This window comes from Salinispora vitiensis, from assembly GCF_000378825.1.
Classification (GTDB): Bacteria; Actinomycetota; Actinomycetes; order Mycobacteriales; family Micromonosporaceae; genus Micromonospora; species Micromonospora vitiensis.
The window spans coordinates 3,290,461-3,344,174 of record NZ_KB900388.1 but is presented as its reverse complement, the minus strand read 5'-3'; the positions used below and the strand labels follow the sequence as shown (position 1 = coordinate 3,344,174).

The 53,714-nt window shown below is 69.6% G+C and carries 58 protein-coding genes, 1 tRNA gene, 4 pseudogenes and 3 riboswitches (2 of these 66 only partly in view); of the genes and pseudogenes, 33 read left to right on the top strand and 30 right to left on the bottom strand.

Annotated elements, in window-relative coordinates:
- Together SALPAC2_RS0115715 and SALPAC2_RS0115710 are read left to right on the top strand one after the other, a co-directional pair.
- Positions 1 to 268, top strand: the 3' portion of a protein-coding gene (locus SALPAC2_RS0115715) for an RNA polymerase sigma factor (protein WP_018217597.1). It extends 878 nt beyond the left edge of the window; the window shows 268 of its 1,146 coding nt (coding positions 879-1,146); its start codon lies off the left edge, out of view; the stop codon is at positions 266 to 268.
- Positions 269 to 405: 137 nt separating this feature from the next.
- Positions 406 to 798 carry a winged helix-turn-helix transcriptional regulator gene (locus SALPAC2_RS0115710; protein ID WP_018217596.1) on the top strand — a complete coding sequence of 131 codons (393 nt, stop codon included), beginning with the start codon at positions 406 to 408 and terminating at the stop codon, positions 796 to 798.
- Here the strand turns inward: SALPAC2_RS0115710 and SALPAC2_RS0115705 are convergent, their stop codons facing one another.
- Positions 799 to 1,206 (bottom strand): RidA family protein, encoded by a 408-nt coding sequence (locus tag SALPAC2_RS0115705; RefSeq protein WP_018217595.1) that lies wholly within the window; start codon positions 1,204 to 1,206, stop codon positions 799 to 801.
- Positions 1,207 to 1,380: 174 nt separating this feature from the next.
- On the opposite strand from SALPAC2_RS0115705, the gene SALPAC2_RS0115700 reads away from it, so the two are divergent.
- The 3 genes from SALPAC2_RS0115700 to SALPAC2_RS27970 are packed head-to-tail and all read left to right on the top strand — an operon-like array spanning position 1,381 to position 5,206.
- Positions 1,381 to 2,013 (top strand): PadR family transcriptional regulator, encoded by a 633-nt coding sequence (locus SALPAC2_RS0115700; RefSeq protein ID WP_018217594.1) that lies wholly within the window; start codon positions 1,381 to 1,383, stop codon positions 2,011 to 2,013.
- Positions 2,010 to 2,732: an ABC transporter ATP-binding protein gene (locus SALPAC2_RS0115695; protein ID WP_018217593.1), complete on the top strand. Its 723-nt coding sequence runs from the start codon at positions 2,010 to 2,012 to the stop codon at positions 2,730 to 2,732. Before SALPAC2_RS0115700 ends, SALPAC2_RS0115695 begins: the two co-directional genes overlap by 4 nt.
- Positions 2,729 to 5,206: an FtsX-like permease family protein gene (locus SALPAC2_RS27970; protein WP_018217592.1), complete on the top strand. Its 2,478-nt coding sequence runs from the start codon at positions 2,729 to 2,731 to the stop codon at positions 5,204 to 5,206. The genes SALPAC2_RS0115695 and SALPAC2_RS27970 overlap by 4 nt, the downstream gene beginning before the upstream one ends.
- Before the next feature lie 270 nt (positions 5,207 to 5,476).
- Here the strand turns inward: SALPAC2_RS27970 and SALPAC2_RS28535 are convergent.
- The 6 genes and pseudogenes from SALPAC2_RS28535 to SALPAC2_RS0115655 all read right to left on the bottom strand — a co-directional run.
- Positions 5,477 to 5,818 (bottom strand): annotated as a pseudogene (locus tag SALPAC2_RS28535) (ECF transporter S component); the annotation flags it as partial.
- A gap of 218 nt (positions 5,819 to 6,036) precedes the next feature.
- On the bottom strand, positions 6,037 to 7,668 hold the full coding sequence (locus tag SALPAC2_RS0115675; protein ID WP_018217589.1) for an ABC transporter ATP-binding protein: 1,632 nt from the start codon (positions 7,666 to 7,668) through the stop codon (positions 6,037 to 6,039).
- The gene (locus SALPAC2_RS0115670) at positions 7,665 to 8,813 is read right to left on the bottom strand and encodes a CbiQ family ECF transporter T component (protein WP_026184774.1); all 1,149 of its coding nucleotides are present in this window, start codon (positions 8,811 to 8,813) and stop codon (positions 7,665 to 7,667) included. Before SALPAC2_RS0115670 ends, SALPAC2_RS0115675 begins: the two co-directional genes overlap by 4 nt.
- Positions 8,814 to 8,850: 37 nt before the next feature.
- Positions 8,851 to 9,762, bottom strand: a complete 912-nt coding sequence (locus SALPAC2_RS0115665; RefSeq protein ID WP_018217587.1) for a hypothetical protein — start codon at positions 9,760 to 9,762, stop codon at positions 8,851 to 8,853.
- Complete coding sequence (locus SALPAC2_RS0115660; protein ID WP_018217586.1) at positions 9,759 to 11,216, bottom strand: prenyltransferase/squalene oxidase repeat-containing protein; 1,458 nt, start codon at positions 11,214 to 11,216, stop codon at positions 9,759 to 9,761. The genes SALPAC2_RS0115665 and SALPAC2_RS0115660 overlap by 4 nt, the downstream gene beginning before the upstream one ends.
- A 158-nt stretch (positions 11,217 to 11,374) precedes the next feature.
- Positions 11,375 to 11,447, bottom strand: a riboswitch (cobalamin riboswitch).
- A gap of 131 nt (positions 11,448 to 11,578) precedes the next feature.
- A complete protein-coding gene (locus SALPAC2_RS0115655; protein ID WP_018217585.1) occupies positions 11,579 to 12,070 on the bottom strand; it encodes a hypothetical protein in 492 nt (163 codons plus the stop codon).
- A gap of 118 nt (positions 12,071 to 12,188) precedes the next feature.
- A riboswitch (cobalamin riboswitch) is annotated at positions 12,189 to 12,268 on the bottom strand.
- A gap of 216 nt (positions 12,269 to 12,484) precedes the next feature.
- Here SALPAC2_RS0115655 and SALPAC2_RS0115650 point away from each other — a divergent pair.
- A complete protein-coding gene (locus SALPAC2_RS0115650; RefSeq protein ID WP_018217584.1) occupies positions 12,485 to 12,877 on the top strand; it encodes an SCO5389 family protein in 393 nt (130 codons plus the stop codon).
- 115 nt (positions 12,878 to 12,992) lie between these two features.
- Here SALPAC2_RS0115650 and SALPAC2_RS0115645 read toward each other — a convergent pair whose 3' ends face one another.
- The 4 genes from SALPAC2_RS0115645 to SALPAC2_RS0115630 all read right to left on the bottom strand — a co-directional run bounded on the left by SALPAC2_RS0115645 (position 12,993) and on the right by SALPAC2_RS0115630 (position 15,646).
- Positions 12,993 to 13,919, bottom strand: coding sequence for a CU044_5270 family protein (locus tag SALPAC2_RS0115645; protein ID WP_018217583.1), 927 nt, complete (start codon positions 13,917 to 13,919; stop codon positions 12,993 to 12,995).
- Complete coding sequence (locus SALPAC2_RS24920; RefSeq protein WP_223874140.1) at positions 13,916 to 14,500, bottom strand: RNA polymerase sigma factor; 585 nt, start codon at positions 14,498 to 14,500, stop codon at positions 13,916 to 13,918. The genes SALPAC2_RS0115645 and SALPAC2_RS24920 overlap by 4 nt, the downstream gene beginning before the upstream one ends.
- 125 nt (positions 14,501 to 14,625) lie before the next feature.
- Positions 14,626 to 15,132 (bottom strand): hypothetical protein, encoded by a 507-nt coding sequence (locus SALPAC2_RS24915; protein WP_223874139.1) that lies wholly within the window; start codon positions 15,130 to 15,132, stop codon positions 14,626 to 14,628.
- A gap of 37 nt (positions 15,133 to 15,169) precedes the next feature.
- Positions 15,170 to 15,646, bottom strand: a complete 477-nt coding sequence (locus SALPAC2_RS0115630) for a hypothetical protein (RefSeq protein WP_026184773.1) — start codon at positions 15,644 to 15,646, stop codon at positions 15,170 to 15,172.
- A 107-nt stretch (positions 15,647 to 15,753) separates the two neighbouring features.
- Here SALPAC2_RS0115630 and SALPAC2_RS0115625 point away from each other — a divergent pair, with 107 nt between their 5' ends.
- The 14 genes and pseudogenes from SALPAC2_RS0115625 (at position 15,754) to SALPAC2_RS0115570 (ending at position 29,203) form a co-directional block, all read left to right on the top strand.
- Positions 15,754 to 16,929 carry a serine hydrolase domain-containing protein gene (locus SALPAC2_RS0115625; protein ID WP_018217579.1) on the top strand — a complete coding sequence of 392 codons (1,176 nt, stop codon included), beginning with the start codon at positions 15,754 to 15,756 and terminating at the stop codon, positions 16,927 to 16,929.
- 143 nt (positions 16,930 to 17,072) lie between these two features.
- Entirely contained in the window at positions 17,073 to 17,609 is a 537-nt protein-coding gene (locus SALPAC2_RS0115620; protein WP_223874138.1) for a hypothetical protein, read from the top strand.
- 76 nt (positions 17,610 to 17,685) lie between these two features.
- Entirely contained in the window at positions 17,686 to 18,486 is an 801-nt protein-coding gene (locus SALPAC2_RS0115615) for an inositol monophosphatase family protein (RefSeq protein WP_018217577.1), read from the top strand.
- 48 nt (positions 18,487 to 18,534) lie between these two features.
- A pseudogene (locus SALPAC2_RS24910) lies at positions 18,535 to 19,331 on the top strand (alpha/beta fold hydrolase).
- A gap of 48 nt (positions 19,332 to 19,379) precedes the next feature.
- A riboswitch (cobalamin riboswitch) is annotated at positions 19,380 to 19,597 on the top strand.
- Positions 19,598 to 19,728: 131 nt separating this feature from the next.
- Positions 19,729 to 22,167, top strand: coding sequence for a ribonucleoside-diphosphate reductase subunit alpha (locus SALPAC2_RS0115605; RefSeq protein WP_018217576.1), 2,439 nt, complete (start codon positions 19,729 to 19,731; stop codon positions 22,165 to 22,167).
- Positions 22,164 to 23,237, top strand: a complete 1,074-nt coding sequence (locus tag SALPAC2_RS0115600; RefSeq protein ID WP_018217575.1) for a ribonucleotide-diphosphate reductase subunit beta — start codon at positions 22,164 to 22,166, stop codon at positions 23,235 to 23,237. Before SALPAC2_RS0115605 ends, SALPAC2_RS0115600 begins: the two co-directional genes overlap by 4 nt.
- A 177-nt stretch (positions 23,238 to 23,414) precedes the next feature.
- Entirely contained in the window at positions 23,415 to 23,570 is a 156-nt protein-coding gene (locus SALPAC2_RS27345) for a hypothetical protein (protein ID WP_162561353.1), read from the top strand.
- A 12-nt stretch (positions 23,571 to 23,582) separates the two neighbouring features.
- Positions 23,583 to 24,104: a hypothetical protein gene (locus tag SALPAC2_RS27340; protein WP_162561351.1), complete on the top strand. Its 522-nt coding sequence runs from the start codon at positions 23,583 to 23,585 to the stop codon at positions 24,102 to 24,104.
- Between the two features lie 158 nt (positions 24,105 to 24,262).
- Positions 24,263 to 25,105: an ABC transporter ATP-binding protein gene (locus tag SALPAC2_RS0115595; protein ID WP_018217574.1), complete on the top strand. Its 843-nt coding sequence runs from the start codon at positions 24,263 to 24,265 to the stop codon at positions 25,103 to 25,105.
- Positions 25,102 to 25,863: an ABC transporter permease gene (locus SALPAC2_RS0115590; RefSeq protein WP_018217573.1), complete on the top strand. Its 762-nt coding sequence runs from the start codon at positions 25,102 to 25,104 to the stop codon at positions 25,861 to 25,863. The genes SALPAC2_RS0115595 and SALPAC2_RS0115590 overlap by 4 nt, the downstream gene beginning before the upstream one ends.
- Positions 25,864 to 25,889: 26 nt before the next feature.
- On the top strand, positions 25,890 to 26,660 hold the full coding sequence (locus SALPAC2_RS0115585) for a MerR family transcriptional regulator (RefSeq protein ID WP_018217572.1): 771 nt from the start codon (positions 25,890 to 25,892) through the stop codon (positions 26,658 to 26,660).
- Positions 26,661 to 26,773: 113 nt separating this feature from the next.
- Entirely contained in the window at positions 26,774 to 27,088 is a 315-nt protein-coding gene (locus tag SALPAC2_RS0115580) for a WXG100 family type VII secretion target (protein WP_018217571.1), read from the top strand.
- Positions 27,085 to 28,686: an alpha/beta hydrolase gene (locus tag SALPAC2_RS0115575; protein ID WP_026184772.1), complete on the top strand. Its 1,602-nt coding sequence runs from the start codon at positions 27,085 to 27,087 to the stop codon at positions 28,684 to 28,686. Before SALPAC2_RS0115580 ends, SALPAC2_RS0115575 begins: the two co-directional genes overlap by 4 nt.
- Before the next feature lie 13 nt (positions 28,687 to 28,699).
- Positions 28,700 to 29,203 (top strand): hypothetical protein, encoded by a 504-nt coding sequence (locus SALPAC2_RS0115570; RefSeq protein WP_026184771.1) that lies wholly within the window; start codon positions 28,700 to 28,702, stop codon positions 29,201 to 29,203.
- Positions 29,204 to 29,387: 184 nt separating this feature from the next.
- On the opposite strand, the gene SALPAC2_RS24905 is transcribed toward SALPAC2_RS0115570, so the two are convergent.
- From SALPAC2_RS24905 to SALPAC2_RS0115555, 3 genes are all read right to left on the bottom strand, one after another.
- A complete protein-coding gene (locus tag SALPAC2_RS24905; RefSeq protein ID WP_050563187.1) occupies positions 29,388 to 29,738 on the bottom strand; it encodes a nitroreductase/quinone reductase family protein in 351 nt (116 codons plus the stop codon).
- A 347-nt stretch (positions 29,739 to 30,085) separates the two neighbouring features.
- Positions 30,086 to 30,268: a DUF397 domain-containing protein gene (locus SALPAC2_RS0115560; RefSeq protein WP_026184770.1), complete on the bottom strand. Its 183-nt coding sequence runs from the start codon at positions 30,266 to 30,268 to the stop codon at positions 30,086 to 30,088.
- A complete protein-coding gene (locus SALPAC2_RS0115555; protein WP_018217567.1) occupies positions 30,265 to 31,074 on the bottom strand; it encodes a helix-turn-helix domain-containing protein in 810 nt (269 codons plus the stop codon). Before SALPAC2_RS0115555 ends, SALPAC2_RS0115560 begins: the two co-directional genes overlap by 4 nt.
- Before the next feature lie 501 nt (positions 31,075 to 31,575).
- On the opposite strand from SALPAC2_RS0115555, the gene SALPAC2_RS27960 reads away from it, so the two are divergent.
- The gene (locus SALPAC2_RS27960) at positions 31,576 to 31,914 is read left to right on the top strand and encodes a hypothetical protein (protein WP_080636932.1); all 339 of its coding nucleotides are present in this window, start codon (positions 31,576 to 31,578) and stop codon (positions 31,912 to 31,914) included.
- 36 nt (positions 31,915 to 31,950) lie between these two features.
- Here SALPAC2_RS27960 and SALPAC2_RS0115550 read toward each other — a convergent pair whose 3' ends face one another.
- Entirely contained in the window at positions 31,951 to 32,148 is a 198-nt protein-coding gene (locus SALPAC2_RS0115550; RefSeq protein WP_018217566.1) for a hypothetical protein, read from the bottom strand.
- Between the two features lie 102 nt (positions 32,149 to 32,250).
- Between SALPAC2_RS0115550 and SALPAC2_RS0115545 the strand changes: the two genes are divergently transcribed.
- The gene (locus tag SALPAC2_RS0115545; protein WP_018217565.1) at positions 32,251 to 32,946 is read left to right on the top strand and encodes a pentapeptide repeat-containing protein; all 696 of its coding nucleotides are present in this window, start codon (positions 32,251 to 32,253) and stop codon (positions 32,944 to 32,946) included.
- 46 nt (positions 32,947 to 32,992) lie between these two features.
- On the opposite strand, the gene SALPAC2_RS0115540 is transcribed toward SALPAC2_RS0115545, so the two are convergent.
- On the bottom strand, positions 32,993 to 34,045 hold the full coding sequence (locus SALPAC2_RS0115540; RefSeq protein ID WP_026184769.1) for a S1 family peptidase: 1,053 nt from the start codon (positions 34,043 to 34,045) through the stop codon (positions 32,993 to 32,995).
- Between the two features lie 190 nt (positions 34,046 to 34,235).
- Here SALPAC2_RS0115540 and SALPAC2_RS0115535 point away from each other — a divergent pair, with 190 nt between their 5' ends.
- Entirely contained in the window at positions 34,236 to 34,472 is a 237-nt protein-coding gene (locus tag SALPAC2_RS0115535) for a hypothetical protein (protein ID WP_018217563.1), read from the top strand.
- 81 nt (positions 34,473 to 34,553) lie between these two features.
- Here SALPAC2_RS0115535 and SALPAC2_RS0115530 read toward each other — a convergent pair whose 3' ends face one another.
- On the bottom strand, positions 34,554 to 35,261 hold the full coding sequence (locus SALPAC2_RS0115530; RefSeq protein WP_018217562.1) for a DUF2975 domain-containing protein: 708 nt from the start codon (positions 35,259 to 35,261) through the stop codon (positions 34,554 to 34,556).
- A 353-nt stretch (positions 35,262 to 35,614) separates the two neighbouring features.
- Positions 35,615 to 35,947 carry a hypothetical protein gene (locus tag SALPAC2_RS28530; protein WP_018217561.1) on the bottom strand — a complete coding sequence of 111 codons (333 nt, stop codon included), beginning with the start codon at positions 35,945 to 35,947 and terminating at the stop codon, positions 35,615 to 35,617.
- 1 nt (position 35,948) lies between these two features.
- On the opposite strand from SALPAC2_RS28530, the gene SALPAC2_RS28345 reads away from it, so the two are divergent.
- A complete protein-coding gene (locus tag SALPAC2_RS28345) occupies positions 35,949 to 36,227 on the top strand; it encodes a hypothetical protein (RefSeq protein ID WP_018217560.1) in 279 nt (92 codons plus the stop codon).
- A 59-nt stretch (positions 36,228 to 36,286) separates the two neighbouring features.
- Here SALPAC2_RS28345 and rpsD read toward each other — a convergent pair whose 3' ends face one another.
- A complete protein-coding gene (rpsD, locus tag SALPAC2_RS0115515) occupies positions 36,287 to 36,895 on the bottom strand; it encodes a 30S ribosomal protein S4 (RefSeq protein WP_018217559.1) in 609 nt (202 codons plus the stop codon).
- Positions 36,896 to 36,943: 48 nt separating this feature from the next.
- Between rpsD and SALPAC2_RS0115510 the strand changes: the two genes are divergently transcribed.
- On the top strand, positions 36,944 to 37,645 hold the full coding sequence (locus tag SALPAC2_RS0115510; protein ID WP_018217558.1) for a DUF2470 domain-containing protein: 702 nt from the start codon (positions 36,944 to 36,946) through the stop codon (positions 37,643 to 37,645).
- A gap of 94 nt (positions 37,646 to 37,739) precedes the next feature.
- Here SALPAC2_RS0115510 and SALPAC2_RS0115505 read toward each other — a convergent pair whose 3' ends face one another.
- The 4 genes from SALPAC2_RS0115505 to SALPAC2_RS0115490 form a co-directional block, all read right to left on the bottom strand.
- Positions 37,740 to 38,570: a DUF2470 domain-containing protein gene (locus SALPAC2_RS0115505; protein ID WP_018217557.1), complete on the bottom strand. Its 831-nt coding sequence runs from the start codon at positions 38,568 to 38,570 to the stop codon at positions 37,740 to 37,742.
- Positions 38,571 to 38,888: 318 nt separating this feature from the next.
- On the bottom strand, positions 38,889 to 39,185 hold the full coding sequence (locus tag SALPAC2_RS0115500) for a DUF1540 domain-containing protein (protein ID WP_018217556.1): 297 nt from the start codon (positions 39,183 to 39,185) through the stop codon (positions 38,889 to 38,891).
- Positions 39,186 to 39,567: 382 nt separating this feature from the next.
- A complete protein-coding gene (locus SALPAC2_RS0115495) occupies positions 39,568 to 40,383 on the bottom strand; it encodes an ABC transporter permease (protein WP_018217555.1) in 816 nt (271 codons plus the stop codon).
- Complete coding sequence (locus SALPAC2_RS0115490) at positions 40,380 to 41,378, bottom strand: daunorubicin resistance protein DrrA family ABC transporter ATP-binding protein (RefSeq protein ID WP_018217554.1); 999 nt, start codon at positions 41,376 to 41,378, stop codon at positions 40,380 to 40,382. The genes SALPAC2_RS0115495 and SALPAC2_RS0115490 overlap by 4 nt, the downstream gene beginning before the upstream one ends.
- A gap of 156 nt (positions 41,379 to 41,534) precedes the next feature.
- Here SALPAC2_RS0115490 and SALPAC2_RS0115485 point away from each other — a divergent pair, with 156 nt between their 5' ends.
- A complete protein-coding gene (locus SALPAC2_RS0115485) occupies positions 41,535 to 42,305 on the top strand; it encodes a TetR/AcrR family transcriptional regulator (protein ID WP_018217553.1) in 771 nt (256 codons plus the stop codon).
- Between the two features lie 52 nt (positions 42,306 to 42,357).
- On the opposite strand, the gene SALPAC2_RS0115480 is transcribed toward SALPAC2_RS0115485, so the two are convergent.
- The 3 genes and pseudogenes from SALPAC2_RS0115480 to SALPAC2_RS0115470 all read right to left on the bottom strand — a co-directional run bounded on the left by SALPAC2_RS0115480 (position 42,358) and on the right by SALPAC2_RS0115470 (position 45,054).
- Positions 42,358 to 43,827, bottom strand: coding sequence for an FtsX-like permease family protein (locus SALPAC2_RS0115480; RefSeq protein ID WP_018217552.1), 1,470 nt, complete (start codon positions 43,825 to 43,827; stop codon positions 42,358 to 42,360).
- 5 nt (positions 43,828 to 43,832) lie between these two features.
- Positions 43,833 to 44,521, bottom strand: a pseudogene (locus SALPAC2_RS24900) (ABC transporter ATP-binding protein).
- Entirely contained in the window at positions 44,518 to 45,054 is a 537-nt protein-coding gene (locus SALPAC2_RS0115470) for a PadR family transcriptional regulator (RefSeq protein ID WP_018217550.1), read from the bottom strand. The pseudogene SALPAC2_RS24900 and the gene SALPAC2_RS0115470 overlap by 4 nt, the downstream one beginning before the upstream one ends.
- Before the next feature lie 239 nt (positions 45,055 to 45,293).
- Between SALPAC2_RS0115470 and SALPAC2_RS0115465 the strand changes: the two genes are divergently transcribed.
- Positions 45,294 to 46,316 (top strand): phosphatidylinositol-specific phospholipase C domain-containing protein, encoded by a 1,023-nt coding sequence (locus SALPAC2_RS0115465; protein ID WP_080637008.1) that lies wholly within the window; start codon positions 45,294 to 45,296, stop codon positions 46,314 to 46,316.
- A gap of 98 nt (positions 46,317 to 46,414) precedes the next feature.
- Here the strand turns inward: SALPAC2_RS0115465 and SALPAC2_RS27000 are convergent.
- Positions 46,415 to 46,505, bottom strand: a pseudogene (locus tag SALPAC2_RS27000) (TetR/AcrR family transcriptional regulator); the annotation flags it as partial.
- 61 nt (positions 46,506 to 46,566) lie between these two features.
- A complete protein-coding gene (locus SALPAC2_RS0115460; RefSeq protein WP_018217548.1) occupies positions 46,567 to 46,773 on the bottom strand; it encodes a hypothetical protein in 207 nt (68 codons plus the stop codon).
- Positions 46,774 to 47,838: 1,065 nt separating this feature from the next.
- On the opposite strand from SALPAC2_RS0115460, the gene SALPAC2_RS0115455 reads away from it, so the two are divergent.
- The 5 genes from SALPAC2_RS0115455 (at position 47,839) to SALPAC2_RS0115440 (ending at position 52,223) form a co-directional block, all read left to right on the top strand.
- A complete protein-coding gene (locus SALPAC2_RS0115455; protein ID WP_018217547.1) occupies positions 47,839 to 48,369 on the top strand; it encodes a PadR family transcriptional regulator in 531 nt (176 codons plus the stop codon).
- A 47-nt stretch (positions 48,370 to 48,416) separates the two neighbouring features.
- Positions 48,417 to 48,569 carry a hypothetical protein gene (locus SALPAC2_RS27555; protein WP_188115884.1) on the top strand — a complete coding sequence of 51 codons (153 nt, stop codon included), beginning with the start codon at positions 48,417 to 48,419 and terminating at the stop codon, positions 48,567 to 48,569.
- On the top strand, positions 48,566 to 49,291 hold the full coding sequence (locus SALPAC2_RS0115450; protein WP_018217546.1) for an ABC transporter ATP-binding protein: 726 nt from the start codon (positions 48,566 to 48,568) through the stop codon (positions 49,289 to 49,291). Before SALPAC2_RS27555 ends, SALPAC2_RS0115450 begins: the two co-directional genes overlap by 4 nt.
- On the top strand, positions 49,288 to 51,585 hold the full coding sequence (locus SALPAC2_RS0115445) for an ABC transporter permease (RefSeq protein ID WP_018217545.1): 2,298 nt from the start codon (positions 49,288 to 49,290) through the stop codon (positions 51,583 to 51,585). The genes SALPAC2_RS0115450 and SALPAC2_RS0115445 overlap by 4 nt, the downstream gene beginning before the upstream one ends.
- 179 nt (positions 51,586 to 51,764) lie before the next feature.
- On the top strand, positions 51,765 to 52,223 hold the full coding sequence (locus tag SALPAC2_RS0115440) for a DUF3995 domain-containing protein (protein ID WP_317889005.1): 459 nt from the start codon (positions 51,765 to 51,767) through the stop codon (positions 52,221 to 52,223).
- A gap of 88 nt (positions 52,224 to 52,311) precedes the next feature.
- Here SALPAC2_RS0115440 and SALPAC2_RS0115435 read toward each other — a convergent pair.
- Both SALPAC2_RS0115435 and SALPAC2_RS0115430 read right to left on the bottom strand, forming a co-directional pair.
- Positions 52,312 to 52,385, bottom strand: a tRNA-Pro gene (locus SALPAC2_RS0115435).
- A 69-nt stretch (positions 52,386 to 52,454) separates the two neighbouring features.
- Positions 52,455 to 53,348, bottom strand: a complete 894-nt coding sequence (locus SALPAC2_RS0115430; RefSeq protein ID WP_018217543.1) for a metallophosphoesterase — start codon at positions 53,346 to 53,348, stop codon at positions 52,455 to 52,457.
- Positions 53,349 to 53,373: 25 nt separating this feature from the next.
- Here SALPAC2_RS0115430 and SALPAC2_RS0115425 point away from each other — a divergent pair, with 25 nt between their 5' ends.
- Positions 53,374 to 53,714, top strand: partial view of a GatB/YqeY domain-containing protein gene (locus SALPAC2_RS0115425; RefSeq protein ID WP_018217542.1) — the 5' portion only. It continues 115 nt past the right edge of the window; 341 of the gene's 456 nt are visible here — the first part of the coding sequence; the start codon lies at positions 53,374 to 53,376; the stop codon falls past the right edge of the window.

Genomic DNA, 53,714 nt, shown 5'->3' with positions numbered 1-53,714 from the left:
CCGCACCGACAGCCCGGTGGCCCGGCTCAATCGGGCGGTCGCGCTCGGGGAGGCCGACGGCCCGCGGACCGGCCTGGCCGCCCTGGCGGGGCTTGACCCCGCCCTGCCCCGGTACGCCGCCGTCGCGGCGTACCTGCACGAGCGGGCGGGCGACCCGGTGACCGCGGCCCGGCGCTACGCCGAGGCTGCCCGCTCGGCGCCGAGCCTCCCCGAGCGTGACCATCTCATGCGGCAGGCTGCCCGACTCAACTCGCAACCGCGGAGCTGAGCGGGCGTTGAAGCCGCCACCTCGCCGGCACCGGTTTACGGAGCGGTCCACGGGCAGGTGCTGATCGCCGCCGCCTCCTGCCCCCGTTTCGTCAGTGCTCTCTTGTGGTTACTGAGGATCTGATGGAGAGTAAGTGGATGGGTAACGGACACGAGGCGAGCGAACTGCTGCCAGACACCGATCTGGCGCGTGCCGACTCGCTGGCACGAGAGATCTTCTCCGACGTGGCCAACAAGTGGGCATTCCTGATCATCGAGTTCCTCGGGCAGCGCACCATGCGCTTCGGGGAGCTACGCGACGAGGTCGGCGGCATCAGCCACAAGATGCTCACCCAGAACCTGCGGATGCTGGAACGCAACGGCCTGGTCGAGCGAACCGTGTATCCCACCATCCCGCCCCGGGTCGAGTACACCCTTACCGGGGCGGGTGAGGCGCTACGGAGCGTCGTCGACGGCATGTGCGGCTGGACTCAGCGCCACTTCAGCCACATCGAGTCGTCGCGGCGCCGCTTCGACGCCTCGCAGGCGTGATCAGTCGAGGACGGCGGTCGCCTCAACCTCGACCAGATGTTCGGGAACGTCCAACGCCGCGGCCCCGAACAGTGAGGCCGGAGCTATGGGGGTGGTGCCCAGCTTGGCCGACGCCCGCGCGATGCCCTCGAGCAGCTCCGGCATCCGGTCCGGGGTCCAGTCGACGACATGCACGGTCAGCTTCACCACGTCGGCGAAGGACGCCCCGACGCCAGCCAGTGCGGTACCGACGTTGAGGTAGCACTGCTCGACCTGAGCGGCCAGGTCGCCTTCGCCGATCGTATTGCCGTCCGCATCCCAGGCGACCTGCCCAGCGACGTGAATCAGCTTGGAACCGGTCGCCACCGACACCTGCCGGTACACGTCGACCACGGGAAGTCCGCTCGGGTTGACCAGGGTTACGGCCATGGTGACCGCCTCCTTCTTCGCTCTCTTTCGGTTACTAGAACACCATAGGAAACCGATCGCATGCAGGGAAGAAGGCACTTTTCCGAACCCCAAGAACCTTTCGGTAACCAGCTACCCGAGCCGCATCTCGCGTCAGGAGATACCAAGTAAGTAGTTACCTGGTAAGTTCCCGTCATGCAGCGAAACGCGGTGCGGTGGGGGCTACTGGCACTCTTCGTGGACGGTCCGAAATACGGGTACCAGCTCCGAACGGAGCTGGACACCCGTACCGGTGGCAGTTGGGCGGTGAACGTCGGTCAGATCTACACCACCCTGGACCGCTTGGTCCGGGACGGCTTCGTCGCCACCGCGGGCTCGGACGACCAGGGGCGGGAGCTGTACGCGCTCACCGAGCGGGGGCGGGCGGCGCTCGCCGACTGGTACCTCACCCCGGTCACCGAGACGGAGCGCCCCCGCAACGAGTTGGCGATCAAGTTGGCGATGGCCGCGCAGGATCCGAGCGTCGACATCACGATCGTGGTGCAGCAGCAGCGCACCGAGTCGATGCGGCAGTTGCGGGACTACACCGACCTGCGCCGACAGGCCAACGAGGACGTTGACCTCACCTGGTCAATGTTCCTCGATCACTTGATTTTCGCCCTCGAGGGCGAGCTCCGGTGGCTCGATCATGTGGAGGGGACGGTGCTGCGGCGGCGGTACACCCGGCCCGCCTCCGCCTCCACGTCCGCACCTGCACCCGGGTCCAAGTCTGCGTCGTTCCCGGCCGAGGCTGCGGATACCGCCGAGTCGGGGCGGGCCCGGCGGTGAGCGACGTGGTGTTGCGGCTGGCCGAGGTGGAACGGGTCTACCGGGCCGGCGAGGGCTCGGTCCGGGCGTTGGCCGGGGTCAGCCTGACCGTTCGAGCCGGTGAACTGGTCGCGGTGATGGGGCCGTCCGGTTCGGGGAAGTCCACCCTGCTCTCCATCGCCGGCGGTCTGGAGGTACCCACCTCCGGGTCGGTGGAGGTGGCGGGGGTCGGGCTCGGTGGGCTCGACTCGACGGCGGTGGCCCACCTGCGCCGGGACCGCATCGGCTACGTGTTCCAGGACTTCAACCTGGTGACCGACCTGACCGCCGCGGAGAACGTCGCCCTGCCGCTGGAGCTCGGCGGCAGCAGTGCGCGGTCGGCGCGGGCGGCGGCTGGCGCCGCGCTGGACGAAGTGGGCCTGCCCGAGGTCGCCGACCGGTTTCCCGATCAGCTCTCCGGTGGGCAGCAGCAGCGGGTGGCGATCGCCCGCGCCCTGGTCGGCGACCGCCGGTTGGTGCTGGCGGATGAGCCGACCGGTGCCCTCGACTCGCAGACCGGCCTCGCGGTGTTGCAGGTTCTGCGGGCGCGGATCGACGCCGGGGCGGCTGGTGTGTTGGTCACGCACGAGGCGCGGTACGCCGGCTGGGCGGACCGCACGGTTTTCCTCCGAGACGGGCGACTGGTGGACGCCACCCCGGAGCGCGACGATGCCCGGCGCCTGCTGGCGGAGCGGTCGTGAGCGCCGCCGGCTGGTTCGGTTCATGGCGGGTCGCGCTGCGCATCACCCGGCGCTCCGCGCTGCGCCATCGGGCCCGGAGCGCGCTGATCCTGCTGATGCTCTTCGTCCCCGCGTACGCCGGCACCGTCCTGCTGGTGAGTTGGAGCAACCTCAGCGGCACCTCGGCGCAGAACGCCACCTTCACGTTTGGCCAGGCCGACCTGATCGTAGACGCCGACAGCGCGATCGCGGCCACCCTGCCGTCGGGCAGCCGCACCCTCGGGTTGACGCAGGCCCGCACGGTGGTCCACGGCCCGGATGACCTGCGCGTGTCGGACTACGAAGCGACCGACCCGGAGCACCCGCTGAACCAGGGCCGGTATGTGCTCCGGTCCGGCCGGGCCCCCGCCGGGCCGGCCGAGGTGGCGCTGACCCGCTCGATGGCCGACGAGCTGGGCCTGGAGTTGGGGGGCCGGCTGACCGCCGGGATGCCGCAGCGGGAGCTCACCGTGGTCGGGCTGATCGACTGGAGCCGGTCGTTGGGCGCCGCCGGGCTGCTCGTAACCGACGATGCCCCGCTCTCTGCGGCGGGCGGCAAGCTGATGGTGCAGCTGCCGCCGGGCAGCCGGTGGTCGCCGCCGGAGCCCAGCTCGTATTGGGAACGGAGTGCCCCCAGCGCCGCGGAACGTCGGATCGAGGCGGCGGCGACGGTGCTCGTGGTGAGCTTCGCCGGCACCCAGGTCGTGCTCCTGGTCGGTGCGGCCTTCACCGTCGGCGCCGCCCGGCAACGTCGGGAGTTGGCGTTGGTGGCCGCCGCCGGTGCCACCGCTGCGCAGGTCCGCAAGGTGGTCGTCGCCAGTGGAATGTTGCTCGGTGCCATCTCCGCGACCGCCGGGGTGCTCCTGGGGCTGGCGACCTTCGCCCTGGCCGGCCCGCTCATCGAGCGCATCGCCGACCACCCGTTGATCGAGGTGTCGATCCCCGCTGGGCAGGTGGCGGTGGCCGCGGTGGTCACCCTGCTGCTGGCGGTCCTGGCGGCGGTGCTGCCGGCACGCGCCCTCCGGGGGCGACCCCTGCGCGGTGCCCTGGGCGGCCAGCGGGACCAGTCCCGGCTGGACCAGGTCGCGCTGGTGGCCGGCGTTGGGCTGATCGCTGTCGCCACCGTCGCGTTGCTGGGCTCCGCCAACCCGGAGGGTCAACCGGCCGTGCTCGCCGCCGGCGGCGTCGCTCTGCTGCTCGGCGTCGTCATGTGCACACCCGCGCTGGTACGGGTGAGCGCGCCCCTGGCACGGGTGCTGCCCATGCCGGCCCGGTTGGCGCTGCGCCACGCCGTACGGCATCGGCTCCGCACCGCCGCGGCGATGGCCGCGGTGCTCGGCGCCGTCGCCGGTAGCGTCGCGCTCGCGCTGGCCGGCGGGGCCCGTGGCGTCGCCACCCCCACCCAGGTGGAGGCGCGGCCCGGTCAGGTCCTGGTGCCGGCGGAGCTCGCCGACCTGCTGGGACCAGCCGGGTTGGCGCGGCTGGCCGCGCCCCTGCCGGCCCGCGCCGTCGTGCCACTGCGGACAGCCGCTAACTTCTATCCCACCGTGTTCCGGGACCCCTCCGACAGCACCACCGATCCCACCGTCATTCGCGCCCACGAGCAGCGCGACATCGCCGTCGGCGGGGCGGAGGTCGTGCGGCTGGTGACCGGCCGGGCAGCCACCACCGCCGAGGTGGCTGCCCTGGATCAGGGCGACGCGGTGGTCTTCAACGACGCCCTGGCGGAGAGCGGTCAGGTCACCCTGCTGCCTCGCGGGTCGGAGCCCAGCTCGGCGGCGCCCGGCTCGGCGGCGCCCACCTCGGCTGCAGCCACCTCGCTGCCGGCCGTCGTGGCCGCCCAACAGGAATATTTCGCCAAGCTTCCCGGCCTGGTGGTCTCACCCGCGACCGCGCAGCGCCTCGGGCTGGACACCCAGCCCCGGCAGGTCGTTATCGACCCGAGCCGTACACCCACCGATGCGGAACTGGACCGGGCGAACGCGGTGCTGCTGCAGGCGCAGCTCGCCGCCGGTAGGTCGCACTCGCCGGCCACCGTCGCGGCCGCCGAGCTCGGCTCGGACACCCGTCGCAGCACCACCATGTTCTACCTGCTGGCCGGGGTGAGCGTCCTGGTCACCCTGGTCGCCAGCACCGTGGCGGTCGGGCTGGCAGCGACCGAACTCCGCCCCGACCTAGCCACCATGGCGGCGGTCGGCGCCACCGGGCGTACCCGCCGACGCATCGCCGCGGCCCAGGCCGGGTTCATCGTCGGCGCCGGAACCCTGCTCGGCCTGATCTCCGGCATCGGGCCGGCGGCGGCCTACGTCGGCTTCAACGTCGAGCTGCGCTGGCACGTACCCTGGCCCGCCCTGCTGGCGGTGGTGCTGGCCCCACCCGTGCTGGCGATCGTCGCGGCCCGGGGGCTGGCCCGCGGCGGGCTTCCCCGCCTGCGGAGCCAGGAGCGAAGTCGGTAGCGACGCCGACAGTCCCGGACCGGGGGCGGCGAAGGCCACCGGAGCGGCGAAGGTTACCGGAGCACCGAAGGCGGCCTTGCGGGCGGCGCGGCGCAGCGCGGCGAGCACCGCCGGGCCGGCGAGGGCGATCAGCACGGCGGTGGTGATCGCCCGTCCGGTGTCCCAGCCGAAGGTGGAGGTCACCGCGGTGAAGACGACGAAGCGGTGCAGGTTCTCCAGGACCGGCGCGCCGGCCACGTAGGAGAGTTGGGTCTCCGCGCCGGCGCTGAACGGCCAAAACCAGAGGTTCATCAGCAGCCCGTAGCCGTAGGCGGCGAGCGCGCCGTACCCGGCCAGCAGAGCGACCTCGGCGCGACCGCGGGGTCGGCGGGGAAGCAGGCCGGCGCCGAGCCCCACCCAGGAGGCGGCGAGCATCTGGAACGGCAGCCAGGGGCCAACCCCGGCGGTGAGCAACGCGGAGGCGAACAGCGACGTGGAGCCGAGCAGGAAGCCGAACCCCGGTCCGAAGACCCGGCCGGCGAGGACCAGCAGGAAGAACACCGTCTCGATCCCGGCGGTACCGGCACCGAGCGGGCGCAGCGCGGCGTTGACCGCGGCGAGCACCCCGAGCATCGCCAGGGCCTTGCTGTCGATCCCACCGGAGGTGAGTTCCGCCAGCACCAACGCCACCAGCACCGGCAACATGACGACGAAGACCAGCGGCGCCTCGCCGGCGCGGGCGGTGCTCTCCGGCTGCACCGGGACGAAGAGCGGCCAGGTGAAGGTGGCCAGCGCGGCGATCGACGCGAGCACCAGCACCACGGCGGTGCGCGGAGCGACCCGCAGCACACTCACGCCGGCTCCCGCTCCGCCACCAGCGCGGTGGCGACCTGATCCACCGTCAGCCACGGCGCCGGGGCCAGCACCTTGGCGACCTGCGGGGCGAAGGCGGGCGAGGCGAGCATGACCTCCGCGGTGCTGCCGTCGGCCACGATCTCACCGTCGGCCATCACGATCACCCGGTCGGCCAGCGCCGCGACCAGCTCCACATCGTGCGTCGCCACCACCACGGCACGCCCGGCAGCGGCCAGCCCCCGCACCAGCGCGACGAACTGCCGCTTGGCGAGGTAGTCCAGGCCGCGGGTCGGCTCGTCCAGCAGCACCACCGGCGGGGCGGCGGTGAGCTGCACCGCGAGCGCGAGCGCCAGCCGCTGCCCCTCGGAGAGGTCCCGCGGGTGCCGGTCACCGGGCAGACCAGGGGTGAGCTGGTCCAGCAGGGCGCGGCAGGTGCCGGCCGCCGCCTCGGTCTCCTGGTCGGCCTGACGGCACTCGCCGTCGACCGTCTCCAGGTAGAGCAGGTCGCCCGGGGTCTGCGGAACCAGCCCGACCTGCCGGCGGGCCTGGTGCGCCGGCAGGCTCTTCGGGTCGACGGCCCCCGCCGCGCCGGTGACGGTCACCGCGCCGCCCTGCCGGGGGCCGCTGCCCTGCACAGCCCAGAGCAGGCTGGACTTTCCGGAACCGTTGCGGCCCATCAGGGCGACGACCTGGCCAACCTGGAGGTCGAGATCGACGCCGGCCACAGCCACGGTGCCCGGATACCGTACGACGATCTTCCGCGCGCTCAGCGCCGTCGTCGGGTCGGGGGCGGGAGCCGGCGCGGGAGGTGCCCCCTCGCCGAGCCGACCACGCAGCTCGGCGGCGCGGCGGCGGGCGTCGCGTACCGACAGCGGCAGCGGGTCCCAGCCGGCCAGCCGGCCCAGCTCGACCAGGGGTGGGGCCAGCTCCACACCGGCCAGCACCGCCGCCGGCGGCCCGTCGACCACCCGCCCGTCGCCGGGCAGGTAGAGCAGGCGGTCGGCGTACTGCATGACCCGTTCGAGCCGGTGCTCGGCCAGCACCACGGTGACGCCGAGATCGTGGACCAGCCGGGTGACCGCGGCGAGTACGTCCTCGGCGGCTGTGGGGTCCAGCGCGGAGGTGGGCTCGTCGAGCACCAGGACCCGGGGGTGGCTGGTGAGGACGGCGCCGATGGCGACCCGTTGCTGTTGCCCACCGGAGAGGGTCCGGAGTGGCCGATCGCGCAGCTCGGCGATGCCGAGCAGGTCCAGCGTCTCCTCCACCCGCTTGCGCATCACCGCCGGCGGCAGGGAGAGCTGCTCCATCCCGTACGCCAGCTCCTCCTCGACGGTGTCGGTGACGAACCCGGAGAGCGGGTCCTGGCCGACGACGCCGACGACGTCGGCGAGGTCGCGGGGCGGGTGCCGGCGGGTGTCCCGGCCGTCCACGGTGACCGAGCCGTGCAGGGTACCGCCGGTGAAGTGCGGCACCAGGCCGTTGATCGCCCGCAGCAGGGTCGACTTGCCGGCCCCGGTACGCCCGGCGACCAGGCACAACTCCCCCTCCTCGACGGTCAGCGTCACGTCGCGAAGCGGCGGTGGCCCGTCCTCGGTGTAGCGGACGGTCACCCGGTCAAATGTGATCATGTGCGATCTCTCGGGACAGGTGTCGGCGGCGGCGCGAGCCAGGCCGGTACGGCCGCGACGGCGACGGCGAGCAGCAGCAGGGGGGTCAGCTCGGGCCAGGTGAGCGGGCTGACCGGGGGGTAGAGCAGCTCCGGGTCGACCGTGCCGGCCAGCATGGTCAGGCCGGCCGCGGCGATCCCGCACCCGGCGACGAGCAGCTCGGCCAGCCGCCAGCGGTCCGGCCGGTAGCGGCTGCGGCGGACCCGGCGGCCGGCCAGCAGCATGCCGCCCACGGCGGCGGCCAGCCCGGCGAGGAGCAGCGGCAGCCCCAGGTAGCCGGGGCCGGCGGTGTCGAGCAGCCCGTAGGTGCCGGCGCAGACGCCGAGCAGGCCGCCGAGGACCAGCGTGCCGGTGACCGCCCGCTGCCCGGCGGGGACCGCCGCGGTCCGGCCGTAGCCACGCGAGTCCATCGCCGCGGCGAGCGCCAGGGACCGGTCCAACGCGTCGGCCAACACCGGCAGCGCGACTCCCCGGAACGCCCGCGTCCCCCGCCCGGACGCACCCCGCAGCCGGCGGGCCCGCCGGACCCGCAGCACACTCTCCACCAGCTGCGGGGCGACCGACAGGGCGACCACCACCGCCGTGCCCACCGCGTACAACGCTCCCGGTACGGCCTTGAGGAGCCGCTTCGGGTTCGCCAGGGCGTTCGCCGCCCCCAGACAGATCAGCATCGTCGCCAACCGCAGCCCGTCGTAGAACCCGCCGAGGACCTGCTCGGCGGCGACCGGCCCGAGGAGGCGGATACCGGCCGCCCACTCCGGCAGCGGGATCTCCGGCAACCGGACCAGCACGTGTTCGCCCTGCCCGCCACCGAAGACGATCCGGAACACCACCCGCATCGCGACGATCACCACGCCGAGCCAGACGTACATCCGGAACGCCAGCGCCCAGGGGGCGTGCCCGCGTCGCCGCACGACCACCAGCGCGGCGACCGCGACCAGCAGGGTGAGCCCCAGCGGGTTGGTGGTGTGGCTGGCCGCGGTGGCCAGCCCGAGCGCCCACAGCCACCAGGCCCCCGGGTGCAGCCCACGGGGCAGGCGCCAGGCGGACCAGCGGGCCGACCACCGACCGGCGGTCGTGGAGCGGTCCACCGCGGCGTCAGTCATTCGGGGGTCGGCGGTCGCGGGGCGGTCCACCGCGGTGTCAGTCATCCGGGTCGGCGACCCGCCGTCGTCGGGCGGTGACCAGGCCCCCGGCGGCGAGTGCGGCCAGCAGCAGCACCCCGACCAGCGTGCCCAGCGGCACGCCCCCGTCCTCGCGGGCGGCGACGGCGTCAGTCAGCACGGGCTCGTCGGCGGAGCCCGGCCGCGTCGCGGCGGTGGCGGTCTCCGGGGACGGGAGGACCGCCGCGCTGGCCGACGGCGCGGCGGTGGCCGAGGTCGACGGGCCAATGGTGGCCGGCCCGCCGGTTGCCCCGGGCTGACCACCGTCGGCGGATGGCGGCATGCCGTCGACGGGTGGCGGCGCGCCGCCACCGCCCGCTGGCGGTGGTGCCACCGGTACGTCGCTCGCCGGCGGTGGTGCCGGCGGTGCCGGTGGCGAGGCGGGCGGCGGCGGTGCGGGGCGGCTCGGGGTGACCCCCGGGCGGGGCGCGTCGTCGGGGTTGCGGTTGAGGGAGAACGACCAGCCCTCGAAGCTGCCCGCCGGGGGCGTACGGTTCAGCACCCCCTTGTCGCTGTAGGTCCAGCTGCCCCCGTTCGGGGCGTGCCAGTACGACCAGTAGGCGCTGGCCGGCGGCGTGTCGACGCACTTCTCCGCGTCCGCCGACGGTTTGCCCTCGATCCGGCAGATGAATCCCTCGCCCCAGCGCAGCGTGCCGGTGATCTGGAAGCCGGCGCTCTTCAGCGCGGCCAGCCCGGTGGCCTGGCTGCCCGGGGCGCAGCGGACCACGGTCCCGCCCCCGAGTTCGTTGAAGTCGACCACGACGGTGACGCCGGAGGCGTCCGGGCAGTAGCCGGCGGACCCGACGGCCGCCGCCGGGCTTCCCGGCCCGATCACCGAGCCGGCGGCGACCAGGGCGACGGCCGCCGAGCCGCGGAGTGTCCGGCGGTTCAATTCGCCCGCCGACGGCTGAGGATGAGCAGCCCGACGCCGCCACCGAGCAGCAGCACCGCGAGCAGCACGTAGCTGGTGATCGCCGCGCCGGTGGTGGGCAGCCCACCCGGGCTGGAGGTGGGCGTGGGAGTCACCGGAGCGCTGGCGGTCGGTGCGGCGGAGGGCGACTCCGACGGGGCGGTCCCGGTGGCACTCGGTGTCGGGCTGGCGGTGCCGGTCGGCGAGGCGGTGGGTGACGCGGTCGGCGAAACGCTGCTGGTCGGCGAGGCGGTGGGTGACGCGGTCGGCGAGGCGGTGCCGGTCGGGGTGGGCTGCGGCGGGTCGAGGCCGATCCGACCCAGCGGCACCTGGGCGAGCCCGAGCAGGGCCTGAGCGGTGGCGCGACGCCACTGGTCCCGGCTGCCGTCGCCGAGTCCGTTCTCGACGGCGTCGGCGAGCCCTTCGGCGTTGTAGGCGATGGCGCCCGCCTCTGTGGCGGCCGTCCCGCCGTTGGCCTCGGTCACCTGCAAAGCGGCCAGCGCCACCGCTGCCTCGGTGGCCTCCGGGTCCCGGCCGGCGGCGGCGAGGGCCTGCCCGGCCAGGCCGGTGCTGTTGGAGTTCTTCCCGGCGGTCGGGCCGGAGCCCTCGAACGACCCGTCGGTGTGCTGCTGGGACACCAGCCAGTCCGCGCCGGCGGCGGCCGCGTCGGCGGCGTTGGCGGCGCCGTCCTCGGCGGCGCTCAGCAGCGCCTGCACGGCCATCGCGGTCGAGTCGACGTCGAGGGTGGCGTCGGGTTGGTCGTCGCAGGACGGTGAGGGCCCGTCGGCGGTGTCCGGGTAGAGGCGGAAGCCGCCGGCCGCGCACTGCTGCCGGATGAGGTAGTCCACCACGTCCTGCGGTACGCCGCCGCTGCGGGTCAGGCCCAGCACGGCGAAGGACTGGTCGAAGGTGTTACTGGGGGCTAGGCCGGCTTGCTCGCGGGGCCGGTTGGTGAGCCGTCCCCGCTGGTGGTCGGTGTCCGCCTCGGCGATCAGCGACAGGGTCTCGGCCCGCAGGTCGTAACCGCCGAAGTCGGTGGGGTCGGCGTTGGCGGCGGAGGCGGCGTAGAGCAGTTTCGCGGTCGCCCCGCCGTCGGTGACGTCCTCGGGGCTCCAGGCGTCCCAGCTGTTGTAGGCGCGCACGTTCGCCGCGACCTGGGCGGTCGCCGCCTGCCGGGTCGACGGGTCGACCCCGGTGGCGGAGAGGGCGAGGAGACCGTCGATGGTCAGTCCCCAGTCCTCCGCCTCCGGGTTGAACGGGCTGGGTAGGACGCCGTCGGTGAACTCGTCGGCCAGCCAGGACGCGGCCGCGTGGGCCGCGGCGGTGTGGGCCGGGTCGGGTGCCGCCCCCACGGTTGGGGGAGCGGCGGCTACCGCGGCGAGGGTGGTTGCCGCGGCCACGCCGAGACCGGTGGCGAGGCGCCGGGACAGGGCCATGAGAGGGGTGCCTTTCGTAGCGGAGTCGGTGAGCTCCGGCAAGCACCCCGGGGAACGAAAACCCCGCTCCGCGTGCTGCGGTGAGCGGGGTGGACGGACCTCGGCGGACCGGACTTCACCCTGTAGACCTCGACAGTGGAAGCCGCTCGTCCCGGGCGGGGCATTCCGGCTCGCGAGAGGGTTCTCTCGCTCACGGCTGCGGGTCAGCGCCGGCATCGCACCGGCTTCCCCCCACACAGGACTTATGCAGTTGTGCCCGGTGCGCACCGGGCGCCCGTCACCGTATCGCCCGGGCGTACGACCACGCCAGAGCCCAAGACGAGCGCCCGGGTGCGCTCTGGTCACACCGTCGGTGTGGCGGCTCAGGGGGCGGGGATGCTCGGCGGCTCGCTGGCGCCGTAGGACCAACCCTCGACGCTGCCCGGGGCGGGGTCGTAGTTGAGCACGCCCTTGTCGCTGTATTCCCAGTCACCGCCCCGGGGTGCGTGCCAGTACGACCAGTACCCGCTGGCCTGCGGGGTGTCGGTGCAGGGCTCGACGTCTGGGGTGGGCAGTCCGCCGAGCCGGCAGACGAAGGCCAGGCCCCAGCGGAGGGTGCCCTCGACGGCGAAGCCGGCGCCCTGGATGGCGGCTAGCCCGGTGTCCGGGTCGCCGGGGGCGCAGGCGACCTCGACGTCGCCGCCGAACGCGGTGAAGTCGATCACCACGGTGACGCCCGAGGTGCCGTCGCAGGCGTCGGCGCGCGCGGCCTGGGGTGCGGGCTCGACAGCGGTCAGGGCGATTCCGGCGACGGCGGCGGCCAACAGGCCGGCGACGCGGGTGCGGACGGTGGTTCGAAGGTGGGACACGACCATCAGGAGTGCCTTTCCGCCCTGCGGTCGTCAGAACCCAGCCGGTCGCTGCTGGTCAGCGTCGGGTCGGGGCCTCCGACCCGTGGGCCACGACGGGTGGGTAGCGGTGCGCGAGTGTGGCGGGTATTCGGGCTCGCCGTCGGGATGTACCTCGACGGCCTACCGTTGCGGGCCAGCGCCGGATTTTGACCGGACTTCCCCCGCACAGACGCGGTGGTGGAGTTGTTGCGACAGTCTGGGTCGGCGCGAGCAGTGCTGTCAAATGCCCCGAGACGGGCGCATGTCCTTTAGGCCGCGAATAAGCCGAACCAGGCCGAGCCGCGCCACGCGGTGTCATTGACGCGGTGGACGTTGCGTGGTGTGCTCAGCACGCAACGGTAATGGAAACCATGATCATTGTCAGAACTGAGGAGGATCATGTCTCTCACCGTGCCACCGGACCTGCTGCGGTCCGCCGAGTCGGGCCCTGTTGACGACGACGCCTTCGTCTCCTGCGTCCGCGACTCCCTGCCGTACGCCTGGCAGACCGTCAGCCGGGTGGCGGCGGAGCTGGCGTCCTCCGACGCCGAGTTCGCCGACAACGTCGTCCCGCCGCCGACCGAGGAGGAGCGGGGCCAGCTCCTGCGCGCGCTGGCCAGCGACGCCATCCGGTCCAGCCTCGAGCGCCACTTCGGCGTCAAGCTGGCCTTCCAGAACTGTCACCGGGTCGCGGCGTTCCGCCACTCCGCAGTGGACTCGGAAACCTACCGCCGCTTCATCTCCGTCCGCGGCCAGCTGCTCAACCAATCTCCCGAGCTGCGCAACTGTTGATCCGGCTACCGCCCGGCGACCGGCGGGGTGATCCACCTCCGCCGGGCGCCGGGCACCCACGATCAGCCGCCGCGGCGCTCCTGCCACGGCTGCGTCCACGTCGTCCCGGTGCCGGCTAACCCGCCGGGCGCTCTCCGAGCTTCGACACCACGGCCCGCTGCAGCACCGCAGTCGTGCTCACTACCGTCCCGGCTGGCCCGTCGGCGGTGTCCGCCACGAAATAGCTGCGTTCACCGAGATACTCATACGTGTTCGTATCGAAGATCCACTCGTGGCGTCGATTCCGCTCGGTGTACGCGACGGCCACCCCCGGCCGGCCGGCCGCGTCGGTGACCCCACGGACCACCTCAACCCCCGGAATCTTCGCCGCAGCCCGATAGAGCGCGGCGCTCGTCCGCGGCGGCACCAACGACTCGTGCAGGATGTCACCGATCGCGGTGAACGCCGCACCGTCGCGGCTGTTTCCCCGGCCCCGCTCATCCCGCTCCCGGTAGAGCTTCGCCAGCAGTTCGTCGGGATCAGTGGGCAGCTCGACGACTGTCGCGTTCGGTGTCATGTTGGTGAGCGTCGTCCGCTCCGGAATCACACCGATGATCGGCAGGTCGAAGCGCGGCTCGCGAAGCAGGCCGTCGCCTCGTTCGTACCGTGGGATCCAGATCTCCCGCTCGTGCATCGGTTGCAGCTGGGCCGGACCGTTGCCCAACCCGGCGTACGCCCCCCGAGTCTTGACGTAGACGTACTCGCCCTCGCTAGCCGATGGTTCCGGCCGGTCGGCAACCGCCGCGGCCATCTGGTTCAGGAGCAGGGTCGCGCCGCTGTGATCCCCCTGCTGGACCACCACGGTCAACGGCGGGTGGTCGGGCTGCCACGGCTGGGCGGCGACCCCGACCGCGACCGCCAGCACACCCGCTGCCGGCACGAGCAACAACCTCCGGCGGGACCGCCGGACCGGCCGCTCGATCTCGTTCATCAGGTGCCGCCGCAGTGCCTGCCGGCGCGCCGTCGGCATGGCCGGTACGTGCGGAGCGGTGGGCTCGCTCATCGGTACTCTCCCTGCTCGACGGGGAAAATTCGGGTACGCCCCAGCTCTTGGTGGGTCCGTGCCCGCAGCCGGGCTCGGGCCCGGGCCAGCCGCGAGCGCACGGTTCCAACGGGTACGCCCAGGGCCTCGGCGGCAGCCACGTAGTCCAGTTGCGACCAGACGCAGAGCAGAAACACCTCCCGGTCTGCTCGGCGGAGTGTCCGCAGCGCGACCATCGCCGCGGCCACCTGATCGGCGTCATGCATTCGGCCGACCACCTCGTCGGCGAAGTCCGGGACCGGGTCACCTGCCGGCAGTCGCCGCAGCGCCTCCCGGTGCCGGCGCGCGGTCCGCCACCGGTTGCGCAGCACATTGGTGGCGATGCCGAGCAACCAGGGCCGAAGGCTCTCTCCGTCCGGGCGCAGGGATTCGCGGATCCGCCACGCCTCAAGGAAGGTCAGCGACACCACATCCTCGGCGTGCGCTGGGCTGCCCTCACTCCAAACCGCGTGTCGACGAACCGCTTCGGCATGTTCATCGAAGAGTTCACCGAACGCGTCGGTGTCTCCGGCCCGGATTCGGGCCCGCATCTCAGCTGTCACACCTACACCTGTCCGCGGGCAGCTCCAAGTTCCCACTGGCGCGGACAAAATTTCTCGCGTTCACGCCTGCGGTGCCATGCGGGCCGGGTCGGCTCGCACCAGCTAACCCCCGGATCAGGGCGTCCCTACGCGTCAGTCGGTGGCCCTGGGGTGTCCGGTGCCGGCGTGTCTGAGCCAGCAGGTGCGGGTGTCGGGGTTTCGTCGGAGCTCGGCGTGGCGAGGATTCGGTGAAGGTCGGGGTCGGCGTGGACTTCGGCCGTATGTCGCCACTCGGCGAGTAGCTGCGACAACGCCGTGGTGTTGCCCACCGCCGCAGCGGCCTCTGCCGTGGCGACAAACTCACCGGCCATCTGCTTGGCCTCCCCAGGAGGCAGGAACCGCACCCATGGCAACACGGTGGGCAGCGTCTCTCGGACCAGGTCGGGGTCCTGGCGTGCCAGGCTGGCCAGCAGCCGAGCGGTCAGGTCGACCACCTCACCCTCAGCTACCGCCCGTTCTGCCGACATGAGCACCAAGTCGGCGGCGTCCCGGCGGCGTAGCCGCACCGCGCGAGCGCGGGACAGTCGCTCGGCGGTTTCTGTGGGTTGGCGCAGCAGCTCCGAGAACGGAACTGACTCTAACGGCATTGACATGACGTCAACACTACTTCAGTAGTAGCGGAGATATCGGCTAGCTGGGGGGCTTCGGCGGGGCGATCTTGCGGAACCGCTCGTGCGCGGACTGGCGGCTGATGCCGAGCGCGTTGCCGATCTCGGCCCAGGAGAGTCCGGACGCCCGCGCCTGGGTCACGGCCTGTTCGATGAGGGGCCGTTGCCAGCGCTCCACCTGGGCGAGGATGCCGAGCGCCTGTAGTGGCCAGGTGGTGGTCAGTTCGGCGACGCCGTCCCGCAGCGTGTCGGAGCGGTTGAGCAGCCAGCCGGGTGGAGTGGCGGCCAAAAGTGGCCGGATGTGGCCGCCCCACTCGGCGGTGGCCATCCAGCGGCCCTCGTCAGCGACCGGGTAGTCCCGGCTGCCGACCCAGCCGCAGCTACATCCGGCCCGGTAGCCGGCGGCGTCGGCCGGCGCTACGGCGTCCGTCTTCAGTGTCCCGTCCGGCAGCCGGAATCCGACGAGCTCAGCATGCCCCGGAACCATCTCCTCCGTCACCAAGCAAGCATAGGCCCGTCAGGATTGCCTGACGCGAGCAGTAAGGCTATCTTGACGGTGTTGCTTCGGGTGGTCGGCACCCGGAGCCGGAACTCCGGAGGGAATCCATGCCCGTGGCACATGGCACCGTCGCGCCGGGATACGAACCGGTCCGAGCGGCATTCCAGGCGAACTTCGACACCGGCTCCGAGATCGGCGCCGCCCTCAGCGTCTACCGGCACGGCCGGGAGGTGGTCCGACTCTGGGACGGGGTCGCCGATCCTGCCACCGAGCGGGCGTGGCAGGAGGACACCCTCCAACTTGTCTACTCGGCCACCAAGAGCGCACCTGCCGCCTGCGTGCACCTGCTGGCCCAGCGCGGGCAGCTCGACCTGGCCGCCCCCGTGGCCGCGTACTGGCCGGAGTTCGCGGCGGCCGGCAAGGGCGGCATCCCGGTCCGCTGGCTCCTCTCCCACCAGGCGGGGCTGCCGGTGCTCGACCGTCCGGTCCCGCTGACGGCGGCGCTCACCGGGGAGCCGGTCGTCGCCGCCCTGGCCGCCCAGGCACCCGCCTGGCCGCCGGGGACAGCGCACGGCTACCACGGGCTCACCTACGGCTGGCTGGTTGGCGAGGTGGTACGCCGCGTCTCCGGCCGCAGCCTCGGCACCTACTTCGCCGACGAGATCGCCACCCCACTCGGCCTGGACTTCTGGATCGGCCTGCCCGCCACCGAGGCGCACCGGGTCGCCCGGATCACCGAGCAGCCGGTCGCCCCGCCCGCCGCCCCCGAGCCGATGCCGGCGGCGCTACAGGAGGCGCTGGCCGCGTACACCGACCCGACGTCGCTGGTGGTCCGGTCGATGGCGGTGACCGACCCGCCGCTCAACCTCACCGACCCGCGTACCTGGGCGGCGGAGATCCCCGCGGTGAACGGCATCTGCACCGCCTCGTCCCTGGCCCGCTTCTACGCGGGACTGATCGGCGAGGTGGACGGCGTCCGGATCCTCGACCCGGCCACCCTCGCCGCCGCCACCCGCGAACAGGCCAACGGTGTTGACCAGGTGCTGCGGGTGCCGACCCGGCCGGCGCTCGGCTTCGGCCTGCCCCTGCCGGAGCAGCCCTGGTGGTCACCGACCGCCTTCGGCTTCCCCGGGCACGGCGGCTCACTCGGCTACGCCGACCCGGCCAGCGGGATCGCCTTCGGGTACGTGACGAACGGGCTGCGCGTCACCATGGCCCCGGACCCCAGGACGACGGGCCTGATCAAGGCCCTCCAGTCGGTTCTCTCCCACCAGACAGTCTGAAACACGCCTTACGGGGCGTCGATCACGGTGGTGGCCATGAATGCGACGGGTTCGGCGCAGGTCCGTGGCATCCGGGTCGGTCAGGGAGAAATAGGGGACAGTCCGGATGCTCTGGGTCGCGACGCGGCGAAAGATAACTCAGCATGCAGAGCCGAGTGACAGCAGCGCTACGCCGCTACGTCGAGCAGAGGTACGGGCCGGACATGTGGCGTCGGCTGGCCACGGCCACTACGACGGTGCCCTCAGCAATGAGAACGCTGAAGGGCCGCCGTTTCGTGGCCTCGATTCTTGCCCTACCTCTCGCACTGGTGACCACCGCTCTCACCGTGGTGCTCGCCGGCATCATGCTGATCAACGTCGGCTACCCGCTGCGGCAGGTGCTCGGTCTGGGCGGCCACGAGGGCAGCATCTGGGCCAGCACCTACTACGACGCGTGGGGCGGTCCTACCCTGCTGGGTGCCTGGGCGGTGCACGCAATGCTCGCGACACTGGTCCTTTTCCCACTGCTGGGTTGGGCCGTCCGCGGCCTCGTTCAGCTTCAGCTACGCCCCGCCCGGACCACGATCGCATCTCCGCGTGCGGTGGATGCGGTCGTAGCGTCCGGAGAACGTGGGCGGCCCCGAGCTCGTAGCCAAACCGGGACACGCAGGCGGAATGCCCGGTGGCGGCGTGCCCGCTGATCGCCGCCGCGGTGCTGGTTTTCCGCACGGACCCGGCCGAACGGTGAGCGCTCGACGCGTACCTATGGTGTCGGGTATGTCGAGCACAGATCAGGCGGTGGCGATCGAGGCGGCGTCGGCGGGAGCCACGGTCGTCCGCGACCACTATGGATCCACACTGGCCCGGTTTTCGAAGGGTGCCGGAGACTTCGCCACCGCGGCCGACCTCGCGGCGGAAAAGGCGATCCTGGACATCCTCCGCGCGGCGCGCCCGGATGACCTCCTGGTGGGGGAGGAAAGCGGGCGCACCGGCGCTGGCGACAGCGGACGTCGATGGCTGGTTGACCCGTTGTGCGGGACGTTGAACTACGCGGTGCGCAGCATGCTGGTCGCGGTCAATGTGGCGCTGCAGGCCGGTACGCAGCCAGTGGTGGCCGCCGCGGCTGACCCCTTCAACGACGAGGTGTTCTGGACCGACGGCACCGCCGCTCACATCCGCCGGGGCGGTACGGACGAGCGGCTCGTTCCCTCGGCCGACTCCGCGCTGGTGGACCTCAACCTGGATCCGCCGTTTCCCAACAGGGAGGTGTTCCAAGCCGCTCGGATCCTGACTGATGCCGGCTTCACCGCCCGGTTTCGCCCCCGGGTGCTCTCCACCACCCTGGCCGTGACCTGGGTCGCCGCCGGCCGCCGCGCCGGCTACGTCACCGACGGCCACGAGTTGCGGGACAGCGTGCACTTCGCGGCCGGGATCGCTCTCTGCGAGGCGGCGGGTTGCGTGGTCTCCGGAATCGATGGACGGCCGCCCCACTCCGGGCTGGGTGGTCTGGTTGTGGCTGCCGACGAGCCGACGCACCACGCCCTGCTTAAGTCCATTGAGAACCAAAAGCCGGCCTGAGTAGGGTTGCGGCGGTTTCCGGGTCGCCAGGGTGAGGGAGTTCGTACGGTGCGGCGGGTGACGGTTCATCGGGACGAGGTGGCGGTGTCCTGCCTCGTTGGCGGCTCCGGCGACGAGGTGGTTGTGCTGTTGCACGGGCTGGCCGGCAGCGCGGCGGAGTTGGTGCCGACGGCGGAGGCGCTGCTACCGGAGCACCGCGTGATCGTGGTGGATCAGCGCGGGCACGGCCACTCGACCCGGCGGCCGCAGGATCTCTCCCGCCGGGCGTACGTCGAGGATGTGCTCGCCGTCGTCGCGGAGCTCGCCGGCGGGGTGCCGGTGACGGTCGTGGGTCAGTCGATGGGTGGGCACACCGCGCTGCTCTTCGCCGCCGAGTATCCCGAGCTGGTGCGTCGGCTGGTGCTGCTGGAGGGCGGGGTCGGGGGCCGCGAGGAGCGGGGGGACTACCCGGCCGAGCTGGGTGCCTTCTTCGCCTCGTGGCCGGTGCCGTTCGCCGATGTTCGCCAGGCCGCCGAGTTTCTGGGCGACACCCCGGTGGCCCAGGCCTGGCTGCGGGACCTGGACCGGCGTCCGGACGGGCTCTGGCCGCGATTCAAGGCGGGGTGATGCGGGAGGCTATCGCGGCCGTCGCCGACCGGGCCTGCTGGGCCGAGTGGCAGCGGGTGCAGGCCCCCACCCTGCTGGTGTTTGGCGAGCACGGGATCATCCCCGCCGCGGAGGTGCGGCGCATGGTGTCCCTGCGTCCGGATGTCGAGCGGGTGGTTGTTGCCGGCGCCGGGCACGACGTCCACCTGGAAGACCGGGACGCCTGGGTGCGCGCCTTGGGGCAGTTTCTCAGCCGCTGACACGCCGACACGACATCTGGTGTTGCATCCCGGATGGGGGAGGCATATATGGTGTCTCCCGCAGCTGGTTCGGCGCTCCCACCGGGAGTGGTCGAGGCAAGAGGGAACCCGGTGGAAATCCGGGACTGCCCCGCAGCGGTGAGTGGGAACGACCGCCGTCATCACGCACTGGGCTGATCGAAGCCTGGGAAGCGACGGCCAGTAGGCGACCGGGTCCCCCGGGCGTGCCCGCGAGTCCGAAGACCTGCCAGCGCGCCGCACGCGTCGCGTGCGGCGGTTGGCGGCCGCGCGGGACGGCCGACACCCGCAGCCGCCCGGTGTGGTCAGCCACCGGGCGAATGATTGTGGTGTCCCCCTGCGCGTTCGTCGACCTTGTCGGCAGGCGGAGGAGGGGGAGATGACGGCGACGCGGGAACGTGCCACGGACGGTCCGGCCGGGGAGACGACGGCGACGCGGGAACGCGCCACGGACGGTCCGGCCGGTGCGGCGCAGCAGCAGCGGCGGCAGGTGATGGAGGTCCGCAAGCGCAACGGCGACACCGAGCCGGTGGACGTCAACAAGATTGTCCGCGCGGTGGAGCGGTGGGTCGGCGACCTGAACGAGGTGGACCCGCTGCGGGTGGCGACCAAGACGATCAGCGGCCTGTACGACGGGGCGACCACGGCCGAGCTGGACCGGCTGTCGATCCAGACGGCGGCGGAGCTGATCGGCGAGGAGCCGCAGTATTCGAGGCTGGCGGCGCGACTGCTGGCCGCGTACGTGGACAAGGAGGTCCGGGGGCAGCAGGTCGCGAGCTTCAGCCAGTCCATCCGGTACGCCCACGGCCTCGGGCTGATCAGCGACGACACCGCCGCCTTCGTGTCCCGCAACGCCCGCAAGCTGGACGATGCGGTGGACCCCGCCGGTGACCTGCGGTTCGAGTACTTCGGGCTGCGTACGGTCGCGGACCGCTACCTGCTGCGGCACCCGCAGTCGCGGCTGGTGGTGGAGACCCCGCAGTACTGGCTGCTGCGGGTGGCCTGCGGGCTGTCGCGGACGCCGGCCGAGGCGATCGGGTTCTACCGGCTGATGTCGTCGCTGGCGTACCTGCCCAGCTCACCGACGTTGTTCAACTCCGGTACCCGGCACACCCAGATGTCGTCGTGTTTCCTGGTCGACTCGCCGCGCGACGAGCTGGACTCCATCTACCAGCGGTACCACCAGGTCGCGAAGCTGTCGAAGTTCTCCGGCGGCATCGGCATCGCCTGGTCGCGGGTGCGGGGCCGGGGCGCGCTGATCCGGGGAACGAACGGCCGGTCGAACGGCATCGTGCCGTTCCTGAAGACCCTCGACGCCGGCGTCGCCGCGGTCAACCAGGGCGGCCGGCGTAAGGGCGCGGCCTGCGTCTACCTGGAGCCCTGGCACCCCGACATCGAGGAGTTCCTGGAGCTGCGGGACAACACCGGCGAGGACGCCCGGCGTACGCACAACCTGAACCTGGCCAACTGGCTGCCGGACGAGTTCATGCGCCGGGTCGAGGCGGACGGCGACTGGTCGCTGGTGGACCCGTCCGACGCGCCGGAGCTGCCCGACCTGTACGGCGCGGAGTTCGACGCCGCCTACCGGGTCGCGGAGAAGAAGGCGGTCCGTACCGTCAAGGCGCGGGACCTGTACGGGCGGATGATGCGCACCCTGGCGCAGACCGGCAACGGGTGGATGACCTTCAAGGACCGCTCGAACGCGCTGTCCAACCAGACCGGGGCGCCCGGCAACACGATTCACCTGTCGAATCTCTGCACCGAGATCCTTGAGGTCAACAACGACGCCGAGACCGCGGTCTGCAACCTGGGCTCGGTCAACTTGGGCGCCCACGTCAGCGCCGAGGGGGTGGACTGGGCGAAGCTGCGGGAGACCGTCCGTACCGCGATGGTCTTCCTCGACCGCGTGATCGACATCAACTACTACCCGGCCGAGCAGGCGGCGGCCTCCAATCCGCGTTGGCGGCCGGTCGGGCTCGGGCTGATGGGGCTGCAGGACGCCTTCTTCACGCTGCGGCTGCCGTTCGACTCGGCTGAGGCGCGGGAGCTGTCCACCCGGGTGCAGGAGGAGATCTTCCTGACCGCCCTGGAGACCTCCGCCGGGCTCGCCGAGCGGTTCGGCCCGCATCCCGCGTACGCGGACACCCGCGCCGCCCGGGGCGAGCTGCACCCGGAGCTGTGGGGGGCCGAGCCGGCGCAGCCGAAGCGGTGGGCCGAGCTGAAGGCGCGGGTCGCGGAGCACGGTCTGCGGAACTCGCTGCTGGTGGCGATCGCCCCGACCGCGACGATCGCCTCGATCGCCGGCTGCTACGAGTGCATCGAGCCGCAGGTGTCCAACCTGTTCAAGCGCGAAACGATGTCCGGCGAGTTCCTCCAGGTCAACACCTACCTGGTCGGTGAGCTGAAGGCGCGCGGGTTGTGGACGGCCCCGATCCGGGACGAGATCAAGCGGGCGGAGGGGTCGGTGCAGGGCATCGCCGAGCTCCCCGCCGAGGTGCGGGAACTGTTCCGGACGGCGTGGGAGCTGCCGCAGCGGGCGCTGATCGACCTGGCGGCGGCCCGGGCCCCGTACATCGACCAGTCGCAGTCGCTGAACCTGTTCCTGGCCGCGCCGACGATCGGCAAGCTCTCCTCGATGTACCTGTACGCCTGGAAGTCCGGGCTGAAGACCACCTACTACCTGCGGTCCCGTCCCGCGACGCGGATCCAGCAGGCCACCGTCGCCGTCACCCCGACCCCGTCGAGCTCCGCCGGGGCCGACGCCGAGGCGCTGGCCTGCTCCCTGGAAAACCCCGAAAGCTGCGAGGCATGCCAATGACCACCGACGCCGAGACCCGTACCGCGACCGCCGAGACCCGTACCGTGACCGCCGGGACTGGTGGCGGGCGGCAGCTGCTGCTCGACCCCGGGATGGATCTGACCCTGCGCCCGATGCGGTACCCGCACTTCTTCGACCGGTTCAAGGAGGCGATCAAGAACACCTGGACGGTGGAGGAGGTGGACCTGCACTCCGACCTCGCCGACCTGGCGAAGCTCTCCCCGGCCGAGCGGCACCTGGTGTCCCGGCTGGTCGCGTTCTTCGCCACCGGCGACACGATCGTCGCCAACAACCTGGTGCTCAACCTCTACCAGCATGTCAACTCCCCGGAGGGCCGGCTCTACCTGTCCCGGCAGCTCTTCGAGGAGGCGGTGCACGTCCAGTTCTACCTGAACCTGCTGGACACCTACGTGCCGGAGGAGAAGGAGCGGTTCGCGGCGTTCGCGGCGGTGGAGAACATCCCCTCGATCGCGCGCAAGGCCGAGTTCTGCTTCCGGTGGATCGACTCGATCTTCGAGCTGCGGGAGCTGCGGACCCGGGCGGACCGGCGGGCGTTTCTGCTCAACCTGATCTGCTTCGCCGCCTGCATCGAGGGCCTGTTCTTCTACGGCGCCTTCGCCTACGTCTACTTCCTCCGCTCCCGGGGTCTGCTCAACGGTCTCGCGTCCGGCACCAACTGGGTGTTCCGGGACGAGTCCATGCACATGGCCTTCGCCTTCGACGTGGTGGAGACCGCCCGCGCCGAGGAGCCGGACCTCTTCGACGCCGACCTGGAGCAGCAGGTCAGGGAGATGATGGCGGAGGCGGTCGACTGCGAGGTCCAGTTCGCCGCGGACCTGCTCGAGCAGGGGGTGTCCGGGCTGTCCCTGACCGACATGCGGGAGTACCTCCAGCACGTCGCGGACCGGCGGCTGGTCACGCTGGGGATCGCCCCGATGTACGGCAGCCAGAATCCGTTCGCCTTCATGGAGTTGCAGGACGTACAGGAGTTGTCGAACTTCTTCGAGCGGCGGGTGTCGGCGTACCAGATGGGCGTCAGCGGGAGCGTTACCTTCGACGACGACTTCTGATCCGAAGCTGGGCGCGGACGTGAGCGCCGGGGGGCGGGTGGAGATGCGGCCGTGGCCGGGGTGCGCTGGCGGGAGCATCCCGGGGTCTTCTGGCACAACCTGATTGAGATTTCGAGTGCATGAAACGTCTAGAATTCGATAATTTCGTGCGGCGCGCGAAGATCAGGCAAGTATCCAATGAAAAAAGCCGGCGGGACTATTGCCGTCCATCCGGACGAAACCGGCATTGACGTGAAAGAGGAGATCAACGCCTTCGACCCGTTTGCTACCCTCAATGGCTCCGGAACAACGCAGGGTATGTGGGGTGCTACCAATGGCGCTGATAACTGGTGAAGGTGATTCCGCATGAGGGGCTGGATTACCTGGACTGGCGGATTCTTTGTCTGCCTGCTGTGCGGATTCATGGTGGTGATGTTTAGCCTCAATTCAGAGAACAGTTGGAGCACGTTGCTGGGTGTCGCGACATTCTTCACTCCTATCTGTTACCTCGTCTCAATTTTTACCCTGTTTCCTTATGTTCGGGCTACCTCGTCCGGGCTGGTCGTAGCCAATCCCGATAGGATTTCCCGTATTCCTTGGCGCAAAGTCAAGGCGCTTTCCGCCGATCAAGGTCTGTTCGTTGAACTGACCAACGGGGAGAAAGTCTTTAGTTTTGCTTTCCAAGCCTCAATGATTGGGCAGTTTCTGGGCTACCCTGGAGCCCGTCGGGCCGTGCGCAAGATAGAAAAGATTCGCGCTAAGGGGGTTGGCGGTGACGGGGGGCTTGATGTGGAGTCAGTAGTGCCCTGGCGTCGTCATATAGGTTTTATTCTGGTTTTCTGGGTAACGTTTGCATTGATAATCCCTTCTATGGTTCGCCTTCCTTAGCTGCGGCTTGGTCGTTCCCCGGGCCCACCGCACCCGTCCTGAGCTGCAAGATCAGCTTGGAGAAGGCTCTGTTGACCGATGAGGTGGTGTGGTCGTAGCGAAACGCGGGTGGTTTCGGGCTTGACCTTGACGCAGCGTCAACCCTGCACGCTGGGGTCATGTCGATAGATCTTCAGCAGGTACCGGGGCAGAGCCGGGAGCCGGCGATCCAGGTACGCGGCCTACACAAGTCCTTCCAGGAGCTGCAGGTGCTACGCGGCGTCGACTTCGACGTCGCGCCGGGCAGTGTCTTCGCGCTGCTCGGCTCCAACGGTGCGGGCAAGACCACGGTGGTACGGATCCTGTCCACGCTGCTGCGCTCGGATGCCGGCGCGGCCACCGTGAACGGCTTCGACGTTGCCGCGCAGGCGGGAAAGGTGCGTGCGTCGATCAGCCTGACCGGGCAGTTCGCCGCGGTCGACGAGGTTCTCAGCGGGCGGGAGAATCTGGTGCTGGTCGCCCGGTTGCGGCAGCAGCGGGAGCCGGGTCGGGTCGCGGATGACCTGCTGGCCCGCTTCGCCCTCACCGACGCGGCGAACCGCCGGGTGGCGACGTACTCGGGTGGGATGCGTCGTCGCCTTGACCTCGCGATGAGTCTGGTGGGGAAACCGCCGGTGATTTTCCTCGATGAGCCGACGACCGGGCTGGACCCGCAGGCGCGGCTGGAGGTGTGGCAGGCCGTCCGGGAACTCGCCGGCCAGGGTACGACGGTGCTGCTCACCACCCAGTATCTGGACGAGGCCGAGCAGCTCGCGGACCGGATCGCGGTCCTGCACGAGGGGCGCATCATCGCCAACGGCACGCTCGCTGAACTGCGGCGGCTGTTCCCGCCCGCGACCGTGGAGTACGTCGAGAAGCAGCCGTCCCTGGAGGACATTTTCCTGGCAATCGTCGGCGGCGGGGACACCGCCGTGCCGACCGCATCCACCGCACCGGTACGAGCAGCTAAGGACCCCCGATGACTGGCAACTTCTTGAGCGACACCACCGCCCTGACCCAGCGTTCCCTGCGCCACATCGCCCGCAGCCCGGACACCATCATCACGACCGCGATCACGCCGATCGTTCTCATGCTGCTCTTCGTCTACGTCTTGGGCGGTGCGGTCGAGGCCGGCTCGGACAACTATGTGAACTACCTGCTCCCCGGCATCCTGCTCATCACCGTGGCGTCGGGCATCTCCTACACCGCGTACCGGCTCTTCCTGGACATGAAGGGCGGCATTTTCGAACGGTTCCAGTCCATGCCGATCGCCCGCTCGGCCGTACTGTGGGCGCATGTGCTGACCTCGCTGGTCGCCAACCTGATCTCGCTGGTGGTGGTGGTGCTGGTCGCCCTCGCGATGGGGTTCCGCTCCGGGGCGGGCGTGCTGGCCTGGTTGGCGGTCGCGGGGATCATACTGCTGTTCACCCTGGCTCTGACCTGGCTGGCCGTTATCCCCGGTCTGACCGCGACGTCTGTGGAGGGGGCGAGCGCCTTCTCCTATCCACTCATCTTCCTGCCGTTCATCAGCTCGGCGTTCGTGCCCACCGAGAGCATGCCCGGCCCGGTACGCGCCTTCGCCGAGAACCAGCCAGTCACTTCCATCATCGACACGGTCCGCGGTCTGTTGGCGCAGCAGCAGGTCGGCGCCGACCTGTGGATCGCTCTCGCCTGGTGCGTCGGCCTGCTCGCGGTCGCGTACGTCGTAGCCAGGGCCGTCTACCATCGCAAGGTCAGGTGACGTTGGGACCCGGCGGGGAGGTAGCCATGCTGACGATCGGGCGGCTGGCCTCCTACGCCGGGGTTTCCATCCGTGCGGTGCGGCACTACCACCAGATCGGGCTCCTGCCGGAGCCGGAACGCGACGCCTCCGGCTACCGGAGCTACGACGCCGCCGCGGTGCTGCGCCTGATCCGGATCCGGACCCTCGCCGAGGCCGGCGTCCCGCTGGCCCGGGTCCGGGAGCTGCTCGATGCCGACCCGGAGACGTTCGCCGCCGCGAGGATCGAGGTCGACCGGGAGCTGCGGGCGCGGATCCGCACCCTCCAGGAGCACCGGCGGCGGGTCGCGCAGCTGGGCTCCGTCGAGTCGCTGGCGGTCCCCGAGGAGGTGGCCGACTACCTGGAACGCCTCCGGGGCATCGGCGTACCGCCGGTGCTCGTCGAGAAGGAGCGCGACGCGTGGATCCTGATGGCCGCGCGCTTCCCGGAGACGATCACGGAGATCATCGCCGACAAGGTGGCCCAGCTCGCCGACCCGGAGGTCCGCCGGTTCTACCAGCTCCTCAGCCGGCTCGAGGTTGAGCCGGACAACGACGATCTACTGCGCGCGATCGCGGACCTGCTGAGCGAACTGTACGAGGAGGCGGCGGCGAGCGGGATGCTGGACCAGCACGACGAGATGATGCCGGACCAGGCGTTCGTCCGGTTGCTGGATTCGTTCTCCTTTGGTACCCACCCCGTCGTCGCCCGGCTGGCCGAGTTGCTCGCCGAGCGTGGCTGGACCGGATGGACCCGAGTGGAGAAGCGCAAGCCCTGAGCCCGCGGCCGAACTCTTGCACTCACGGTCACTCTGGGTGATCCATCGCGAGGTGTGCTGTTACATCCAAGGTGGCGAACCTTCGATACTGTGCGGGGTCGCACGAGGGGGAGGTGCTGATGCATCCGGGATTCGCGGTTGATGTGGACGCCCTGGAGAGTGTGGGGGCGCAGGTGGAGGCGACGGCGGCGATGTTGCGGGAGTCGGTGCGGGTGGCTGGCGCCGGGTTGGCGCCGTCGTCTCCGCCGGGTTCGGCTGCGGTGGTCGCGGCGCAGGGGGCGGAGAAGGCGTGGCTGGCGGAGCTGCGCCGGCTGGTGGAGGAGTTGGATGGCTTCGGTGCGGATTTGAGTGCTTCGGCGCGGGAGTATCGGGCCGCGGATGAGGTGAACGCTGATGGGTTGCGGCGCTCGGGGGTGCTACCGCGGTGAGTGATCTGACGTTGCGGGATGTGCTCGATTTCCGGCCGGATCCGTGGCATGAGTCGGCGCAGGTGTGGGGTCGGCTTGCGCAGGGGATCGACGATGCCGCTGAGCAGCTGATCCGGGGGAGCCGGGATCTTGTTCATGTGTGGCCGGACGGTCGGGCTTCGGCGGCTGCGGTGGGCAAGGGCGAGACGTTGCGGGCTGAGGTGAGTAACGCGTACAACCCGGCGAAGCGGGTCGCGGATGCGTTGGAGCAGCATGCGTACGCGATGGTGGGGTTGCGGCGGCAGGCGGAGGATATTGTCGCTTCGGCGCGGGTGGCTGGTTATCAGGTGGACATGGTGACGGGGGCGACGGCGCCGCCGCCGTCGGCCGATATGGCTGGTGGTTTGGATCGTGCCAGTCGGGCTACCGAGTCGGTGCTTCAGTATTTGCCGACGGTGGTGGAGTACGCGCGGGCGCAGGATGATGCGACTGCTAATGCCATCGCGGTTAATGTGCCGTCGCCGCGGGTGGGTTTCGGGACGGGCCGGCTCGACGGGGTTTCTCGTGGGGTGTTGGAGGCGCAGGCGGGGCGGAGCCCGGCTGAGGTTAATGCGTGGTGGGAGTCGTTGACTCCGTTGCAGCAGGAGCAGGCGTTGCGGGAGTTCCCGGACCTGGTCGGGCAGCTGGACGGCATTCCGATCTCTGATCGGGATGTGGCCAACCGTATGGTGTTGGAGCGTCAGAGTTATCTATTGCAACAGGCGTTTCGCGCTGCTAATGAGCATCCTTACGATCACGAACTACTGCCGGCCGATACGAGGCTATTGCTCGAGCGCGGGCGTGCTGAGCTGGCCAGTAAGCTGCGGGGCATCGACGCGATTACCTCCCGGTTGAACGATCCGAATCTGCCGGAGGCGTACCTCATCGGGTTCTCCAGCGACGGGGACGGTCGGGCGATCGTCTCGGTCGGCAACCCGGACACCGCCGAGAATGTGCTCACCTACGTGCCGGGCACTGGCGAGCAACTTTCCAGTGCCGGTGGCGGGCTGAAGCGTATGGACGCCATGGCCCAGGACGCCGCTTGGGCGGCGGGGGGTGAGAAGACGTCGGTGGTCTACTGGTATGGCTACGACGCGCCGGACGCGATTTCTGATGCTGGTGGAGAATCATACGCCGAGGGCGGCGGTCCGGTCCTAGACAGGTTCCAGAGTGGGCTGCGGGCTACTCACGATGCGGAGAGCCCGTCGCGCAACACGGTGCTTGGTCATAGTTATGGCTCTACGGTTATCGGCCACGCTGCTCGGGACTCTGACTTCGATGCTGATGCTGTGGTGTTCGTCGGTTCGCCGGGTGTTGGCGTTGGTCACGTTTCCGAGTTGGCTGGCCTGCGCCCCGAGCAGGTCTGGGCCACCACGGCCAAGCACGACATTATTGGTTTGGTGCCGGACTGGGGTTCCACGCACGGCAAGGATCCCAGTGAGGCTGACTTCGGGGCGCGGGTCTTCCGCAGTGACCCGGGTAGCTTCTCTGATATGACCGGCACCCACTCCGCCTACTGGGAAGAAAATAATCCTGCGCGCACAAATATTGCAGAGATTGTCACCGGTCAAGCTGGATAAAAGGTGAACTGACATGGCTTATCGGCGGGTAGGTGCCGTGCTGACCGCGGCTGTCTTGATCGCATTTACGACGGCTGGCTGTTTGGGAAAGGATAGCGCTATGCAACCTACCGAGACGCTTGCGCAAGCGGCTGAACGAGTTGAGGAGATTCTGCAGGAGGCGATCGCCCAGTTGCCTTCCGACGCTACTATCGATAGACGTCCGAACTTGGATGGTGTCCCGTGCGATCTTTCCACCGGGCCGGTGTTCTCGGAGCGAAGCGCTCAGGTTATCCCGCCCGTCTCCGGCACGTGGTCGGAGACCGATGTTTTGTCGATCCTTTCCGAGTTCTGGGAGCGCAGGGGCTACACGGCATTTATCGACGAGAATTCTAGCAACCAGCACCGCTACTTCGTCCGAACCGACGATGGCTACAAGCTTTCGGTTCGTACTTATGATCGGGGTGGGCATTACGATGTCCGCCTGGGTGCTAGCTCACCTTGTGTGTGGGAGTTTGGGACGCCTGGGCCGCAGTAGTGGCGGGGTCACATCCAGTCGACCGGCGAGGTGGTGCGGTCGGTAGCGAAACGCGGGTGGTTTCGGGCTTGACCTTGACGCGGTGTCAAACTTGCACGCTGGAGTCATGTCGATAGATCTTCAGCGGACGCCGGGGCAGATCCGGGAGCCGGTGATCCATGGGGGCGCGGCCTGCACCCCGCGCTCAGTCCTGACGAGGGTCCAGGACGACGACCGGGATCTCGCGGGTGGTCTGCTTCTCGTATTCGAGGTACTGCGGGAAGATGCCCGTCATCGAGGGCTTGGCTCCGTTTGAACCGGCCACCACGAAGCTGTCACCGTCGCGGCCGTAGATGAGGGCGGTGCGGTAGAGCTTGCCACTGCGCCGTCCCTTGTACGTCAGCAGCAGCGACGGGTACCCGTAATAGTCGTGGCCCACCTCGCCGCCGGTGGCCAGGTACTGCTGAATGTGGCTGGACACCCAGGGCACCTTACTGTTCTCCACCCCGTTGGCAGCCGGCTCCGGAGCGGCCCCCGGCCTGGCCGTCGCCTGGATGGCGTTCCAGTAGACCTCCTCAGGCTGTTCACCCACGAAGGTCCGGTCGTCGGTGAAGCGGACGATCGGCACACTGGTGGCCCCCGCCTCCCGAACCAGGCGCAGGCCTTCGCGTACTTGTTGCTCGACTCCTGCGTCGTCGGATGTTACGCCCAACTCCTCCGCGAGCCGGTCCAGCGTGTGCGGGTCGCCGATGTTCAGCCCGTCGGTTCCCCGCTGGAATTCAGTAAGGGCTGTGCCATGCGCGAGGCGCGGATCACTGACCGGGTTGGGGTCCGTCGTTAACGGCAGTAGACCCGGAAAAGGCCCGGTCTCCGTAGGGGGAGCCGGGCCTTCCGTGGTGCTGGTCAGTGTCGCTTGGCGAAGTCGACGAAGGTCTGCCACACCGTCGGGTGGAACTGGAGGGTGCCGCCATCCCGGTCCTTGGTGTCGCGCACGAGCACGACGCTGGGCAGGTTGTCGGCCACCTCGACGCACGACCCGCCGTTGGAGCCGGACCGCGTTGATTTGTGCCACCGGGCACCAGTCATGTCCATGTCTGCGCCGCCTTTTTGATCAGGTCGAGGGACTGCCTGCGGGGGAGGGCCTCACCCCGGACCGCCTCCCACGTTCGCTGGAGGGTAGCAAGGTCATCGGCTCCGTTCACCACCTGCGCGCGCACCTGGTGATCGAGGTGGGTCACCATCGAGCCGTCGCCGAGAGTGGCCAGGATGAAGCCGCCCTGTAGTCCAGGGTAGATGCCGGCCTCGTCGGGCACCACGAGGATCTGCACGTGCGGTAGCTCCGCCATCTTCACCAGGTGGGCGACCTGCTCGGCCAGCACGCCTGGCTGGCCGACCACCGGCCGGCGGAGCACCATCACGTCGATGACCGCCACGAGTTGGACGGGCTGGTCACCGGAGAGAATCGCTTGCCGTCCGAGTCGGGAAAACACCCGCTGCTCAATGTCATCGGTGTAGAGCAGGTTGTGCGACAGGGTTGCCCGCGCGTATGCCTCCGTCTGTAGCAGGCCGGGCACCCACGCCGGCTCGTACCAGCGGAGTAGGGTCGCCTCCTGCTCGCACTCGATCCACTCGCGCAACCATTCCGGGTCGGCCTTGGCGAGTTGCCGGAGCATTCGGCCGACTCGGCCGTCCTGGCCCTCTCGGAACGCGGGGTCGTGGGCCCGGTCGACCGCAACCGCGTAGTCCGGCGTGAGTGGACGCCCGCCGGTCTCGACGGCGCTCACGTGCGAGGCCGAGTAGCCGATGCTGCGGCCGAAATCCTCCTGGCTGAGGGCCAGGGTTTGGCGAAGTAAGCGAAGCTCCATCAGCACGTAGTCCATGACACTGCCCATCGCTGCCCACTTTCTGCTCGGTTTTTCGCGCGTCTCCTCACGGCTGCCCATCGCCGCCCAATCAGGGCCAAGATCTGCCCGATCAGCGTGAGCAGGTATCGAAACCAGGCCGGTCCTATCGAGACTGTCACTCATGCGGACCTGTTCTTCGCCGAGCGTAGCTGGGATGGGTCCTGCCCAGGGCCCCGCCCGCATTCGGCAAGCGGGTGGGGCCCTGTCCAAAGGACACCAGGAGGTAGTTGTGAAGATCCGTTGGTTCAGCCGCCGCCGGAGGAACAAGCCGCCAATCGGGGCGCACCGATCGAACGCCCCGTACCGCCCCGCGGCACCACCACCAAACCGGCCAGCGAACCGGCCACCAAATCGGCCACCAACCCGGCCAGCGAGCCTGCCGGTCAACCTGCCGGCGTGGATGACCCAACCCACCCTCGCCGAACCCCAACCCGGACGCGTCGGCTGGCTCACCCCCGCCCAACAGTGGCGCGCAAACGGAGGCCGCTGGTGAACCACCACCACCTCCCCCAACCACGACTCGGCCCCCACCCCCAACACCCACGCCACCGCACCAGAAACCAACCACCCCACACACCCCTACGACCCACCTGGACCTGCCGCGCCTGCGGCCACCCCTGGCCCTGCGCCGAAGCCCGCCTCCTCCTCAAAGCCGAATACGACNCCCGACAGTCGAGCCTATCGATCTACCTCGCCGGACTCTGCTACGAAGCCATGCACGACCTCTACCACCTCAACCCCCACGACGGACCAAACCCCCGCGAACTATTCGAACGCTTCGTCGCCTGGGGGCCATTCCGACGGTCGGCCGGAACGGCCCCGGGGTGAGGCCCGCGGTGGCAGACCGCGAGCCCCGGTTGTCGGTCAGCCGAGCACGACCTCATGTCGGTACGCCTGCACCCGGGCGCCGTCAACGAGGACAACCTCCACCCGGCTCCCATCGTCGGCGCGCCGCTGCACGGCGTGAATCGGCTTACCGGCATGCTCGGCGATTCGGCCCTGGTCGGCGCGATCGGGCCGGAAGACCCAGTTCAGGTTTACGGGATTGTTCGACACCTGCACCCCCGGATTGGCACGTTTGTTCGAGCACCGAGTTTAGTCGCGCCAGCGCCCCATGTCGGTGCGCGACACGTCGGCCGTACGGTCACAGCCAGGTCCTAGGGTGTGGGTGTGCCTGCCCGATCCTCTGCGCCGCGACGTGCCACCGGCTCGCGGAAGCAGCGAGAACCCCGTAGCCCGGTCCCGCCGCCCGAGGTCAGCCTCTGCGAGGCGACGGAGCTGGAGCCGGAGTCGACGCTGGAACGCCAGGCGCTCTACCGGGTGCGGCTGGCCGGCCAGGATGCCGCCACGGTGACCTTCCGGCAGTGCCGGTTCCGTGGGGCGGACCTCTCCGAGTGCCGGCTCGATCAGGTGGTGGTGACCGACTGCCTGGTGACGGATTCCAGCTGGGCGAATCTGCGCGCCGACGGCGGAGAGCTGGCCCGGGTGCGGCTGGAGCAGTGCAGGTTGACCGGCGTGACGGTGGCGGACGGCGTACTGCGGGATGTGACGCTGGTGGGGTGCCGTGTGGACCTGTCGGCGTGGCGGATGACGACCTTCGACGCGGTGTGGTTCGAGGACTGCAACCTTCAGGGCGCTGACTTCACCAACGCGGACCTGCGGGGTGCGACGTTTCGGAGCTGCGACCTGACCGGTGCGGTGTTCCATCACGCCTCGATGGAGGGCACCCGGTTTCGGGGCTGCACCCTGGACGGTGTCGGCGACTTCTCCAGCTGGCGGGGCGCCGTGGTGGACCACGAAGATCTGATCAGCCTTTCGTACGGCCTGGCCCAGGCGGCCGGCATCCGAGTCGAGGGCTGACGGCGGGCCGCCGGTAGTGCTGGCGGCCCGCCGTCCTGCTGGTGGGTCAGTAGACCCAGGCGTCGTACGCGTCCAGGGCCTCCACCACCGACTGGTGGAAGCCGCGGGCGTTGTCGTTGGGGCAGCCGCCACCCAGGCCGCCGGAGTGGATTCCAAGTGCGAAGTTGTCAGCGAAGACAGCGCCGCCGCTGTCGCCCGAGGCGGAGCAGATGTCGGTGACGATCAGGTCGTAGACAGGGCCTTCCGGATAGTTGGCCGTGCCGTCAACAGCGAGCACTGTGCCGCTGTGTGTCCCGGTGGTGGAGCCGGTGCGGGTGACGTCCTGGCCGACCCAGGCGTAGCCGCGGGCGGTGATATCCCGCCAGCTGTCGTCGACCTTGACGTGGCCGTAGCCGTGCTTTCCTTCTTCGTAGCGGACGATGCCGTAGTCGTCTCCCGGCCAGCTCTTGTGGATCGCGGCTCCCATCAGGTCTGTCCTGCTGGAGTCCGCGTACCAGTTTTCGGTCCCGGTGATGCAGTGCCCGGCGGTGAGGAAGTAGTAGTCGTTGTCGTCCTTCACATTGAAGCCCAGGCTGCAGCGGTATTTCTGGTTCCAGATCTTTTCGCCGCCGATGACGTCGGTGCTGAGGGTGCCGTTATGGGCTTCGATGCGGACGGCGCCGTTGGTGCGGGCGGCTGCTGCTTTGACTTGGGTGAGTTTGTCGCCGGTGATGGTGCTGTCGATGGAGAGGATGACCTGGTTGGTGGTGGGGTCGGTCCACCAGGCGGTGCCGGGGATGCTTGCGGATTGTTGTAGTTCGGCGGTGGCGGCTCGGAGTTGTGCGGCGCTGCGGGTGACGAGTTTTGGGGTGGCGCCTTCGGCGCGTACCTGGCGGGCGGTTTCCTCGTCGGTGACTGTGATGATCATGGTGCCGTTGTGGTCGGCGTAGATGCCGGCGGTGCGGTCGCCGAGGCGTTCGGCGAGGTTGGTGGCGGTTTCGGGGGAGGCGGATGCGGCGGGTGCGGCCTGGGTGGGTGCTCCCAGGAGTCCGCTGGCGACCAGTGCGCCGGCTGCGGCGACGGCACCAACCCGACGGAACGACGACATAGTGGACTTCATGGGGCGTAAAGCTATCGTCGGCCTCGATATTAAACAAGATGGATATTGATGAACTTGTGAGGTAAGTTCGCTGAACCCGCGGTTGTTGTCCCGCTGCCGGTCAGTAGGTGTAGCCGCCGTACGCGGCCTGGGCTTCCCCGGCCGGTTGGTGGAAGCCACGGCATACGATCGCTGTTTCGGGGGGTGGAGCATGCGCAGTTGGGCGGAGGGGGTCATCACCCTCGGGGGTGTGCTCGCCGCATTCCTCGCCAGCCTCGCCGCCGTCAGTGGTCTGATCGTCCTCCTCGACGAAATTATCCGCGATCCTCATTCGGCGGGCCGGCACTCGGGCTGGCTCCTCCTCGCCGCAGCTGGGCTGTTTCTCTGCTCGCTCGTGCTGCGCAAGTGGTATCGGGTGCGGTTCGGTGAGCCGCACGACGAGGGTTAGTTACCCCGCCTCCCCGCCGTCATTGATCCCCGCCTCGCCGCCGTCAGGGGTTTCCGCATCCCCGCACGACGCGCTCGGCAATCAGCGCGCCGCCTGCCCGGACCTCGACGCCAACGCGTCGAGTTCCGTTCGTAGCCGCACTCCCTGCCGAAGGGCGGCGGCGAGTAGGAGAACGAGCGTGCCGACTATCAGCGGCGTCAAGGAGAACGAGAAGACGACCTCCAGGATGCCGGCGGCTGCGGAGCGGGCGACGATCGCCTGGTGAGCTGCGAAGCTGAGTAGCTGAACGCCGCTGCCGCCAATCGCCACGATGAGGCCGATGTGGACCAGCCGGCGCGTGTTGGCGGGGGTGAACACCTGCGGAACCGTTCGCACTATGCGCCACAGCAACCAGAGCACCCACAAGATCAGCCCCTGGGTGGCGAGCCGCGGCCCGGCCAGGCCGATCCGGTCGGCCCAACTCGGCCCCAGGATGGAGAGGCCCATCGACGGAGTGAACAGCTCCACCGGCGGTAGCCCGGTCGCCGCATCCCGGGTGCCGTCGGACGTTTCCGTCCAGGTGAACAATTGGGGGTAGTCGTACCCGGAAGACTGCTGCCGTTCGGCGAACCCAGCTCCCGGCAGTACCTCCACCGACGGCACCGGCTGCGGCCCAAATGCCCGCGACAGGCCGTACCCCAGGTCCAGGCCGGACGGGCCGACCGCGGTCGGCCACACGCCCGACGCCAGCACGGCCGCGGCGGCCACGCCGAGCAGACCGGTCAGCAGGCGCTTACCCGCCGTCGTCATCGCGTTCACCTGTAACTCCCCGCTCCCCTGGACCACGCCGCCAGTCACGATAGCGGCTCGGCAATGCCCCGTTAACCCTTAAAGCATCGAACGGTAGCGAATTGACCGGATCTCACCTTCGGCCCACAATCGATCTCGCGTCGCCCGCCGGCGATCACTCGAGACCCGGGATCGGAGCCCATGACTGACTCGCCCAAGTCCGGTGACCCTCCTGCGGAAGGGCTGGCCGCCAGCACCCCCTCGCTGCCACCGGAGAGCGACGGGGGCAGACAGCCGGTCAACGCGGTACGGGTCCAGCGGCGCGCCGGGTGGCGTGAGCACGCCAGCCAGTTACTCCCGGCCCGACTGCGGCGTCAACACCTGGTCGTTGTGGTGTCTCTGGCGGTCACGCTGTCCGCGGTCGCTTTCAGCGTGCTAGCGGACCCACCGGCGGAGCCGTCACCGACCGGGGTTGCGGCCGAGACGTTCCCCGGCACCGAACCCGCGCCGACCACCACCGCCGCACTCGTGCCGTCCCCCTCACTGTCCCCCTCGCTGTCCCCGTCCGCATCCGGATCCCCGTCCCCGCCGTCTGCAGGGGGGGCCGCGACCGACGGGCCCGCCCCCTCCGGTGCGCCGACCCGAACCGTGTCGGCACCGTCGTCGCCGGCCAAGCCCAGCACCGGCTCGACCCAGAAGTGCAGCACCGTGCAAGAAGTCAAGCTGTGCTCGCGCATCGTCGGGTCGGGGCCGTACAAGCTGGAAACGTCCATCTACTCGCCCCGCGCCCTGTCCGGAACGTGGGTTTACAGCACCGGCGTCGAGGGTGATGGCGACGAGCCGACCGAGGAGCTCGTTCACTTGGACGATATCCGGGCAGGTAACTCGTCCTGGACGACCGCCTGTGGCAACTTCACGACCATGTGGAGCAGCTTCATCGGGCCCAGTGGGCTGAAGATAGAGACGAAATCGGTGGAATGCCCCTAGTTCTTCCGTAGCGGATGATGCCCGGGCTGGCCTGCGCGGCAATGCGCCGGCGCGGAGGCCTAGCGCGAGTAGTACTCGACGACGAGTTGTTCTTGGCAGGTCACCGGCACCTCGGACCGTAGCGGTAGCCGGAGCAGTCGTACGGTCAGGTCGGCGAGGTTGACCGACAGGTAGGGCGCGGACTTTTCCGTAGCGTGTGCCCCAGCCGCCGCGACGACGAAGGGCGTCTTGGTGCGGCTGCGGGCCGCGACAGCGATGACGTCATCCGGGCGCACCCGGGCCGACGGGCGGTCGACCCGGCGTCCGTTCACCGTGATGTGCCGGTGGGTGACCGCCTGTCGGGCCTGGTAGATCGTCCGTGCCAGTCCGGACCGCAGGACCAGTGCGTCCAGTCTGGTCTCCAGGTCGACGATGAGGGCCTCGCCGGTCTTGCTTTCGAGCCGGGCGGCCCGGGTGAATGCCTGCCGTAGCTGCCCTTCGTTGACGTGGTACTGCGCCTTCAGCCGCTGCTTTTCCAGGAGCCGGATCTTGTAGTCGCTGGTGCTCTTGCGGGATCGGCCGTGTTGGCCGGGCGGGAAGGGACGGCGCTCGAAGTAGCGCACGCACTTCGGGGTCAGGGGGATGCCGAGGGCGCGGGAGCGCTTGACCTTGGGGCGGGACTGGTTCATTCTGCACCTCTCTAGTAAGGTAAGCCTAACCTAATAGGAGGTGCCAGGTTGAGCAACACCCACCCCGCGGCTTCCGCGCAGCGGCTCCGGACGATCGTCGCCGCGGCCACCTCGCTGGAGCTGCGGACACCCGGGCACCGGGCCGACTTGATCAACCGGCACACGCTCAATCCGCGCGGCCGGATCCGGATGGACCTCCCGATCGATAGCCGGTTGGCCACCGACATCACCCGCCAGCGCGAGGTCGCGGCGGTCGTTGAGATCACCGATGTGGCACCGACGCCGGTCCGGGAGCGCGTCCGTGGTCGTGGCACGTTCAGTGGTTGGCTCACCCCGGTCGCCCCCGGCGACAACGAGGACCTAACCGTCGAGTTCGACCTCGCCGCCGTCGAGCTCAGCGTCGACGGGGCCACCACGACCGTGGACCCGGATGACTTCGCCGCCGCCGAAGCAGACCCGCTCGCCGCCGAGGAGGCGGAACTCCTCTGCCACCTCGACCGCCACCACCCGCGTACGGTCGAATCGCTCTGCCGTCTGGTCGCACCACGGCACCGGTACGGCGTACGGCGGGTCGTTCCGCTTCGCCTAGACCGGCACGGACTGGTGCTGCGGCTGGAGCGGATGAGCGGCCACCGCGACGTCCGGCTCGGGTTCACCCCGGCGTTGCGCCACCCGGATGAGCTCCGCGAGCGCATGGCCGCGCTGGTGGAGCGAGGTGCCGCCTGCGGCCGGCGTTCCCGGATCTGGTAGCCGGCAGCCTCCGTCACCCGCCAGCCGCTGAGTGGGAAGCGGGCGGGCGGGCCAGGCTGAGTTGACGATCAGAAGGCCCGGGCTGGATTGACGATCAGACGGACGGAATCGCGCACTCCGCCGCTGGCAGGCCGCAGCGGGCGGCCGTGCCGTGGGGTGAGCAGCCGGACCGGTGCGGTGTGGCCTTGGCGAGCAGGTCCCGCAGCCCCGCCGTGAGGTCGGCGCTGGAGGTGACCCGGCGGGCGAACGGCAGCCGGACATCGAGGTGGCCGCCGGGCGCCTCGGCGCGGAGCACCATGCCGTCGGCGTCAACCGCAACCGGCACGACTCGCGTCGCCTTCGCCGTCAACTCCGGGTTGACCAGGGTCGTCAGTTGGTCCACCGCGTCCCGATGGTGCTGGATCAGATGCTGTAGGTGGGTGGCTTCGACGGTGGCGAGCGGATCCGGGCAGGTCGCCCGGTAGGTACTGGCGCCCACCAGGGCTTCATCGTCGCCGCTGGTGACCGTGACCTCGACCGGTTCGACCGTCCAGAGCGCGACGGGGGGCAGGTCGAGCAGGGACATCACCGTGTCGGCGTCGCAGGACTCCAGGTTCGCCGGGTCGAATCGGTGCGCGGTACCCGTCACCCGCACTCTGGCCCGCACCCGGGAGCGGACGGCGACCGGGACGAGCTGGGTCACGTCGAGTTGCACCTCGCCGCGTCGCCCACGGGCCGCCACCAGCAGACCGCCGGTCGGGCTCATCGCGTCGACCGCCAGGATCACCGTGCCGTCGGGCAGCAGGGCATGCGACTGGATCAGGTCAATGGCGGTGTCGCCGAGACGCAGCCGCAGGGAGGTGGCGGTGGAGAGGGCGGAGCGCGAGATCACCGCGTGGTGGTCGGTCGGCAGGACGCGGGTGCCGGCGAGCGCCGTTTCCGACATCGCCCCACGGGCGGGCGCTGAACCGGTCAGACTCGCTGGCCAGTCGCCTGGTTGGAACGCCATGTAGTCCCCTCGGCCATGGAAGTGAAGTGAGCTCGGCCTCGGGACTCGACTCTAATAGGTAAGCCTAACCTTGCCAAGCGCGGCGCTCGGCTGCCGATGTCGCAGGTGAGGCAGTTCACCGTGGGCCGGTGGGGTCCGGGCGACCACCGAGAGTGAGGTCCGGGCGACCACCGAGGGTGGCGGCGGGCCGACCGGGCGCACACCAAAGCCCCCGGCTGCTGCGCCGAGGGCTCTGGGTGGACCGGTGCGCCGGTGTCAGGCGGGCCGGTAGGTGAGGCAATCGCTGACGGTGGCGCCGGGGCCGACGGTGATGGACTCGGCGGTGCAGGCGAGGTTGGTGTTGAAGGCGCACTCGGAGCGGGCGCAGGCGCCCACCGCGCCGGTCACCTCGGCGACCCCGCCGGAGACGGCGGACTCCACGAACGTCGCGCAGGAGGCGGCGTCACCCGCCGAGGCCACGGTGATCGCGGGAGCGTGGCAGCCGCCGTCGTTGAAACTGCACGCCGTGGCGGCGCATTCGCGTACCGGGGGTGACTGCAGCAGAGTTTTCATTGATGCCTCCAAGGCCGTGCGGGCCGGCAGGCCGGAACGAGCCAGCGCGGCGAAACAAGGTGTCAGTCAGCATTGCCGCAGCGACGAGACGTAAACGTTGAGCCGGTGCAGACTGCGGGTTTTTCCGACGCCGACACTGTAGCAGTAAACCTCACCCGGTAAAGAATAATCATGTTTCGTTGTTGCCACGCCTGAGCGGAGTAAGTAAGCCTTACCTAGGTTAGGTAAGTCTTGCTTTGCCTACTCGCTAAACCTAGTTGCAGCCGTTGTTTCAGCGTTTTACTTCGGCGATTTTTGACGGGATACCGGCCGAACTCCGACCCGTTTGAGTGATGGCCGCCCACTGACGTGCGATCGCCCACCCGGTACGGGGTTTCAGCCCTCACGCGTACCGGCGGTGGTAGAGCCGAGTGGCCACCGGAGCCGCCACGCCGAGGATCGCGACCCACCAGAGCACCGCGTACCAGCCGGTGTTGCCCACCGGCAGCCCGAGCAGGAGCGCGCGGACGGTGTCGACAACAAGGGTCACCGGTTGGTGCTCGACGAAGCCGCGCAGACCGTCGGGGAGCGTCTCCGGCTGGACGAAGGCGCTGCTGGCGTAGGGGCTGAACATGAGGATCAGGCCGAGCCCGCTGGCGCCGTCCGCCGACCTGGCGACCAGGCCGAGCACGGCGGCGACCCAGGCCAGTGAGAAGGCGAAGAGGAGGAGCGTCCCGGCGGTCAGCACCCAGTCGAGAGCGGAGCCGGCCGGGCGGAATCCCACGGCGATTCCGAGGCCGACCATGGCGACCAGCGAGATCGCCGCGCGGACGACGGCGGCGACGACGTGACCGATGATTACCGCAGAATCCGCCATGGCGATCGTGCGGTACCGGTCGACCACGCCCTCCTGCATGTCGGATTGGACGGCCGCACTGGTGGAAACAGCGACCATGGTGACGCCGATGACCAGAATGCCGGGGACGAGGTAGTTGACGTAGGTGGTGTTTCCGACGTCGATCGCCCCACCGAACATGAAACGAAACAGCAGCAGCAGGGTCGCCGGCAACATGAGCGCGGTGAAGAGCTGGTCGGGGCTACGGGTCAGGTGCCCCAGATGGCGGCCGATCAGGACGAGGTTGTCGTTGATCGCCCAGTACAGCTTCGTGCGGGTGTCCGGTAGGGCGACGCCCTCGCCGGTCTGGGTCTGGCTGGTCATCGGAGGGCTCCCAGCTCGTCGTTGGGCTCGCGGCGGGCGGGCATCGAGTCGGCGTCCGGAGGGTCGCTCGCCCGCTGGGTGAGGGCGAAGAAGACGTCGTCCAGGGTGGGCTTGGTCAGCGACAGTGAGTCGATCGCCAGGCCGTGCTCGGCCAGAAGGTCGAGCAGGTGCTTGACCCGCGACGGCCCGTCGATCGCCAAACTGATCGTTCGGGTCTCCGGGTCGCGGGTGAGGCCCGGCCCGACGAGCAGGTCGCCGGCCCGGCGGAAGTCCTCGGGGCCGCGCAGCACGACTGCCACCCGCTCCCGGCCCACGCCTTGTTTGAGCTGGTCGGCGGTGCCCCGGGCGATGATCCGGCCGTCGTTGAGGACGGCGATCTGGTCGGCCAGCCGGTCGGCCTCCTCCAGGTACTGCGTGGTGAGCAGGATGGTGATGCCCTCGCCGAGTAGCTGCCTGATCACCTCCCACAGCACCGCCCGACTGCGCGGGTCGAGGCCGGTCGTGGGCTCGTCCAGCAACAGCACGGGTGGGGTGACGATCAGGCTGGCGGCCAGGTCCAGCCGGCGCTTCATACCCCCGGAGTAGGTCTTGACCGGCCGGTCGGCGGCCTCGGTCAACTCGAATCGTTCCAGTAGCTGCGCTGCCCGGCGGGTGGCGTTGGTCTTGCTGAGCTTCTGGAGTCGGCCCAGCAGCACCAGGTTTTCCCGGCCGCTGTGCAGCCAGTCGAGTGCGACGAACTGGCTGACCATCCCGATTGAGCTCCGCACTCCGTTGCGTCGCCGCGTTACGTCGTAGCCGTTGACGACGACGGACCCGCGCGATGGTCGGGTGAGCGTGCTCAGCGTCTTCACCACGGTGGTCTTGCCGGAGCCGTTGGGGCCGAGCAGGGCCAGCAGGGTGCCTCGGCGAACGTCCAGATCCACCCCTCGGAGCGCCTCGACCCTCCCGTAGTCCTTTCGGAGGCCCCGAACCTGAATCGCGTATTCGTGCTCCATTTCCCTTCCGCCTCTCCTGTCGTTGCTTCCCGGTGGCGGCGGTGCCAGTGCCCCCAATGGGCCGGGACCGACTTCCGGTGGCAACGGTATATGGCCTATACTGATGGCTATACGCTATACACGGTTAGCGTGGGGTGTCAACGGAAGGGCGGCACGATGGGTTCCGAGCAGACTCCGCCGGGTGGTGGGTCAAGCACCTTCGAGTTCCTCTGGCGCGAGGGTGACCGCCCGCGCAGCAGCCCCGGGCCGAGGCCTGGGCTGAGCGTCACCCAGGTCGTCGTGGCCGCCATCGCGATCGCCGACGCCGACGGAATCGACGCCGTCTCCATGCAGCAGGTCGCCAAGCGGCTCGAGGTGACCCCGATGTCCCTCTACCGCTACGTGCCGAGCAAGAAGCACCTGGTCGAGGCCATGTTCGACGAGGCATCCGGCGCGCCGCCCGGCCTCGACGCGGTGCCCGGCGGCTGGCAGGTGCGGGTCGAGGCCTGGGTCACGGCGCTGTGGGGCCGCTACCAGGCCCACCCGTGGATGCTGCGGGCCCAGGTCAGCCAACCGATCGGCCCCAACCAACTGGCCTGGCTCGAGGCGCTGCTGGCCGTCATCAAAGACATCGGCCTGACGTACGAGGAGATGGTGTCGCTCGCCCTCTTCCTCACCGGCGCCACCCAGGGCCTGGCCCGGATCTCCACCGACCTGGCCCGGGCGGCCGGCGAAGACGACCTGATCTCCTTCGGGGAGGCGCTGGCCGCGGTGGCCCGCCCGGACCGCTTTCCCACCCTCAGTGCCCTGCTGTCAGCCGGCACCTTCGACCTCCCCGCCGGGGCCGCCGGCGAGGCCACCAGCACGGAAACTGACCTGACGTTCGGCCTGCGGCAGTTGATCGAGGGCATCGAGGCCCACGTCGCCGCCCGCGCGGAACGGGGCTAGCCGCTGCTCGCCGCACTCGGTGCCCTCGCCGCTCTCGCCGCCCTCGGTGCACTCAGACGCGCAGCTCCTCCAGCGCGGTGCTGGCCCGCAGGAAGAGTAGGCCGACGCCGACGGCCGCCAGCAGCGCCACGAGGCCGCCGACGCCGAACAGGGCCACATCGACCAGGGGGAACGGCACATTCTGGACGATCCGCGGTTGCTCGCAGTCACCCGCCGGGCAGACGCTGAAGTCGTAAGCGGTCACTGTGGTGCCGAAGAGGCCGTACGCCAACCCGGTGCCCACGGCGAGCGCGAGCAGCACGCCCAGCGCCGCCGGCGCCATTGACTGCCAGAGCAAGGCTCGGGCCAAGGTGCCGCGCCCGACGCCGGTGGCCACCAGTGCCGCGTACGCCCGTCGGCGCGAGGTGACCGATTCGGTGAGGGCCACGACCAGGCCGCCGGTGGCGATCAGCAGCCCGACCGTGATCGCCAGGTTGACCAGGTCGAGCGACTCGAGGTGGAAGCTTGGTTCCGGAGGAATGTAGTCAACGCCCTGCGTCGCCGCGTAACGCCGCATCACCTCGTTCCCCAGCGCGAAGTCGGCGGCGAACCACGCGCGGAGGACCGCCGCGCTGCCGGCCAGCACGAGGCAACCCAGCAGCGCGGCCAGGGTCCGGCTGCCGCTCCACGGGTCGGCCATCAGCCGCCGGGCGGCTATCAGCCCGGCAGGTCGGCGGGCGAAGCGGTGCAGCAGCTGCCCGATGCGGTACGAGATCCAGCCGGTGCCCAACACCGTCCCGGCCGTCACGGCGAGCATCGCGAACAGAACCAGCAGCAGGAACACCTGGGGCGGCAGGAAACCGACCCCCCGCTGTAGCGGGACGATGAGTGCGGTGGTGCCGACACCGACCGCGATGAGAACGCCGGGCCACGGCTTCGGCCGCTTGGTCCGTACCCGTCGCACCACACCCAACGGCGTCACCACGACCCGCCGCAGCATGACGGCGGCGACCAGCGCGGAGAGTAGCGGGATGCCGACGCAGACCGCGGCGAGCGCCCACCACGGTGGCAGCACGTCCGTGGGTAGCGGTAGTCGGCCGTCGGCCCCCGGCCGGTGCAGCAACTCCCGGCCGCCGAGATAGATGCCGAGGCCAGCCAGCGTACCGAGCGAACTCGCCACGCCGGTCTCGGTCGCCGCGATGGCCACCGTCTGGCCCGGTGTGGCGCCGGCGAGCCGGATCGACGACAGCCGACGGTCCCGAGCCGGGGCGCCGAGCCGCGCGCACTGGCCGGCCAGCGCCAGCACCGGCACGGTCAGCAGGACCAGCGCGAACACCACCCCGGGCCGCAGGCCCGCCTCGGCCAGCAGCGCGTTGCGGTACTGCGGGGACACGTTGTTGCCGCCGTTCGCGACTGTGGGGATCGCGACCACGGTCAGTGCGGCCAGGACCCCCAGGCCGGCCAGGCCGGCGGAGAAGCCGGTCAGTAGCACCCGCACCGCGTCGGTACGGGTGCCGGCGAGGGCCAACCGCAGCAGCGTCATCGGTCTCATCGGCCCGCTACCTCGACGCCGAAACCGCTCGGGTCCACCTCGCCGTCGCGGAGCGTGACCTCGCGGTCCGCGTACCCGGCCACCCGCGCGTCGTGGGTGACCAGCAGCACGGTGGTGCGCTGCTGGCGGGCAACCCGTACCAGATGGCTGAGCACCTGCTCGCCGGTGAGCGAGTCCAGTGCGCCGGTCGGCTCGTCGCAGAACAGTACCCGCGGCTCGGTAACCAGCGCCCGGGCCAACGCGCAGCGCTGCTGCTGGCCCCCGGACATCTCCCCCGGACGCTGATCGGCCAGGTCCGCCACACCCAGCGGTCCAGCCACGACAGTGCCGCGGTCCGCGCCGCTCGCCGCCCCGTGCCGGCGAGTAACAGCGGAAGCGCCACGTTCTCCGCGGTGGTCAGCTCCGAAACGAGCTGCCCGAACTGGAAGAGCACCCCGAATTCGGTGCGCCGCAGCCGGGACCGCTCGCCCTCGGACAACGTGTCGATGCGCTGGTCGCGATAGATCACCTCGCCGGCGTCCGGCCGCAGGATGCCGGCCATGCAGTGCAGCAGCGTCGACTTGCCGCAGCCGGACGGCCCGGTCACAGCGACGATCTCGCCCTCCGCCAGGTTCAGGGTCACGCCGCGCAGGGCTGGCGTGTGCCCGTACGCGCGGACCACACCGCGCGCGTGCAGGATGCTCATCGAGCTATCTCCTTGTGCAGGTCAGCGACGCGAGACAGGGTGGTTTGGAGCCACCGCAGGTCCGCATCGAGGTGGGCGATGCCGTAGTCGGCTGCGATCACGTCGCTGAGCGTGGCGTCCGGATCGGTTTTCAGCGCGGTGAGCTCCCGTAGCCGGTCCATGTGCGCCGCTCGCTGCGTCTCCAGGTAGCGGCGGGCCTGGCCGATGTCGGTGACCAGGAGGGACACCACGACCTTGGCGAGCAGCACGCTGGTCAGGTGTGGCAGTGGGGGTTCGACCATCGAGAGCCACGTGGTGAGTGCCGTCCGGCCGGTAGCGGTCAGCGTGTACGAAGTGCGTTCCGGGCCGGCGTCTTGGTCCTGACCCGCTGGAGTCACCAGGCCGTCTCGGGCCAGTCGGCCGAGGGTCGCGTAGACCTGGCCGAAGGCCAGCGGTTTCGCCCTGGGTAGTCGAGCGTCGTGTGCGCGCTTCAGGTCGTACCCGTGCTTGGGCCCGCCAGCGAGCAGCCCCATCAACACGTATGGCGTGGACATGGCCGCTACTATTCACTGAGCGAATAGCTGATGTCAAGCGTCGGGTGCGCTGCCCTACTTCGAATCGGTGACCCTCGGCTACATCGGACCTTGTCGCGCTCTTGGTACTCGACCGGATGGCACTTGGGTCGAATCTGCCGTTAAACCTAAGTCCATCTATCTACTGCTAGCCTCAGTGGGCCCTTGGATATCGAGGAGGATGAGTGCTAGCACGTCGCGCGGCGACCGTAGTCGCCATCATGATCGCCGGCCTGGCGGTGCCGGTCCAGCAGGCCATGGCCGCTCCGACCAACGACATGCCCTTCACATCCGCGACCACCGTCGGAATCCACAACACCTACGAGCAGGGGGCCTTCGACTATCTGGCCGAGGCGCTGGACACCGGCACCAGCCTGATCGAGATCGACATCTGGCCGAACATCTTCACCAGGAAGTGGAAGGTCAGCCACGACGAGCCACTGAGTAACAACAACAACTGTACGACCGGGTCAAACCTCGCCGACCTCTACGCCGGTAGCCGGAACAAGCACCTCGGCGACTGTCTGGACAACATCCGCGTCTGGCTCGACGCCCACCCGGACAGCGGTCCCCTGATGCTCAAGATCGAGCCGAAGCTGGGCCTCGCCACCGCCTTCGGCATGGGTGTGGATCAGGTTGACGACCTGGTCCGGAGCCGCCTCGGCGATCGGGTCTTCCGCCCCGCCGACCTGCTGGCCAAGCCCGACGGCGGATGGTACGACTCCCTCGACGAGGCGGCCAGGATGGGAAACTGGCCCACCCGGGAGGAACTCGCCGGCCGGGTGCTGCTCCAGGTCATCCCCGGCACCGTGGAGAACAACAATCCATTCGACTGGTCGCCCACCAACGAGCAGTACGCGGAGCACCTCCATGATCTCGCGGCAGCAGGAGAGATCGAGGATGCGCAGATCTTCCCCGCCGCCAGGGGTGCTGCCAGCGGCGACCCCCGGGACCAGTACGACGCCGACATCCGCCCCTGGTTCGTCGTCTTCGACAGTGGGGCCTCCGGATGGTTCAACCGTGACACCACCTGGTTCGCGGAGAATAACTACGTGCTGGTGATGACCAGTGCGCACTCGGTGGCGCCCGCCATCAGCAGCACCAACCCCACCGAAGCGGAGGCCCGGGACCGGCTGCTGCTCCTAGCCGGCGCCAACGCCAGCATCATCACCAGTGACTGGACCCAGCTACCGCAGATCCAGTCGATGGTGGTGCCGCGCGGGGAGCAGGGCGAGAATTTGTAACCGCCCTAGCTCTGGTTCGCTCTGGTCCGCGTCGTGCCGGCGGCGATAAGGTCGCCGGCACGACGCGGACCGGGCGGAACTTACCGGGCAGCCATGATGACTTCGGCCAGCGGTGAAGCACTTCTGCAACATGGCGCGATTCTCCAGATCGCCGTCGGCGAGTTCGCTGGCCAGAGAGCCGAGCGGGCACACCACCCGCCGGCACCCGACCCAGCTGCCGCATCCCGTCGATCGTGGTTCCGCGCGGAGCCTACTGCTCGTCGGGAGCCTGGTAGCGGTAGGTGTTGGGGTTGACCGCCGCCGGCTTGGGGTCCTCCTGCCAGGCCCCCTCGCCGGGGCGGGCGATCAGGGAGTCCAGCAGTTCCTCCCGGTCCATGTCGACCGCGCCCTCGATGCCACCTCGTACCGCCATCTGTCGCAGGTCCTCCGTGTCCAACTCCGGTATCGGACGCGCCATGGTCGCCTCCCTCGACGTCGGCTGGCGGCTGCTATACCCGTTTACGCCAGTTTGAACCTGGCTTGTCGTGGTTAATTCCTTGGCGCCAAAACGGACCTCGAAGCGTGGTGCTGGTCAGCGGCGGACGATGCGGCAAAAGGTCACGATTCCGAAGCTATCTTAACTGGACAGCGGCAGTCCTCTGTGGCGTTGGGTCAGGCGTGGAATAGTTGCGCCCATGATTACGGGTGTAATTCGCAGGAGTGCCGCGGCGCTACTGGTCCTGGCGCTTTCCGCGTGTGTGGAGGCCTCGCCCTCGCGGGACGCTATGCCGACGGTGTCGGTCACTCCAACCGTCACCTACCGTCTATTGGATGACATTTGTGATCGGCTGGACCACAGTTGGTTGATCCGGCTTACTGGAGCGTCTCCGCAATTCAGGTATTTCGAGCCACGGCCCGATAACGTGGAGGCCCGTCGATGTCATGTCCTTGCGGCAGCACGGGATAAGCCGACGACGGTCCGGGTCGAGGTCGGTACGATTCTGAAGCCTTCGGAGCCGGCGGAGCTAGAGCCTTCGGAGCCAGGGGATTCGGAAATCCCGAAGTCGGCTGAACCGCTGGACGGTGTGGGAGAGGTGGCCTGGTTCATGTTGGATAGGCCAGACCTGGGGACTGGGCAGGTTCGCCGAGACCTGGTTTTTGTGCTAGATGGGCCAGTGTCCGTGCAGGTAGTGATTATGGTCAGCGACTCGCCGTTGCCCGATGACTCAGCAATCAAGGCCGCTTTAACCACTTACGTGAAGCGGGTTCTGGGTCTGATGGCAGGCGAAAAGTAGCGGGTACGCGGTCCCCCGCGAGGTGCCGAAACCGGCACCTCGCCCGCTGTCGGCGGGCGGTGGCACCGTATCGACGGACCCCACACCCGCGCTGTCGGTGCGGGCGCGTGGAGCCGGGCGTTGCTGTGTGGGGTCAGCGCCCGGCATTCGTGGAGTGTTACGGGTGGCCGGGTCAGGTCCCCGCTCGGTGGCCCCTGGTTTGGTCGGTCTGGTTGCCAACACTAGCCACTCAGTGGATACTACTCCACGTGCCGGTACCAGAAACCCTGCTCGCCCTGATGGAACCGCGTCCCCTCCACGGCTATGAGCTGCGGAGACAGTACGACGCCGTGCTTGGGCTCCGACGACCGTTGCGCTCTGGTCAGATCTACAGCACCCTCCAACGACTGCGGCGTGACGGCCTGGTGGATGTGGTGGGGGTCGAGCGAGCCGGCGGCCCGGAGCGGACATCTTTCGAGGTGACCCCGGCGGGTGCAGCCGGGTTGGAGCGCTGGTTCTTTCAACCAGAGGGAATTCAGCCGTACCTCCAGCCGGACCTGTACGCCAAAGTGTTGCTCGCCGTGCTGACCCAACGAGACGCCAGTCGGGTGCTTGATGTGCAGCGGGCCGCACACCGTGCCCTTATGCGGGACATGACGAAAATCAAGTCCGCTCCCGATTCTCGCGACATCGACGTGATCGCCGCTGACTTGGCGATTCTGCACCTCGATGCCGACCTTCGTTGGATCGATTCGACGGAGCGGCGACTGGCCAAGATTCGACAGGATCTCATCGGGTGAATCGCTGACGGAGGCTGTCGCCTCCGGGCACAACCTGAAGGAGCAGTATGTCTACCTACAAACCCAAGCATGCCCGCGTTGGCGAGGATGGTTCGCGGGAGGTGAAGACTGTCACCACCGGACCGGAGGCGCACTCGGCCGAGGGGCAGCCTGAGCTGGAGGCTAGTGACTTGCAGAAGGGTGCGGTCACCCCGAGATGAACCAGGTAATGGAGTTTTCGCCGGCGCCGGACCAGTCCGGAGCGCCTTTCCTGCAGGCGCGGGGGCTTCGAGTCACCTACGGGATGACCCGCGCTTTGGACGGGGTCGAGGTGACCATCGCGCGTGGGGACAGTATCGCGATTATTGGTTCGAGTGGCTCCGGCAAGTCGACGCTTCTGCACTGCCTGTCGGGGTTGGTAACTCCGGACGAGGGGCAGGTGTGCCTCAACGGCCGGGACCTGAGCACGCTGCCCGATGCCAAGCGCAGCGCGCTACGTCGTCAACGTTTCGGCTTCGTCTTCCAGTTCGGGCACCTGGTGCCGGAGCTAACCGCCCTGGAAAATGTGTCGCTGAACCTGCGCCTTAACGGCACCGGCCGGAAACCGGCCGAGGAGACCGCGCGGCGATGGTTACAGGACCTCGACGTCGTGGACCTGGCCGGGCGCCGGCCCGGTGAGATGTCCGGCGGTCAGCAGCAGCGGGTGGCGGTGGCCAGAGCCCTGGCCACCGACCCGGATGTCATCTTCGCCGACGAGCCCACGGGAGCGCTCGACAGTGCCAACGGGGAACTGGTGATGGAGCTGCTGACCCGGCAGGTGCGAGACCGTCACTGCGCCCTCGTGCTGGTGACCCACGACGACAAGATCGCCGCGTACGCGGAACGTGAGTTGGTGCTGCGGGACGGCCGGATGGCCGCCCCGACGACAGGGGTGCCGCGTTGAACCTGACCCGAGTCGTCGGACTCGCCGGGCAGCTGGCGCTCGGCAGCCCGCGATCGCGATTGCGATTTGTCTTCACGGCTGCCGGTATGGCGGTGGCCGCGCTGTTCCTGCTCGCCGGCGCGGCCGTGTTGCCACTGAGCGAGGCTCAGCGGGACCGCGCGGCCGACCGATCCTCCACCCTGGAGAAGGGCGAGCCCCGGTCGGCGGGCACGCTGCTGCATCGTGGGTGGAGCGATGTCTACCTGGATCAGCCGCTACTGGTGAAAGAGGTAGCCGCGATCCGGTCGGATGCCCCGCCACCACCAGGGCTGGAACGCCTGCCGGGCCCCGGGGAGATTGTCGTCTCCCCGGAGGTGGAGGCCGCGCTGCGGACGGACGTGACGCTGCGCGAGCGATACCCGCAATCGATCATCGGCACTGTCGGGGACGCCGGCCTGACCGGGCCGCGCGAGTGGGTCCTGTGGATGGGCGCGGATCCCGCGGCTTTTCCCACTGACCACGTCCCGTCCTCTGGTTGGGGTGCCAAGCCCCAGGATGTTCCTCGCCTTCCGGGCGGGCTGCGCCTGGCGGTGCCGGTTGGCCTCGCGGCCCTGCTGCTTCCACTACTCGCATTGGTCGTCAACGCGGTCCGCTGGGGTTCACAAGAACGAGATCGCCGGCTGGCCGCGCTTCGGCTAGCCGGGATGTCGGCCGCGCAGGTGCGGATCCTCACCGCGGCCGAGGTCGGGCTGGCGTCGGCTGTGGGCGCGGTGGGAGGCGGCCTCAGCTTCGTGGCGCTCACCGCCGCACTGGCGCGTTGGTTGCCGGGCGGGGGTGCGTTCTTCCTCGACGCCCTGCCGCCAGCCCCGGCGGCCGTGGCGATCATCGTCGGGCTGCCGGTGTTCGCCACGTTGACGGCCGTGGGGGCGCTGCGGCGCATGATCATCAATCCGCTGGGCGTGGTTCGACGTGCTGCCGTGAACCGGCCCGGGCTGTGGCGGCTGCTGCCGCTGATCGCCGGGCTGGCACTGGTCGGCTGGCTGCTCCTGACCAACCTGTCCCAGAGCGACGCCGCGGTGCCGTTCTTCCTGGCTGGGGCGCTGATCATGGTCGGCCTGCTGGTGGGCGCGCCAGTGCTCTGCCTCGGCGTCGCCAAGCTTCTGCTGCGGATGGACCGTCATCCGACCATGCTTCTCGCGGCCCGGCGCGCCCAGGCTTCGGCGGGCTCCGCCGCGCGGGTGGTGGGCGTCGTCACCCTCCTGGTGTTCGCCGCCGGCTGGTTCCTCGCCGTGCTGCCGATGGCCGACGCGGGGAACGCTTCGTCACTGGCTCGGCTGGAGCAGAGCCTCAAGCCACAAACAATGATCGCGAACGTCGAGCGGGCACCGGAGCCAGGCGAACTGGATCTGCCCGGGGTCACCGGTGTGGCGCTGCTGGTCCAGCTGGAACTGGGTGTCCAGGGTGCGGCAAGTGGAGGCCTGTACGCGACCGCCGGTGACTGCGCCGCCCTGTCGACCGTGCTACGCGCGCCACTGCCCAAGTGCGACCCGGAGGTCACCTACCTTACGGGTGTGGGTGAGCAGAGTCGCCTGGCTGATGGGAGGCCGCTGGCGGCATACCGAGTGGACTCCGAGAGCGCCGACGGCCTCAACTACGTCGAACTCGGCCCGATCCGGTACGGCCCGGCCTTCGAGCGTGTCCCGGAAGGACTGGAGGAGCTAGGTGGTCTCGGTCTGGGGATCGTGCCGATGTCCGGGGTGCCGACGGAGGCGCTCCGCGCTGGCCAGCTCCTGGTGACCGTGTCCAGCAGCGACCCCGGCACCGTCGAACGAGTGCGTACGGCCATCCAGGGCCTTCAGGAGGGGGGTGATCGGGAGGTCCGCTACGTGGCGGCGATGATCCAGCAGCACCAGTCAGTGAGTGCGATGTATCAGCGGGTTACCTGGGCGGGGCTCGTGCTGGCCTTCGTCGTCTCCACGCTCTCCCTCGCGGTGGCCCTGCTCGATCGACTCCTCGAAGAGCGCCGCGCGGTCGCCGCGCTGCGCGCGCAGGGAGCCACCGTACGTACGCTGCGAATGGTGTTATTGGGGCAAACGGCGGCGAACCTGCTGCCCGGTGTGCTGCTCGGCCTGGCCTGCACGGTCCCGGTAGCGGAGGCGTTCTTCGTCATCACGGAACGCCCCGAGCTGACGATTCCCTGGACCCAGCTGGCGGCGACCGCGGTTGGCTGCGGGGTGGCGGCGCTCACCGCCGCGGCGCTGATGCTGCCCGCGCTCAAGGAGGCGATCGACCCCCGGTTGCTGGCCGCCGACTAAACCCGATCGAGGCCCATGAAACGGATCGGCGGTCGGCCCCCTCAGGCCGACCGCCGGAAAGGCGGGTGCACAAGATGGCGGACCGGGTGCTTGAGCGGGAGGGTACGGGCGCGTCCTCCCTCTCCGGGCAGGCGGTGCCGTGAGAGCGGCGGGAGCTGCGGTATGGGTGGCGTGGTGCGGTGCGGTGTGGTGTGGTGCCTGCTCTTCGCCGCGGCCCATCTGTTCGGGCGCTGGGTGGGCGGACGGGGTTCGTGGCGGCGACCGGGAGTGCTGACCTGCTGGAGTACGAGTGGTTCGTGGTGGTGGGTCTCTGGGACGTGGCGCTGGCCCTGCTGGTGGGCGGGGCGGGGTGTTTGGCGACGGTGACCGAATGGGGAAGGCGGCTGCCGGATTGGTCGGTGCGTACGGTGCTGTGGGCCGGCGGGTGTGTGCTGGCGCTGCGAGCGGTACTGGCGGGGGTGCAGGACGTGCTGCTGGAGGTCGGCGCCCTGCGTCCCAGCCCTGGTTTCGACTGGTCGGTGGTGCACTGGCGGCTGGCGTTGTGGACGCTCTGGTTCAGCATCGGCGCGGTGTTGTTCCTGGTGACTGCGTTCCTTCACCACGGTGCGGTCCGCAGGCGAACGGTGAACCGTGAGTGATTGGCGATGGCCGATGCCGACGGCCCGACCCGCGGTACGAATGAATCAGGGGCCACTCTCATCGATGGAGAGTGGCCCCTGACCTCTGTCGGGGTGGCCGGATTCGAACCGACGACCTCTTCGTCCCGAACGAAGCGCGCTACCAAGCTGCGCCACACCCCGAGGCGTGCCGACAAATACTAGCCCACCCGATCCGCGGGGCAAATTCGGTATCCCCGGGTCGTCGCCGGCTCAGCGGGGGATCAGGGTCAGGATGCTCGCCTCGGGCGGGCAGGCGAAGCGGACCGGCGCGGTCGGATGGGTGCCGAGGCCGGCCGAGACGTGCAGCCAGGCGTCCGAGCCGGGCCAGCGGTGCAGGCCCTTGGCCATCGAGCGGTGCAGCCCGCAGTTCGTCACCAGGGCTCCGACGCCCGGTACGCAGACCTGACCGCCATGGGTGTGTCCGGCGAGTAGCAGGCTGAACCCGTCGGCGGCCATCTGGTCCAGCACGGCCGGTTCTGGGGAGTGGCTGAGGGCGATCGAGAGGTCGGCCGAGGGGGAGACCGGGCCGGCAACGGACGGGTAGTCGTCCCGCTCGATGTGTGGGTCGTCCACCCCGACCAGCTCCACCAGCCGCCCGCCGGCCTTGAGCGTGGTACGGGCGTTGCTCAGGTCGGCCCAGCCGGCACCGGTGAAGATGTCCCGCAGTTCGTCATAGGGCAGGGTCACGCCCTCGGTGTAGTCGCGGTCGGGCAGGAAGTAGGTGAACGGGTTCTTCCAGACCGGGCCGGTGTAGTCGTTGGAGCCGAAGACGAAGGCGCCCGGGCGGTCGAGGAGCGGCTGCAGCGCGCACAGGACCCCGGGGACCGCGTCGGGGTTGGCCATGTTGTCGCCGGTCACCAGGACCAGGTCCGGGTCCAGTCCGGCCAGCGACGCCACCCACTCCTGCTTGCGTCGCTGCCCGGGCGTCATGTGCAGGTCGGACAGGTGCAGGATGCGCAGCGGTTCCGCGTCTGCCGGCAACACCGGCACCTCGTACCGCCGTAGGGTGAACATGTTGCGCTCGATCAGCGATGCGTACGCCAGGGTGGCCGCACCCACGACGGCGGTGCCGGCGGCGAAGCGGAATAGTGTGCGCTTTCCCATGGCTGACAGAGTAGTTTGACCGTCCATGGGTACCTTGAAGGACCGCCTCACCACGGACATGCGGGCCGCGCTGAAGGCACGTGACGAGATGACCACCTCCACGCTGCGGATGGCGCTGGCCGCCGTCGGCGCGGCCGAGGTCGCCGGTCAGGCCAAGCGGGAGCTCGGTGACGAGGAGGTGCTCGCCCTCCTAGGCAAGGAGGCGAAGAAGCGCCGGGAGGCGGCTGCCGCCTTCGCCGAGGCCGGCCGCGACGAGCAGGCCGCGAAGGAGACCGCTGAGGGTGTGGTGCTGGAGCGGTACCTGCCGAGCCAGCTCTCCGACGACGAACTGGCAGAGGCGGTCCGGACCGCCCTGACCGTGGGTGG

Bases quoted from the DNA above. Each gene is read 5' to 3' on its own strand.
- SALPAC2_RS0115485 (WP_018217553.1), top strand. From the start codon at position 41,535: ATGGGTTCCGAGCAGACTCCGCCGGGTGGTGGGTCAAGCACCTTCGAG.
- SALPAC2_RS0115655 (WP_018217585.1), bottom strand. From the start codon at position 12,070: ATGGTCGTGTCCCACCTTCGAACCACCGTCCGCACCCGCGTCGCCGGC.
- SALPAC2_RS27555 (WP_188115884.1), top strand. From the start codon at position 48,417: ATGTCTACCTACAAACCCAAGCATGCCCGCGTTGGCGAGGATGGTTCG.
- SALPAC2_RS0115670 (WP_026184774.1), bottom strand. From the start codon at position 8,813: ATGACTGACGCCGCGGTGGACCGCTCCACGACCGCCGGTCGGTGGTCG.
- SALPAC2_RS24915 (WP_223874139.1), bottom strand. From the start codon at position 15,132: ATGTCAATGCCGTTAGAGTCAGTTCCGTTCTCGGAGCTGCTGCGCCAA.
- SALPAC2_RS0115645 (WP_018217583.1), bottom strand. From the start codon at position 13,919: ATGAGCGAGCCCACCGCTCCGCACGTACCGGCCATGCCGACGGCGCGC.
- SALPAC2_RS0115675 (WP_018217589.1), bottom strand. From the start codon at position 7,668: ATGATCACATTTGACCGGGTGACCGTCCGCTACACCGAGGACGGGCCA.
- SALPAC2_RS0115465 (WP_080637008.1), top strand. From the start codon at position 45,294: ATGATCGCCGGCCTGGCGGTGCCGGTCCAGCAGGCCATGGCCGCTCCG.
- SALPAC2_RS0115650 (WP_018217584.1), top strand. From the start codon at position 12,485: ATGTCTCTCACCGTGCCACCGGACCTGCTGCGGTCCGCCGAGTCGGGC.
- SALPAC2_RS0115615 (WP_018217577.1), top strand. From the start codon at position 17,686: ATGTCGAGCACAGATCAGGCGGTGGCGATCGAGGCGGCGTCGGCGGGA.
- SALPAC2_RS0115585 (WP_018217572.1), top strand. From the start codon at position 25,890: ATGCTGACGATCGGGCGGCTGGCCTCCTACGCCGGGGTTTCCATCCGT.
- rpsD (WP_018217559.1), bottom strand. From the start codon at position 36,895: ATGAACCAGTCCCGCCCCAAGGTCAAGCGCTCCCGCGCCCTCGGCATC.
- SALPAC2_RS0115605 (WP_018217576.1), top strand. From the start codon at position 19,729: ATGACGGCGACGCGGGAACGTGCCACGGACGGTCCGGCCGGGGAGACG.
- SALPAC2_RS0115470 (WP_018217550.1), bottom strand. From the start codon at position 45,054: ATGTCCACGCCATACGTGTTGATGGGGCTGCTCGCTGGCGGGCCCAAG.
- SALPAC2_RS0115495 (WP_018217555.1), bottom strand. From the start codon at position 40,383: ATGACCAGCCAGACCCAGACCGGCGAGGGCGTCGCCCTACCGGACACC.
- SALPAC2_RS0115555 (WP_018217567.1), bottom strand. From the start codon at position 31,074: ATGGGCAGTGTCATGGACTACGTGCTGATGGAGCTTCGCTTACTTCGC.
- SALPAC2_RS0115530 (WP_018217562.1), bottom strand. From the start codon at position 35,261: ATGACGACGGCGGGTAAGCGCCTGCTGACCGGTCTGCTCGGCGTGGCC.
- SALPAC2_RS0115620 (WP_223874138.1), top strand. From the start codon at position 17,073: ATGCAGAGCCGAGTGACAGCAGCGCTACGCCGCTACGTCGAGCAGAGG.
- SALPAC2_RS0115540 (WP_026184769.1), bottom strand. From the start codon at position 34,045: ATGAAGTCCACTATGTCGTCGTTCCGTCGGGTTGGTGCCGTCGCCGCA.
- SALPAC2_RS0115450 (WP_018217546.1), top strand. From the start codon at position 48,566: ATGAACCAGGTAATGGAGTTTTCGCCGGCGCCGGACCAGTCCGGAGCG.
- SALPAC2_RS0115560 (WP_026184770.1), bottom strand. From the start codon at position 30,268: ATGACTGGTGCCCGGTGGCACAAATCAACGCGGTCCGGCTCCAACGGC.
- SALPAC2_RS0115600 (WP_018217575.1), top strand. From the start codon at position 22,164: ATGACCACCGACGCCGAGACCCGTACCGCGACCGCCGAGACCCGTACC.
- SALPAC2_RS0115490 (WP_018217554.1), bottom strand. From the start codon at position 41,378: ATGGAGCACGAATACGCGATTCAGGTTCGGGGCCTCCGAAAGGACTAC.
- SALPAC2_RS0115705 (WP_018217595.1), bottom strand. From the start codon at position 1,206: ATGGCCGTAACCCTGGTCAACCCGAGCGGACTTCCCGTGGTCGACGTG.
- SALPAC2_RS0115505 (WP_018217557.1), bottom strand. From the start codon at position 38,570: ATGTCGGAAACGGCGCTCGCCGGCACCCGCGTCCTGCCGACCGACCAC.
- SALPAC2_RS0115710 (WP_018217596.1), top strand. From the start codon at position 406: ATGGGTAACGGACACGAGGCGAGCGAACTGCTGCCAGACACCGATCTG.
- SALPAC2_RS27340 (WP_162561351.1), top strand. From the start codon at position 23,583: ATGAGGGGCTGGATTACCTGGACTGGCGGATTCTTTGTCTGCCTGCTG.
- SALPAC2_RS0115460 (WP_018217548.1), bottom strand. From the start codon at position 46,773: ATGGCGCGTCCGATACCGGAGTTGGACACGGAGGACCTGCGACAGATG.
- SALPAC2_RS27345 (WP_162561353.1), top strand. From the start codon at position 23,415: ATGAAAAAAGCCGGCGGGACTATTGCCGTCCATCCGGACGAAACCGGC.
- SALPAC2_RS0115535 (WP_018217563.1), top strand. From the start codon at position 34,236: ATGCGCAGTTGGGCGGAGGGGGTCATCACCCTCGGGGGTGTGCTCGCC.
- SALPAC2_RS0115430 (WP_018217543.1), bottom strand. From the start codon at position 53,348: ATGGGAAAGCGCACACTATTCCGCTTCGCCGCCGGCACCGCCGTCGTG.
- SALPAC2_RS0115660 (WP_018217586.1), bottom strand. From the start codon at position 11,216: ATGGCCCTGTCCCGGCGCCTCGCCACCGGTCTCGGCGTGGCCGCGGCA.
- SALPAC2_RS0115480 (WP_018217552.1), bottom strand. From the start codon at position 43,827: ATGACGCTGCTGCGGTTGGCCCTCGCCGGCACCCGTACCGACGCGGTG.
- SALPAC2_RS0115500 (WP_018217556.1), bottom strand. From the start codon at position 39,185: ATGAAAACTCTGCTGCAGTCACCCCCGGTACGCGAATGCGCCGCCACG.
- SALPAC2_RS0115570 (WP_026184771.1), top strand. From the start codon at position 28,700: ATGGCTTATCGGCGGGTAGGTGCCGTGCTGACCGCGGCTGTCTTGATC.
- SALPAC2_RS0115590 (WP_018217573.1), top strand. From the start codon at position 25,102: ATGACTGGCAACTTCTTGAGCGACACCACCGCCCTGACCCAGCGTTCC.
- SALPAC2_RS0115700 (WP_018217594.1), top strand. From the start codon at position 1,381: ATGCAGCGAAACGCGGTGCGGTGGGGGCTACTGGCACTCTTCGTGGAC.
- SALPAC2_RS0115595 (WP_018217574.1), top strand. From the start codon at position 24,263: ATGTCGATAGATCTTCAGCAGGTACCGGGGCAGAGCCGGGAGCCGGCG.
- SALPAC2_RS0115625 (WP_018217579.1), top strand. From the start codon at position 15,754: ATGCCCGTGGCACATGGCACCGTCGCGCCGGGATACGAACCGGTCCGA.